The sequence below is a fragment of the Pseudomonas sp. URMO17WK12:I11 genome (genome assembly GCF_007677725.1).
GTDB lineage: Bacteria > Pseudomonadota > Gammaproteobacteria > Pseudomonadales > Pseudomonadaceae > Aquipseudomonas.
Map to the genome: position 1 here is coordinate 395,323 of NZ_VEDF01000003.1, position 52,330 is coordinate 447,652.

General features: G+C 60.6%; 73 protein-coding genes and 1 tRNA gene (2 of these 74 running past the window's edge). 56 read left to right on the forward strand and 18 right to left on the reverse strand.

The window, feature by feature from the left end:
• Nucleotides 1-517, forward strand: the 3' portion of a protein-coding gene (locus FS665_RS08115; protein WP_145186015.1) for a hypothetical protein. The gene continues 41 nt to the left of window position 1, outside the view; the window shows 517 of its 558 coding nt (coding positions 42-558); its start codon lies off the left edge, out of view; its stop codon occupies nt 515-517.
• Nucleotides 518-741: 224 nt separating this feature from the next.
• Here FS665_RS08115 and FS665_RS08120 read toward each other — a convergent pair whose 3' ends face one another.
• The 9 genes from FS665_RS08120 to FS665_RS08155 all read right to left on the reverse strand — a co-directional run bounded on the left by FS665_RS08120 (nt 742) and on the right by FS665_RS08155 (nt 4,551).
• A complete protein-coding gene (locus tag FS665_RS08120) occupies nt 742-993 on the reverse strand; it encodes an AlpA family transcriptional regulator (RefSeq protein WP_145186018.1) in 252 nt (83 codons plus the stop codon).
• Nucleotides 990-1,307, reverse strand: a complete 318-nt coding sequence (locus FS665_RS08125) for a hypothetical protein (protein ID WP_256675062.1) — start codon at nt 1,305-1,307, stop codon at nt 990-992. The genes FS665_RS08120 and FS665_RS08125 overlap by 4 nt, the downstream gene beginning before the upstream one ends.
• 50 nt (nt 1,308-1,357) lie before the next feature.
• Entirely contained in the window at nt 1,358-1,678 is a 321-nt protein-coding gene (locus FS665_RS08130; protein ID WP_145186022.1) for a hypothetical protein, read from the reverse strand.
• Nucleotides 1,675-2,409 carry a hypothetical protein gene (locus FS665_RS08135; protein WP_145186025.1) on the reverse strand — a complete coding sequence of 245 codons (735 nt, stop codon included), beginning with the start codon at nt 2,407-2,409 and terminating at the stop codon, nt 1,675-1,677. Before FS665_RS08135 ends, FS665_RS08130 begins: the two co-directional genes overlap by 4 nt.
• Nucleotides 2,406-2,549: a hypothetical protein gene (locus FS665_RS23370; protein WP_177333715.1), complete on the reverse strand. Its 144-nt coding sequence runs from the start codon at nt 2,547-2,549 to the stop codon at nt 2,406-2,408. Before FS665_RS23370 ends, FS665_RS08135 begins: the two co-directional genes overlap by 4 nt.
• Nucleotides 2,546-2,782, reverse strand: a complete 237-nt coding sequence (locus FS665_RS08140) for an Arc family DNA-binding protein (protein ID WP_145186027.1) — start codon at nt 2,780-2,782, stop codon at nt 2,546-2,548. Before FS665_RS08140 ends, FS665_RS23370 begins: the two co-directional genes overlap by 4 nt.
• The gene (locus FS665_RS23895; RefSeq protein WP_145186029.1) at nt 2,772-3,194 is read right to left on the reverse strand and encodes a carbon storage regulator; all 423 of its coding nucleotides are present in this window, start codon (nt 3,192-3,194) and stop codon (nt 2,772-2,774) included. The genes FS665_RS08140 and FS665_RS23895 overlap by 11 nt, the downstream gene beginning before the upstream one ends.
• Before the next feature lie 89 nt (nt 3,195-3,283).
• On the reverse strand, nt 3,284-3,673 hold the full coding sequence (locus FS665_RS08150; protein ID WP_145186031.1) for a helix-turn-helix transcriptional regulator: 390 nt from the start codon (nt 3,671-3,673) through the stop codon (nt 3,284-3,286).
• Nucleotides 3,674-3,792: 119 nt separating this feature from the next.
• The gene (locus FS665_RS08155; protein WP_145186416.1) at nt 3,793-4,551 is read right to left on the reverse strand and encodes a helix-turn-helix transcriptional regulator; all 759 of its coding nucleotides are present in this window, start codon (nt 4,549-4,551) and stop codon (nt 3,793-3,795) included.
• A gap of 111 nt (nt 4,552-4,662) precedes the next feature.
• Here FS665_RS08155 and FS665_RS08160 point away from each other — a divergent pair, with 111 nt between their 5' ends.
• The 15 genes from FS665_RS08160 to FS665_RS08235 all read left to right on the forward strand — a co-directional run bounded on the left by FS665_RS08160 (nt 4,663) and on the right by FS665_RS08235 (nt 13,145).
• Complete coding sequence (locus tag FS665_RS08160) at nt 4,663-4,959, forward strand: YdaS family helix-turn-helix protein (RefSeq protein WP_145186033.1); 297 nt, start codon at nt 4,663-4,665, stop codon at nt 4,957-4,959.
• Nucleotides 4,913-5,413: a hypothetical protein gene (locus FS665_RS23375; RefSeq protein WP_178108301.1), complete on the forward strand. Its 501-nt coding sequence runs from the start codon at nt 4,913-4,915 to the stop codon at nt 5,411-5,413. The genes FS665_RS08160 and FS665_RS23375 overlap by 47 nt, the downstream gene beginning before the upstream one ends.
• The gene (locus tag FS665_RS08170; protein ID WP_145186038.1) at nt 5,410-5,679 is read left to right on the forward strand and encodes a hypothetical protein; all 270 of its coding nucleotides are present in this window, start codon (nt 5,410-5,412) and stop codon (nt 5,677-5,679) included. The genes FS665_RS23375 and FS665_RS08170 overlap by 4 nt, the downstream gene beginning before the upstream one ends.
• Nucleotides 5,676-6,179 (forward strand): helix-turn-helix domain-containing protein, encoded by a 504-nt coding sequence (locus FS665_RS08175; RefSeq protein ID WP_256675063.1) that lies wholly within the window; start codon nt 5,676-5,678, stop codon nt 6,177-6,179. The genes FS665_RS08170 and FS665_RS08175 overlap by 4 nt, the downstream gene beginning before the upstream one ends.
• On the forward strand, nt 6,176-6,922 hold the full coding sequence (locus tag FS665_RS23655; protein ID WP_256675064.1) for a Rha family transcriptional regulator: 747 nt from the start codon (nt 6,176-6,178) through the stop codon (nt 6,920-6,922). Before FS665_RS08175 ends, FS665_RS23655 begins: the two co-directional genes overlap by 4 nt.
• Nucleotides 6,919-7,536 (forward strand): hypothetical protein, encoded by a 618-nt coding sequence (locus tag FS665_RS08190; RefSeq protein ID WP_145186041.1) that lies wholly within the window; start codon nt 6,919-6,921, stop codon nt 7,534-7,536. The genes FS665_RS23655 and FS665_RS08190 overlap by 4 nt, the downstream gene beginning before the upstream one ends.
• Complete coding sequence (locus FS665_RS08195) at nt 7,533-7,763, forward strand: hypothetical protein (protein ID WP_145186044.1); 231 nt, start codon at nt 7,533-7,535, stop codon at nt 7,761-7,763. Before FS665_RS08190 ends, FS665_RS08195 begins: the two co-directional genes overlap by 4 nt.
• Nucleotides 7,760-8,554, forward strand: a complete 795-nt coding sequence (locus FS665_RS08200) for a helix-turn-helix domain-containing protein (RefSeq protein ID WP_145186047.1) — start codon at nt 7,760-7,762, stop codon at nt 8,552-8,554. The genes FS665_RS08195 and FS665_RS08200 overlap by 4 nt, the downstream gene beginning before the upstream one ends.
• Nucleotides 8,541-9,359: an ATP-binding protein gene (locus FS665_RS08205; protein ID WP_145186050.1), complete on the forward strand. Its 819-nt coding sequence runs from the start codon at nt 8,541-8,543 to the stop codon at nt 9,357-9,359. Before FS665_RS08200 ends, FS665_RS08205 begins: the two co-directional genes overlap by 14 nt.
• Nucleotides 9,356-10,768: a DnaB-like helicase C-terminal domain-containing protein gene (locus tag FS665_RS08210; RefSeq protein WP_145186053.1), complete on the forward strand. Its 1,413-nt coding sequence runs from the start codon at nt 9,356-9,358 to the stop codon at nt 10,766-10,768. The genes FS665_RS08205 and FS665_RS08210 overlap by 4 nt, the downstream gene beginning before the upstream one ends.
• Entirely contained in the window at nt 10,755-11,255 is a 501-nt protein-coding gene (locus tag FS665_RS08215; protein WP_145186056.1) for a hypothetical protein, read from the forward strand. Before FS665_RS08210 ends, FS665_RS08215 begins: the two co-directional genes overlap by 14 nt.
• On the forward strand, nt 11,252-11,812 hold the full coding sequence (locus FS665_RS08220; RefSeq protein ID WP_178108306.1) for a hypothetical protein: 561 nt from the start codon (nt 11,252-11,254) through the stop codon (nt 11,810-11,812). The genes FS665_RS08215 and FS665_RS08220 overlap by 4 nt, the downstream gene beginning before the upstream one ends.
• Entirely contained in the window at nt 11,809-12,108 is a 300-nt protein-coding gene (locus FS665_RS08225) for a hypothetical protein (RefSeq protein WP_145186059.1), read from the forward strand. The genes FS665_RS08220 and FS665_RS08225 overlap by 4 nt, the downstream gene beginning before the upstream one ends.
• Nucleotides 12,105-12,653 (forward strand): hypothetical protein, encoded by a 549-nt coding sequence (locus FS665_RS08230; protein WP_145186062.1) that lies wholly within the window; start codon nt 12,105-12,107, stop codon nt 12,651-12,653. The genes FS665_RS08225 and FS665_RS08230 overlap by 4 nt, the downstream gene beginning before the upstream one ends.
• A 183-nt stretch (nt 12,654-12,836) precedes the next feature.
• A complete protein-coding gene (locus FS665_RS08235; RefSeq protein WP_145186065.1) occupies nt 12,837-13,145 on the forward strand; it encodes a hypothetical protein in 309 nt (102 codons plus the stop codon).
• A 55-nt stretch (nt 13,146-13,200) separates the two neighbouring features.
• Here the strand turns inward: FS665_RS08235 and FS665_RS08240 are convergent, their stop codons facing one another.
• Complete coding sequence (locus FS665_RS08240; protein ID WP_145186068.1) at nt 13,201-13,602, reverse strand: type II toxin-antitoxin system HicB family antitoxin; 402 nt, start codon at nt 13,600-13,602, stop codon at nt 13,201-13,203.
• A gap of 35 nt (nt 13,603-13,637) precedes the next feature.
• A complete protein-coding gene (locus FS665_RS08245; RefSeq protein WP_016715573.1) occupies nt 13,638-13,820 on the reverse strand; it encodes a type II toxin-antitoxin system HicA family toxin in 183 nt (60 codons plus the stop codon).
• Nucleotides 13,821-13,922: 102 nt separating this feature from the next.
• Between FS665_RS08245 and FS665_RS08250 the strand changes: the two genes are divergently transcribed.
• The 34 genes from FS665_RS08250 (at nt 13,923) to FS665_RS08425 (ending at nt 38,796) form a co-directional block, all read left to right on the forward strand.
• A tRNA-OTHER gene (locus tag FS665_RS08250) sits at nt 13,923-14,016 on the forward strand.
• Between the two features lie 53 nt (nt 14,017-14,069).
• A complete protein-coding gene (locus FS665_RS08255) occupies nt 14,070-14,465 on the forward strand; it encodes a hypothetical protein (RefSeq protein ID WP_145186071.1) in 396 nt (131 codons plus the stop codon).
• A gap of 46 nt (nt 14,466-14,511) precedes the next feature.
• Nucleotides 14,512-14,886 carry a putative holin gene (locus tag FS665_RS08260; RefSeq protein ID WP_145186074.1) on the forward strand — a complete coding sequence of 125 codons (375 nt, stop codon included), beginning with the start codon at nt 14,512-14,514 and terminating at the stop codon, nt 14,884-14,886.
• On the forward strand, nt 14,887-15,168 hold the full coding sequence (locus FS665_RS08265) for a phage holin family protein (protein WP_145186077.1): 282 nt from the start codon (nt 14,887-14,889) through the stop codon (nt 15,166-15,168).
• A gap of 48 nt (nt 15,169-15,216) precedes the next feature.
• Nucleotides 15,217-15,447 (forward strand): hypothetical protein, encoded by a 231-nt coding sequence (locus FS665_RS08270; protein WP_145186080.1) that lies wholly within the window; start codon nt 15,217-15,219, stop codon nt 15,445-15,447.
• 15 nt (nt 15,448-15,462) lie between these two features.
• Nucleotides 15,463-15,693: a hypothetical protein gene (locus tag FS665_RS08275; protein ID WP_145186083.1), complete on the forward strand. Its 231-nt coding sequence runs from the start codon at nt 15,463-15,465 to the stop codon at nt 15,691-15,693.
• A 170-nt stretch (nt 15,694-15,863) separates the two neighbouring features.
• Complete coding sequence (locus FS665_RS08280) at nt 15,864-16,175, forward strand: HNH endonuclease (protein ID WP_145186086.1); 312 nt, start codon at nt 15,864-15,866, stop codon at nt 16,173-16,175.
• Nucleotides 16,176-16,323: 148 nt separating this feature from the next.
• A complete protein-coding gene (locus FS665_RS08285; RefSeq protein WP_145186089.1) occupies nt 16,324-16,752 on the forward strand; it encodes a hypothetical protein in 429 nt (142 codons plus the stop codon).
• Complete coding sequence (locus FS665_RS08290; protein WP_145186091.1) at nt 16,731-18,257, forward strand: terminase large subunit; 1,527 nt, start codon at nt 16,731-16,733, stop codon at nt 18,255-18,257. The genes FS665_RS08285 and FS665_RS08290 overlap by 22 nt, the downstream gene beginning before the upstream one ends.
• Entirely contained in the window at nt 18,257-19,525 is a 1,269-nt protein-coding gene (locus FS665_RS08295) for a phage portal protein (protein WP_145186094.1), read from the forward strand. Before FS665_RS08290 ends, FS665_RS08295 begins: the two co-directional genes overlap by 1 nt.
• Before the next feature lie 18 nt (nt 19,526-19,543).
• Nucleotides 19,544-20,203 (forward strand): HK97 family phage prohead protease, encoded by a 660-nt coding sequence (locus tag FS665_RS08300; RefSeq protein WP_145186097.1) that lies wholly within the window; start codon nt 19,544-19,546, stop codon nt 20,201-20,203.
• Nucleotides 20,204-20,218: 15 nt separating this feature from the next.
• A complete protein-coding gene (locus tag FS665_RS08305) occupies nt 20,219-21,385 on the forward strand; it encodes a phage major capsid protein (RefSeq protein WP_145186100.1) in 1,167 nt (388 codons plus the stop codon).
• A gap of 41 nt (nt 21,386-21,426) precedes the next feature.
• Nucleotides 21,427-21,612: a hypothetical protein gene (locus FS665_RS08310; RefSeq protein ID WP_145186103.1), complete on the forward strand. Its 186-nt coding sequence runs from the start codon at nt 21,427-21,429 to the stop codon at nt 21,610-21,612.
• Complete coding sequence (locus FS665_RS08315) at nt 21,609-21,938, forward strand: head-tail connector protein (protein ID WP_256675065.1); 330 nt, start codon at nt 21,609-21,611, stop codon at nt 21,936-21,938. The genes FS665_RS08310 and FS665_RS08315 overlap by 4 nt, the downstream gene beginning before the upstream one ends.
• Complete coding sequence (locus FS665_RS08320; protein ID WP_145186107.1) at nt 21,935-22,261, forward strand: phage head closure protein; 327 nt, start codon at nt 21,935-21,937, stop codon at nt 22,259-22,261. Before FS665_RS08315 ends, FS665_RS08320 begins: the two co-directional genes overlap by 4 nt.
• An 8-nt stretch (nt 22,262-22,269) precedes the next feature.
• Nucleotides 22,270-22,449 carry a hypothetical protein gene (locus FS665_RS08325; protein WP_145186110.1) on the forward strand — a complete coding sequence of 60 codons (180 nt, stop codon included), beginning with the start codon at nt 22,270-22,272 and terminating at the stop codon, nt 22,447-22,449.
• Between the two features lie 3 nt (nt 22,450-22,452).
• A complete protein-coding gene (locus tag FS665_RS08330) occupies nt 22,453-22,953 on the forward strand; it encodes an HK97 gp10 family phage protein (RefSeq protein WP_145186113.1) in 501 nt (166 codons plus the stop codon).
• Nucleotides 22,946-23,332, forward strand: coding sequence for a DUF3168 domain-containing protein (locus FS665_RS08335; RefSeq protein WP_145186116.1), 387 nt, complete (start codon nt 22,946-22,948; stop codon nt 23,330-23,332). Before FS665_RS08330 ends, FS665_RS08335 begins: the two co-directional genes overlap by 8 nt.
• Before the next feature lie 54 nt (nt 23,333-23,386).
• Nucleotides 23,387-23,881, forward strand: coding sequence for a hypothetical protein (locus FS665_RS08340; protein WP_145186118.1), 495 nt, complete (start codon nt 23,387-23,389; stop codon nt 23,879-23,881).
• A gap of 40 nt (nt 23,882-23,921) precedes the next feature.
• Entirely contained in the window at nt 23,922-24,251 is a 330-nt protein-coding gene (locus FS665_RS08345) for a hypothetical protein (protein WP_145186121.1), read from the forward strand.
• 297 nt (nt 24,252-24,548) lie between these two features.
• Nucleotides 24,549-24,860 carry a hypothetical protein gene (locus FS665_RS08355; RefSeq protein ID WP_145186127.1) on the forward strand — a complete coding sequence of 104 codons (312 nt, stop codon included), beginning with the start codon at nt 24,549-24,551 and terminating at the stop codon, nt 24,858-24,860.
• A 59-nt stretch (nt 24,861-24,919) separates the two neighbouring features.
• The gene (locus FS665_RS08360; protein WP_145186130.1) at nt 24,920-28,312 is read left to right on the forward strand and encodes a phage tail tape measure protein; all 3,393 of its coding nucleotides are present in this window, start codon (nt 24,920-24,922) and stop codon (nt 28,310-28,312) included.
• The gene (locus FS665_RS08365) at nt 28,312-28,662 is read left to right on the forward strand and encodes a phage tail protein (protein ID WP_145186133.1); all 351 of its coding nucleotides are present in this window, start codon (nt 28,312-28,314) and stop codon (nt 28,660-28,662) included. Before FS665_RS08360 ends, FS665_RS08365 begins: the two co-directional genes overlap by 1 nt.
• A gap of 36 nt (nt 28,663-28,698) precedes the next feature.
• Nucleotides 28,699-29,400 carry a phage minor tail protein L gene (locus FS665_RS08370; RefSeq protein WP_145186136.1) on the forward strand — a complete coding sequence of 234 codons (702 nt, stop codon included), beginning with the start codon at nt 28,699-28,701 and terminating at the stop codon, nt 29,398-29,400.
• Nucleotides 29,401-29,403: 3 nt separating this feature from the next.
• A complete protein-coding gene (locus FS665_RS08375; protein WP_145186139.1) occupies nt 29,404-30,186 on the forward strand; it encodes a C40 family peptidase in 783 nt (260 codons plus the stop codon).
• On the forward strand, nt 30,183-30,767 hold the full coding sequence (locus FS665_RS08380) for a tail assembly protein (RefSeq protein WP_145186142.1): 585 nt from the start codon (nt 30,183-30,185) through the stop codon (nt 30,765-30,767). The genes FS665_RS08375 and FS665_RS08380 overlap by 4 nt, the downstream gene beginning before the upstream one ends.
• A 54-nt stretch (nt 30,768-30,821) precedes the next feature.
• Nucleotides 30,822-34,685 carry a phage tail protein gene (locus FS665_RS08385; protein WP_256675066.1) on the forward strand — a complete coding sequence of 1,288 codons (3,864 nt, stop codon included), beginning with the start codon at nt 30,822-30,824 and terminating at the stop codon, nt 34,683-34,685.
• 310 nt (nt 34,686-34,995) lie between these two features.
• Complete coding sequence (locus FS665_RS08395) at nt 34,996-35,865, forward strand: hypothetical protein (protein ID WP_145186148.1); 870 nt, start codon at nt 34,996-34,998, stop codon at nt 35,863-35,865.
• Nucleotides 35,866-35,873: 8 nt separating this feature from the next.
• Nucleotides 35,874-36,455 carry a hypothetical protein gene (locus FS665_RS08400; RefSeq protein WP_145186151.1) on the forward strand — a complete coding sequence of 194 codons (582 nt, stop codon included), beginning with the start codon at nt 35,874-35,876 and terminating at the stop codon, nt 36,453-36,455.
• 2 nt (nt 36,456-36,457) lie between these two features.
• Nucleotides 36,458-37,009 carry a tail fiber assembly protein gene (locus tag FS665_RS23815; RefSeq protein ID WP_145186154.1) on the forward strand — a complete coding sequence of 184 codons (552 nt, stop codon included), beginning with the start codon at nt 36,458-36,460 and terminating at the stop codon, nt 37,007-37,009.
• A gap of 56 nt (nt 37,010-37,065) precedes the next feature.
• A complete protein-coding gene (locus tag FS665_RS08410; RefSeq protein WP_145186158.1) occupies nt 37,066-37,692 on the forward strand; it encodes a glycoside hydrolase family 19 protein in 627 nt (208 codons plus the stop codon).
• Nucleotides 37,689-38,051 (forward strand): hypothetical protein, encoded by a 363-nt coding sequence (locus FS665_RS08415; RefSeq protein WP_145186161.1) that lies wholly within the window; start codon nt 37,689-37,691, stop codon nt 38,049-38,051. The genes FS665_RS08410 and FS665_RS08415 overlap by 4 nt, the downstream gene beginning before the upstream one ends.
• Nucleotides 38,048-38,332 (forward strand): hypothetical protein, encoded by a 285-nt coding sequence (locus FS665_RS08420; RefSeq protein ID WP_256675067.1) that lies wholly within the window; start codon nt 38,048-38,050, stop codon nt 38,330-38,332. The genes FS665_RS08415 and FS665_RS08420 overlap by 4 nt, the downstream gene beginning before the upstream one ends.
• Nucleotides 38,333-38,400: 68 nt before the next feature.
• Complete coding sequence (locus tag FS665_RS08425) at nt 38,401-38,796, forward strand: response regulator (protein ID WP_178108307.1); 396 nt, start codon at nt 38,401-38,403, stop codon at nt 38,794-38,796.
• 19 nt (nt 38,797-38,815) lie between these two features.
• Here FS665_RS08425 and FS665_RS08430 read toward each other — a convergent pair whose 3' ends face one another.
• On the reverse strand, nt 38,816-39,193 hold the full coding sequence (locus tag FS665_RS08430; protein ID WP_145186165.1) for a response regulator: 378 nt from the start codon (nt 39,191-39,193) through the stop codon (nt 38,816-38,818).
• A 1,149-nt stretch (nt 39,194-40,342) separates the two neighbouring features.
• On the opposite strand from FS665_RS08430, the gene mqo reads away from it, so the two are divergent.
• Nucleotides 40,343-41,980 (forward strand): malate dehydrogenase (quinone), encoded by a 1,638-nt coding sequence (gene mqo / locus FS665_RS08440; protein ID WP_145186171.1) that lies wholly within the window; start codon nt 40,343-40,345, stop codon nt 41,978-41,980.
• Between the two features lie 80 nt (nt 41,981-42,060).
• Here the strand turns inward: mqo and FS665_RS08445 are convergent, their stop codons facing one another.
• Nucleotides 42,061-42,396 (reverse strand): helix-turn-helix transcriptional regulator, encoded by a 336-nt coding sequence (locus tag FS665_RS08445; RefSeq protein WP_145186175.1) that lies wholly within the window; start codon nt 42,394-42,396, stop codon nt 42,061-42,063.
• A gap of 49 nt (nt 42,397-42,445) precedes the next feature.
• Here FS665_RS08445 and xenA point away from each other — a divergent pair, with 49 nt between their 5' ends.
• Nucleotides 42,446-43,537 (forward strand): xenobiotic reductase XenA, encoded by a 1,092-nt coding sequence (xenA, locus tag FS665_RS08450; protein ID WP_145186178.1) that lies wholly within the window; start codon nt 42,446-42,448, stop codon nt 43,535-43,537.
• A gap of 21 nt (nt 43,538-43,558) precedes the next feature.
• Here xenA and FS665_RS08455 read toward each other — a convergent pair whose 3' ends face one another.
• On the reverse strand, nt 43,559-44,446 hold the full coding sequence (locus tag FS665_RS08455; protein ID WP_145186181.1) for a LysR family transcriptional regulator: 888 nt from the start codon (nt 44,444-44,446) through the stop codon (nt 43,559-43,561).
• Between the two features lie 141 nt (nt 44,447-44,587).
• Here FS665_RS08455 and moaB point away from each other — a divergent pair, with 141 nt between their 5' ends.
• Nucleotides 44,588-45,127, forward strand: coding sequence for a molybdenum cofactor biosynthesis protein B (gene moaB, locus FS665_RS08460; protein WP_145186184.1), 540 nt, complete (start codon nt 44,588-44,590; stop codon nt 45,125-45,127).
• Nucleotides 45,128-45,142: 15 nt separating this feature from the next.
• Here moaB and FS665_RS08465 read toward each other — a convergent pair whose 3' ends face one another.
• Complete coding sequence (locus FS665_RS08465) at nt 45,143-46,042, reverse strand: bestrophin family protein (RefSeq protein WP_145186186.1); 900 nt, start codon at nt 46,040-46,042, stop codon at nt 45,143-45,145.
• A gap of 21 nt (nt 46,043-46,063) precedes the next feature.
• Complete coding sequence (gene moaA, locus FS665_RS08470; RefSeq protein WP_145186189.1) at nt 46,064-47,068, reverse strand: GTP 3',8-cyclase MoaA; 1,005 nt, start codon at nt 47,066-47,068, stop codon at nt 46,064-46,066.
• Nucleotides 47,069-47,327: 259 nt separating this feature from the next.
• Between moaA and FS665_RS08475 the strand changes: the two genes are divergently transcribed.
• On the forward strand, nt 47,328-49,658 hold the full coding sequence (locus tag FS665_RS08475) for an FdhF/YdeP family oxidoreductase (protein ID WP_145186193.1): 2,331 nt from the start codon (nt 47,328-47,330) through the stop codon (nt 49,656-49,658).
• A gap of 52 nt (nt 49,659-49,710) precedes the next feature.
• Here the strand turns inward: FS665_RS08475 and FS665_RS08480 are convergent, their stop codons facing one another.
• The gene (locus tag FS665_RS08480; RefSeq protein ID WP_145186196.1) at nt 49,711-50,172 is read right to left on the reverse strand and encodes an Lrp/AsnC family transcriptional regulator; all 462 of its coding nucleotides are present in this window, start codon (nt 50,170-50,172) and stop codon (nt 49,711-49,713) included.
• Between the two features lie 135 nt (nt 50,173-50,307).
• Here FS665_RS08480 and FS665_RS08485 point away from each other — a divergent pair, with 135 nt between their 5' ends.
• Entirely contained in the window at nt 50,308-51,492 is a 1,185-nt protein-coding gene (locus FS665_RS08485; RefSeq protein WP_145186432.1) for a PLP-dependent aspartate aminotransferase family protein, read from the forward strand.
• A 72-nt stretch (nt 51,493-51,564) separates the two neighbouring features.
• Here FS665_RS08485 and FS665_RS08490 read toward each other — a convergent pair whose 3' ends face one another.
• Nucleotides 51,565-51,801: a YdcH family protein gene (locus FS665_RS08490; RefSeq protein WP_145186199.1), complete on the reverse strand. Its 237-nt coding sequence runs from the start codon at nt 51,799-51,801 to the stop codon at nt 51,565-51,567.
• Between the two features lie 262 nt (nt 51,802-52,063).
• Between FS665_RS08490 and FS665_RS08495 the strand changes: the two genes are divergently transcribed.
• Nucleotides 52,064-52,330, forward strand: partial view of a phosphoethanolamine transferase gene (locus FS665_RS08495; RefSeq protein ID WP_145186202.1) — the start only. The gene runs 1,371 nt beyond the window's last position; the window shows 267 of its 1,638 coding nt (coding positions 1-267); its start codon is at nt 52,064-52,066; its stop codon lies off the right edge, out of view.

Here is a 52,330-nt window from a genome sequence, read left to right on the forward strand (position 1 = left end):
TGGCCCAATAATTGCGGCATTGAACGATGCTGATGACGCTAGTACGGTTCGAATCATCCTGAAGACCAACAACGGTGGGGACGTTGGCGCTGCGTTTGCTCTGATCATTGCTATCCAGAACTCCAAGGCTTCTGTGGAGATTCACATGGAACGGCACATCATGAGCGCGGCGGCCTTCATCTGGGTCTACTTTGCAACGAGAAAGCGGCCTGGCAACGTGATCGCGCTCCGACCGAACGAGCCAGCAGTTTTGATGTATCACAGGCCAAGGCAGCCCTGTGACTCTTCGCCAGACCATTACCTGTTCCGGGATGATTTGGCTGAGGACCATCCGCTACGTGAGCAGATGGCAGTAGGCGTGCAGACCTTTGACGCCGTGTTTGATGAACTTTTACAGGCGTTAGGGTACTCAGAAGAGATGGAATACCTGACGCATCAAGGCGCGCAGTATAGGCACAACCTCAGTCATATGAGGGCTGCCTACTACCAAAATCGGGATTGCATCCTGACTTTCTAAAGGGAATGGCTATGACTACCGTGGCTTTGCACAACCTAGACTTGAGCAAAATCAAACGTTCAACCCCGTCAGACGAGCTAACTGCTTTCATGCAGGAGTACATTCGTCTGGACGATCGAATGCGCGCTCAGTGCCAGCGCGAAGGTAAGCCAGTCCCTCATGTGACTGCTGATCAGAAACGATAAGCAGCATGATGTGAAAAAGCCCCGCTACTCGGGGCTTTTTCATGCCACCTGACTCACTCGAGGCGGCTCCTTTCTCTTCCGTCCTGGTTTCGGCCTTTGGTGCTCTCCATCCCGAAATTCGCGCAAGAATTTGCGCACGTCCTCTTTCAGCCAGCAGTGCCGGTTGCCCATCTTGAAGCTCTTGGGCAGCCATGGCACGCCGCGGCGAATCCCTTCCCTGATCGACGCCTCGGTCCGGCCAAGAAGCTTGGCCAGGCCCTCAACTGTCAGCACCTCGGTTTCTTCGCTCATTCCTTCCTCCCGGCCTGACGCGTCAGGTTCTCGTCATCATGCTGATCTGTCGCGTCAGCATTCTTCAGTTCAACAATCACCGACTCGATTCCAGCTGCGTAGCTGCCAGGCCGCCCCGTAGCCGCTCCGATCAACCGGTCGATCACCAGGTCAAGAGGTGCCGCCCTGAGGGAGGCGACCATGTCTATAGCCCAGTCACGCCCTTGCAGAAACATGTACCGATTGATCGGCCCTGTGATGACGAGCGATTCGATGGCCGGCTTTGGTGGTTCAACATCGGCTGGAGCCACTCGAGCAGCGGCGCGCGACTGCACTGAGTTGCATCTGCCTAGGGCTCTACGAAGCGCCATGGTTGCGATAATGTTCACGACAAAACCCCCGTGGCCTTCGCCGCCGCAGTAGCGATGAAGAACGACACCATGAAACAGGAGGCAGCGAGCGTCGGGTGGCCGCTGTAGATCAGCGCGTACAATTGGAAGCAGCTGCTGACAAGGCTCAGCCAGAAGTACTGCATGATCCGCTGGGCTGCCTCGCCACTAACCAAGCCGCCGAGCACGCCCGCCCAGGCCATGACGTTGAAAGCAATCACGACGTAGAACGCGAATCGGTGGAGCTGAGCCCCGCCGAACAACAGCGACAGGCTGATGATTGCACTGATGGCTGTGGAGATCAGGGTCTGGATCACGGACGACCTCCCGCCAGCGCCGCCAGCTCAGCCACCAGGGCCTCGGTGCGTCCGTAGAACTTCCCGGCGTCCTCGTTCACGAAGCGCTCGAGCACAGTGGCCACCGCCACCTCATTGGCCAGGCCGCGAAGATTATCCTCGGTGGTCGGCGTGTCGGTCGATGGCGCGTGCACGTATGCGTCCTGGCTGATCAGCAGCGTGCGCACCGGGCGAATGCCCTTCGACTTGGTCGCCCAGTTAGTGGTCGGGGTGCACCAGGGCAGCATGTGGAGACACCAAGAGCTGCCCGATGCATTCTGCGTGCTGCCCCAGTAGTCGGCGTAGGTGAACGCCTGAGCCGGACCGCCCGACCGCAGGTTGTCCCAGTAGCGCCCCCAGTCGGGCAGTTGCAGCAAGTTGGCGCGCATGACCTGCAGCTGCTCAATGCTAGGCAGGTGCCAGCCGCGCTGGCCACGGATTGTCATGGCCAGCACCTTGCGAGCGATGGCACTGCCAGCCTCAGCCATGGCGAGTGTGTTTGCGTAGCCGTCATGGAAGGACGCTGCGCCACGAACGGTCACGCGCGGCCCTGGCTGATCCCACCATTGGGCGATGGTTTCGAACTCCCGGCCTGCATCTATCACCGCGTGCTCGGCGCCGTCGAAGAAGATCCGACCGGCGTAGAATCCGCCGCCCAGGGGCTGGCCCACGGCGGGGAGGGCTGCGGGGTTGATCGAGCGGCGCTTGTTCATGACAGCCTCCGGAAGTGGTCGGCCAGCACTCGGCGCCCGTCCAGGCCGCACGCGGCGGACAGAGCGGCGACCTGGCCGAAGGTGGTTTCGCGATGCTGGAGGGCATCCCACAGTTGCAACAGCAGGGATGCGCGGCTCACGGCTGCTGCTCCTGCTGCTCCTGCTGGGCCTGCATTTGATTCGCCAGCACAAGGGCGCCGAGCAGCACCTGCTGGCGCTGCTGCAGGCCCAGGTATTCCCGGATCGCCTTCACGATCAGCGAGTTCATGGAGCGATCGTCCGCTTCCGCAGCCTTGGCCACCTCGTCGCGCATCCCATCAGGGAGGCGCACGACGAATTTGTCAGCCGTGCGCGAGCCGTATTCAAAGGCCATTGGACACCTCCAATGGGTTGGCTGCCATGCTCTGCACCACCGGCTGCTCCAAGGCTTCTAGGCGCAGCTCCTCATCCAGCGCGCGATCAAGGTCGCCGCCGCCAATGACCGTATCTCCTTGGGTGGCCAGCACGATGCTGCTTGGATCGTCAATGCACACTCGGTCGCGCAGCACGCGGTACCGGCGTGCGTCAGCTACCAGCTTGACGTGATCATCGATGTTGAACGCTGGCGCCTCCTGCGCCGTGCCGTCCTCGATCCGGCGCCGGTGGATCTCCTCGCGATCAACGACCACGCCGGCCGGAGCCGCGATGCCGAGGCGAACCTGGTGGCCATTTACGGCTGATACCGTCACGCGGATGTTGCCGGCGATGACGATTGCCTTTCCGACGTTGCGTGTGAGCATGAGCATGTGAATCTCCTTATTACAGGCAAGCCGGGGGCCTGCCGCGATTGATGGCTTTCGCAAAAAACTGCTTTGGTCAAATCAGGCGGAAGGCTTCACGCCACCGCCAGGGCGCACTCGGCGCGCCGGTAGATCCGAGATGAGGCGATGCTGCGCTCGCCTGGGCGGCGAACACGGGTGAATTCTTCGGTGGTACTGGTAACGGAGTTGCCTACCAAAATCGCGCACAGAGCAACCACTGCTGGCTGAATCATTCCGCGCTTGAACGCTTCCGCAACCATCGCGGCGCGGCGGTGCACTCCGAGCTTTGTAGTCAGGGCTAGGAGGCGCTTGTCGATCGACCCGGCCGATATTCCCAGTTGCTTGGCGGCTTCCTTGGAGGTCTGGCCAGATGCGATTGCCATTAGGCATTCCAGCTCGCGGGGTGCTGCCCCACGGCCTAGGAAGCCGACAAATCCGTTTGCGGTGATCGTCTCGGCGTGCATCTTGCTACTCCATGCTGGTCGCTATGGAGTGAAAATTACAGCCTAAAATTTCCAATTGCAAACGAAATTTGTAAATCGCGGCAAAGTTAAGGCCGCTCAAGCGGCCTCAGGCGGTGCGGTTAGGCGAACATTCCCCACCAGAAGACATGCCCGATGATAGTGATTTGCTCGTCCTGCAGCTGCTGGAACGAATAGTCCTCATCAGGAAAATCATCGCGATTGAAGCTACGCATGCGCAGGCCGCTTGGCAGGCGAAATAGCTGTTTGATGCGCAATTGACCGTTGTGGCTGACGGCATACATTTCGCCATCAACAACATCGGTGAGCTGGTTTTTACCAACGTTCACGCCAACCGTCGCGCCGTCCCGCAGGACGGGCGACATGCTATTTCCGGTGACTGAAACACACTTTGCATTGGAGAACTGGACGCCATTGTCGCGCAGATCTTGCTTTGAAAAACGGAGTCTTGAGGTAGGGCCTTCCTCGATTGCGAAGCGACCAGAGCCCGCAGACAGCTCGACCTCGCGCAGATATGGGACGTATACCTCGTCATCATCCAGAGGCGTAGATTCATCCCAGATCCTGATGCGCGAAAGATGCTCGCCGATCGGTTTATCGAGTGTGATTCCTGCATCTGCAACAAACTCAGCAGCTGTTTTCACGCTCATCATGCCACTCGCCGCGAGGAGCACCTGGGGCCTGATGCAAAGAACGTTCGCGATTTCATTGTACTTCGAAGGACGGGGGAAAGATCTCCCGGACTCCCAGGCTTGGACCGACTGAGGGGTAATACCTAGACGCCGAGCAAGCTCAGACTGGTTGATTCCAAGACGCTCTCGGGCTTCAGCGATAGCTTGTGCGATGGTGGGTGTATTCATTTCCATAGGTTACAAGCGTCCGCTGTAGTTGGCATTGCAAATATCGTTTGTAATTGAAGGCGCGCGGCTGTAGTCTCGGCAGCAATGCCCTAAGTTCGCTGAGATCTCTCAATGACTATCGAAGCTATCGCCAGTGCTGTAAGGGCGCTCGGCAGCCAGACCAAACTGGCCAAAAAGCTCGGCTGCACACCTCAGAACGTTCAGCGCATGTGCTCTACCGGGCATGTCCCCGCCAAGCACGTGCTTCGCATTGAGGCTGAGTCAGGTGTTTCTCGGTGTCTGCTCCGACCTGACCTGTATCCAGACCCTGCCCCAACCTTGAACGAAAGGTTACCTGTCGACTGCCAATGCGAGCAGTCCCATGAATGTGCTGTTAATCCATCCAGTATTTCGAGGACTGCAGCATGAGCGCAGGTACCGCCCCGTTTTTGCTGTCTGGCTGACTTTCTCCAGGCAACAAAAAACCCGCTGCCAGGCGGGTTCTTTAACCGACCTCTGCCAGGAGGTCTTGCAACATCACCTTGTCTTAGGAGGATGCGCTATGTCGCACCCGGAAAATACCACCGCGCCATCATCAGCGCAACAGGTAACCCTTAACCAAATGGAGTTTGGCGACCCTCAGCTCTTAGGAACCCGACTTTTTTCCATCCAGGAAGGAGTCGATCTGCTCGATGGGCTTCGATACGCGGCCGATATAGGCGAAGGCGTCCATCAGCTGGCTAATCGTTTAGCAGCTTCTATCAATGAGGGCGACCTGGCCTATCTGGCTGAGGTGCGCGCGCTGGCGCTTCTCGCAGAGATCTCGTCAACGCTTGCCCGCGCCAGCCAGTATGCAATGCAGCGTGCGGGAGAGCGGCCATGAGCACCACTCCCATGACGCTTACCCATGAGTTCAATAATCAAGGACTGCATTCGGTATTCGAGGCTGTCGGCGGGATTCCAATCCATGAATCTCTCGACGCGGCGACTGATCGTCTGGAGGCGGTGCTTGCCGGGCTGCGCGACCTGATGACCGAGCCGTCCGTTTCCAATCAAGTCACCTTGATCTATTTCGCCGCTGATGCAGCGCTTGCGCTGTGCTACGCCGCCCACGCCGGCGTCGCGCCCGAGCAGGGAGGTGCCGCATGAGCTTGGATCAGATGGAAACCGTTGCCCAAGACGCGACGTTCCAGGTTCAGTGCGCCATGTGCCAGATCGACTGGCTGCGCAGTGTCCTGCACGTGCTCGAGGATCGACTGAAGACCGCCGGCGATCAGCATGGGTCGAATCTTGCCAACCTTGCGATCTACAACGCCGATGATTGGCACAACGCTCTGAACGGCGAGCGCGAGAGCCTGGAGAAGCGCATCGACTCGGCAGCCGCCGCGCCACAAAAAACCATCACTGCAAAACGTGGCGCGCCCTTGGTTGATGGTCCGTCCTCCGCCATTGGCGAGCGCCTTGTGCTGGCTCGAACTGAAGCCGGGCTCACTCAGGCCAAGTTGGCGAAGATGGTTGGAATGGAGCAAGCGTCAATCTCGATGCTCGAGACTGGCGAGACTCAGCGCACCACCTATCTCGCCGAACTAGCCCGAGCTTGTGGGGTGAGCGCGGACTGGCTGGCCTTCGGCCCGGAGGTGTCGGCATGAACCTGGTAATCATCAAGGACAGCGATGCCGTCACGCCGACCACTGCCATCGCTGCAGGGACCGAGAACGAGCACGCCAGCGTTATCGCTCTTGTGCGCAAGTATCACGACGATCTGTGCGAGTTCGGAAGGGTGCGATTCGAGGTAGACCCCTTCGAAACAGCAGGCGGTGTGCAGTCGCGTGAGATCGCTCTGCTGACCGAGCCCCAAGCCACGCTGCTACTCACCTACATGCGAAACACCGAGATCGTGCGGGCCTTCAAGAAAAAGTTGGTTCGGGAATTTTGGGAGCTGGTTCAGCAGCGCAGCCGCGCCAGCTCATCCATGCCCGAGAACTACATCGAGGCACTGGAACACCTGCTGGCTTCGAAGCGCTCCGAGCAGATGGCGCTTGAGCAGCGTGACCACGCAATCGCCACGAAGGCCGAGATCGGCAGCCGGCGGGAAGCCACGGCCATGGCCACCGCATCCGCCGCGGTCCGCAAGGTCATGCACCTGGAGAACGAGCTGGGCCGCGGCTGTGAGCACGCAACCGTCACGGCAGTAGAGAGAGCCGCCCACCGGAGCTTCGGCAGCCAGGGCTTTCGCCCGCTGAAGAACTGGTGCGACAGCCACGGTGTGGCCGCCCCGAAAGTCCAAGACCCGCGATTCGGCTGGGTTCGCTCCTGGCCCGCTGGCGCCTGGGCAGCCGTTTACCAAATTGACCTGGCCGAGCTGTTCGGCACTCCGGGAGAAACCGCATGAGCACCATCAAACTCGAAATTGCCGAAAAGATCGCAAGCATCGCGAACAAGCCCAACCTCTCTCGCAAAACGATGCTGATCCTTACTCAGCGAGTGGTGCGCAACGGTTTGGCCAAGCTGCAGCAGATTCGCGATGAACGCCGCGTCTTCCGTCGCGAGGCGGCAAAGCTCAAGGCGTACCCAGTGGCGCAGCACCAGGCAGACATCCTCCTGGCGAAATCCAAGAGCCATCGCGAAGATGACCACAAGACCACCAAGCAGGGTTTGATCGGTCTGGGTTACCACCTGATCAAGGACACCGACAACAGTTACGGCGCCATTGGCTTCGACTGCTTGTGCGACCTGCTAAGTATCAACCCGGTACATCGTCCAGCAATCCAGAACGACGAGCGAGGTCTTGCCGGGCTCATCTACGTCGCAAGACTGGAAAACAGTGCCAGCCCACAGTCCGAGGGTTGGGGTGAGGGAGGGCCACTCTTCGAGGCCTGCTTCATGGCCATGGTGGATTGGATCAAGACGGCCCCTGAAAGTGATCTGCCCAACCTGTTCGGGCCTGATTCACCGTTCGCTGGCGCTCAGAGCGTTCCAGTAAAGCCAGGGGAGACTCTGCAATGACCCCGACCACAACCCACGCCCAGGCGCTCCAGCAGCGCGCTGGTGCTTTGATTATTCCCAGCGGGTGGCCAAGCTGCGATTTGTTCAAGCTGTTCCCGGAGGCTGCTCGCTGGCAGTTCTACGAGTGGGCGAAACAGCAGCGAACGTTCCTTGAGCAGCATGGCTGGGTGTTCGAGGAGTCGTATGACCAGTACGTGCGCCGTGTTTGTGAGGAGTTGCAGCTGTGAGCATCCAATCCATGACCTGGGCGCTCGAGCAGCGCGTGGTCACCGATCCGACGTGTCGGCACGTGCTTCTGTGCCTGGCCAACTACGCCGACAAGAACGGGCGCGGGGCGTTTCCCTCAGCTTCAAGCTTGTCAGATGACACCGGTCTTTCCGAGCGAACCATCCGCTACAAGCTTGATGCCTTGGAGGCCGCTGGAGTTATCCGGCGAGGGAACCAGGCGATAGCTGCTGCCTACATTGATCGCTATGACCGACGCCCGGTCGTTTACGACATGGTCGAAAATCGGGGTGCACCAGCTGCACCCCGCGAGGATGAGGATGCCGAACGGGGTGCAAATGAAGACGGCACGGGGTGCAGCTCACAACAGAACGGGGTGCAAATGAAGACAGAACGGGGTGCACCAGCTGCACCCAATCCGTCATCTATCCGTCAGTTATCCGTCAATAAACCAAAGAAGCGTGCAGGCAAGCCTGCTGGTGAAAAGTCAGGCAAGTTCGATCCATTGCTTGCGAAGCCTGCGAACGTGTCGACAGACACATGGGCTGACTGGTGCCAACACCGCAAGGAGATCCGCAAGCCGCTAACTGCCACCAGCTGCAAGCAGCAGGCCGAAGATCTGGCCAACCATCCAAATCCAGACGCTGTGATCAAGTTGTCGATCGGCAAGGGCTGGACGGGACTGTTTCCTGATAGCGCCCTCGGATCCGTCGCCGGCACGAAAGGCGGCGCCAGCGCAGTCCTCCAAGTACCTGCCCACCACCAGGAGATGTACCCTGATGACTTCATCTAAATTCAGACCGAGCCCCGTCGAGCGGGCTGCTGGCATGACCAAGTGCGAGACGCCTGGGCACGGGCAGTACGAGGCGAAGGAGGTCGAGCAATTCGACGGTGGGTGGCAGCTTACTGGGTGCCCTCGCTGCCGCTGGGAGGCGTTGAATCTCCAGTGCGAAGCAAGCGTGCGAGACGCTGCGTACGCTGCCAAGGAGGGCGACGAGCTGAATCGTGATCTGTTCGCCACCGGCATCACGCCGCGCTTCCGTGGTTGCACGTTCGACAGCTTCATCACCAACGCCAACTCGGACAAAGTCCGCGCCCAGTCGATTTGCCGGCGCTATGCAGATGAGTTCGAAGGGCACTACCGGGCTGGCCGCGCACTGATGCTGCTGGGCGAGGTTGGGAACGGTAAAACTCACCTGGCCTGCGCCATCTTGCAGCACGTTGTTCGGGAGTATGGCGCCAAGGGCCTGATTGTCACTGCCGAGGCAATCATGCAGGCCGTGACGGACAGCTTCCGCAGCAACGTCGGGCCGTCGAAGTCAGACCTGCTGGCTGAGTTGGCCGCTGTCGACTTGCTGGTGATCGACGAGGTCGGCATGCACACGCCCCGCCCAGGAAAGGACTTCATGCCGAGCCTGCTGCACGAGGTGATCGACCGGCGCTACCAGCTTGTTCGCCCAACGGTCCTGATCAGCAACCAGGACCGTGAGCAGCTACCGGCCTACATCGGACCGCGAGCGATGGACCGCCTGCGCGAGAACGGCGGCCTACTGGCGCCCTTCACCTGGTCGTCGGCGCGCGTCGGAGGGGTAGCATGATCAGCCCAGATTACGCGGCTTGTACACGGGATGTGTCACGGTTGCACAGCCCTGAGTCAGAACACGCGCTGATCGGGGCCATGATCCACCAGCCAGCGCTCATTGACGACGTGAAGCTTGAGATCGGTGATTTCTACCAGTCCGACTGTGCCGAGCTGTTTGAGCTGCTGCTTGCGCTCAAGGCGAAGGGGCGGCAGATCGACGTGGTAACCCTGTCAGATGCCAGGCCGACCTTGGCAGACGGCCGTGGCACGCTGGCGGTGGCTGCTCACATCGCTCACAACACACCGAGCGCGGCAAACTTCGCGGAGTACGCCCGGATCGTGAAGCAGCGGTCGGTGGCCCGCCGGGTGATCGCCGCTGCGCACATCATGTCGGAGCGCCTGAAAGATGGCGACTCGCTGGACGAAGTGCTGGCGCAGGGGCAGCAGGCCTGGATCGCCCTTGAGGCGGAAGGTCTGGATGCCCGCAAGCGGTACCGCTTCGTGAAAGAGATCCTGCCCGAGGCAATCGACGGGATTGATCGCCGGTTCAACCGTGAAGTGGTGCTGGGCTTCGACACCGGCCTGCCATCGCTCGACAAGTTTATTCCCGGCATCTGCGCCGGGCACATGGTGGTTATTGCCGGCGCCCCAGGCAGCGGCAAAACCACCTTGGGCCTGGGCATCGCTGAGCGAGTGGCGCTGGTGGCCAAGTCCACGTCGCTGGTGTTCAGCCTTGAGATGACAGATGTGGAGCTGACAAACCGGTCGCTGGCCTCGGTGGGTAGCGTGCAGCTGAAGCACATCACCGAAGGTCATTCGATGGCCGACAACGATTGGCCAGGCCTGACGGCGGCTGTGAGCAAGCTCGATGGCGCGCCGCTGATCTTCTGCGATGACGCCTCGTTGACGATGCGCGATATCCGTCAGATCTGCCGCACGGTCAAGCGCGAGCACGGCCTTGGCTCTGTCACGCTGGACTACATCGGTCTGGTCAACGGCGAGAGCAAGTCGGCCAGTAGGTACGAGCAGGTCACCGACATCAGCAAATCGATCAAGCGGCTGGCCAAGGAGCTGGGAGTGCCCGTGATGGTGCTGGCGCAGTTGAACCGGGGCCCAAGCAACCGCGCCAACAAGCGCCCCACGAAGAGCGACCTTCGCGACTCAGGCCAGATCGAAGCCGACGCCGACGTGGTGGTGCTGGTCCACCGAGACAGCGAGTCCGAAGAGGGGCAATCGGGCGTCACCGAGCTGATCGTGGACAAAAACCGCCACGGCGAAACCGGCATCTGCCGTGTGCAGCACCAGGGCGCCTATCACAGGTTCGCCGAACTGGTCGGGTACCAGCCAAGCAACGAAGAAGTCGAAATGGGCAGGACATTTGCCGGCCGTCACCGCACCAAAGGAACCCAGTATGAAGCTATCTGATCTGTGGCCACGCGCTGGCGCTGGCAAATCTGCAACCCCAGTCGTCTCAGTAACCGTCACCAAACGTGCTGGCGCTGAGCAGCCCATTGCCAGTGGCAAGATCCCTGGGCCGGACACCGGCCCACGCGGGCCAATTGAGCTGCCCGCCACCCTGGCCCAGTGCGAGGTGCTTGAGGAGACGTTATGTCGTGACGCCATCCGCCTGGAGTGCCAGATCGGCCAGGCCAAGGGCAGGGCGGTATCCGAAGGCAAGTACGCCGATCCCGACTGGTACCACCGCGCCAAGGCGGCGCTGAAACACATCAACCGGGACCGTCAGCGGCTGATGGTCCACATGAAGGCCCTCCGGACCGAGGCCCGATTGAAGGATCAGCAGGTTGAGGATCGGCTGATTCTCGACGTGATCAAGGAAGCCCTGCCGGCTGAACAGTTCATGGGCTACGTGCGCATTGCAGCAGCCCGCAAGGCATCAGAGGTGCTGCGATGAACCCGCTCAAATTGATCGCCAGGATGCTTTCGCCCGTGCACGAACCCGCTGGATATCAACCAGTCATGCCGGATGACCTAACCATTCTTCCGCCGGGAGTTGAGGTGGTGGCCGTGGTCAAGCGCCATCCCGAGGCCGAGCGGATTGCTACATCGATCCGGGATTACCCAGGTGACTGGAGCTGGCGCATGAAGGGGTGCGAGCTCGAGCACACACCTACCGGCTTTGTCATGTGGGTGGCGAACGAGGATTACGGCCTGGCAGAGGTATCTAGCGGCCACAGAACGAAGTTCAAGCCCGAGGAGCAGGCGATTATCTGGCCTGCCGTGGATGCCTGGCTGGCAGCGCACAAGGTCGGCTTCACGGGCCGTCTGCCCAAGGTGAAGATCTGGCGCTACGCCGGGAGTTGGCGCTGCATGTCCCAGCAGCACCCGTGGGCTGGCGCTGGTGATACCCCGGAAGCCGCTTATCGGTCCTGGGCCAGGGCTGTATCGGTGGAGGCGCGCACCGACCAGCGCCCTGGTGAAATTCTGCACGTATGGAGTGCCACACGATGAGCAAAGTAGTTGCGGCACTGCCGCGCAAAAGCCTTGAGAGCCACGAACGCCTGTTCTTGAAGATCGCAGGCCAGGGCCTGGCCGAAGAGAAAGTAGGGGGCGCCCATGCAATGGCAGCGCTGCTGGATATCGTCGCCAGCTGGCACGCCACGCGGGTGGACATTAAGTTTGAGGATTACTGCCGGCGCTGGGTGGCTGAGGGGAACGCAAAGCACAAGAGCGCCGACAAGCTGCTGCGGAACCTGCTAGGCATGGACGACAACCCGCCACCACGACGCATCCGGAGGGCTGCATGACGGTTTATCGAGACGCCGAACATGGCGTAGTCCGGGCTATGACGCTCGACGCAATATCGCTGCACAAGGGCCAGGCCTGGCAGGGCAAGTATCAACCTCCGGGTTCACAGCCAGGGAAAAGCGACAACCCGTGTCCCTTGGATCGATTCGACCAGCTGACACAGGACGCGATGACCCGCTCATTGCTGCACAGGGTGCTTTCGCCTCTGCACTGGAACATGCTCGAGGCCTTCTACAAGGTCGACAGCAGCAAGTCCTTGCAGCAGGAGAGGGCGCTTGCCATCCAGTATGTGGCCAGGTCGGCACCCGGCAAGGCGCACTGGCTGTTCCGGCAAAAGTGCGTCACAGCCTGGGCGGTTACAAACTTGCCCGACGGATTCATGTTGCTTCACACCTGGGACAATCTCGATTCTCCCACGCCTGAGAAAACCCTGTACCGGTGGAGGTCAGATATCAGGCGCTGGCTCAAGCTGGAGCTGGACCGAGCGTTTGCTTCAGCGGCGGTTGTTCTCGGCGAAGCGGGGCTCCTTGCAGAAGCCGCTTGACAGGGTGAGAAAATGAGAATCTAATTCACCACATTGCGGTTCTGCGTCTTCTGGATGAGAACCCCCAAAGCCCTGGCCATCACAGCCGGGGCTTTTTGCGTTTTAGGGATGGCCTGGGCGGTTCCAATCTCTTGACTTTCTGCTATTTTTCAGGATCCGACCTACAAGGACAGGTATCTGCCGATGCAACGCGACTGGAAATATGTGAGGTTCGTTCTGGAAAAAGTGGCAGAGAGCCCAAGGCCCTTCAGCACCCTTAACCTCTCCGACCTGATAGCCCTTGCGAACCAGGAGTTCGGTGACATCGAGCAGACCGGCTTCCAGATCCAAGCAACCGTGCTGCAGCTGTGGTACGCCGAGCACCTAGAGTTGGTTGAAGCGGCACTTAGTCCTGAGGGCCTCAGGAAAGGTGTTCTCAAGCGTCTCACATGGTCTGGGTACGACCTTCTTGAAGCTAGACGGAATCTGGACTCAGGATGGAGCGGGTCCTGAGATAGTCGCCTACTGAAACCCTAAAGCCCCGGAATTCCCCCGGGGCTTATCTTTTCTACCGCCCCAGCTTTTCCATTGCTGCATCGGCCAGGAACGATGACCGGCTCTTCACGTTGTGATCGCGCACGTACCGGTCGATCTGCTGGATCACGAAGCCGGGCAGGGTGACGTTGACCTTCTCGGTCTTGCCCAGGTACGGCGTAATGTCGATCTCAAGCATGCCCCAGCCCATATCGGCGAAGTCCGGGTTGTTCCGGTGCGCCGCCGCGCTGGTCGGCATTGGGATGGCCTGGCCGTTGCCCGCGATCTCCTCGAGCATGATGTGGGCGACCTCCACCGCAGCGGCATAGGCCTCTTCGAAGGTGTCGCCAGCAGTCACGGCGCCAGGAATGTCGGGGATCTGAATGCCGATGGCGGTGTTGTCGTCGCCCCATTCGATGCAGATTGGATATTTCATGGTTGTCTCCTCGGGGTGCAAAGGGTGAAGCCGGGTTATTTCAACCCGGCTCGTTCCTTGATGCTCTTTACCGTGCCGATCGGTAGGTCTTTCTTGGGGTGGGGCACTGGTATCGAGTTAGGGTTGTTGGGGTGTTTGAAGATGTGGTGGCTTCCGGTGACACGTTTGAGAACCCACCCAGCGGCTTCAAGCTCCTTGATCAACTGCCTACTTTGCACCTCCGTCTCCTTGTGTGGTTGATGTGGTAATTATACCTCTAGGCGTATAAATAGCAAAGAGAAAGATGCGCCTAGAGATATGAATATTTCATCGTTTGTCTCACCTGGTTAGCTCAGTCGGTTAGAGCGCGCGGCCTGCTGTTTTTACAGCGTCACACGTGCTGCGAGGTCGCAGGTTCAACTCCTGCCCCAGGTATCAATTCACAGCCTCGGCACCGGCCGGGGCTTTTTCATTTCTGGAGCATAGTGATGACCAGTCCAGTAGATGCCGCGCTATCTGCGCTTCAATCCACCGTGGACGCCCTCCGCGCCGAACTGAGTTCCCCGCAGGCGCGCAAGTACAAAGTGGCTTCACAGACGGTGATCACTGCGGATCGCTTCGAGCTAAGGGGCGCAGACGGCAAGGTCTACGCTGCCGGCCTCGGTATGGGCGTGTCCAGCCCCTTCGAAACGGCGTTGAGCCAGGGCATGGATGCCGCGCTCGAGTATCTGGCTGCGCAGATTGCCGAAACCAAGTTGGTCATCACCGCCGCAAAGGGATGCGCTGAAGCGGCCGACGCCGCGCTGCATGACCGCATTGAGCGGGTGGTAGGTGAATGCCTGCGCCGCGAACTGCGCCCAGGTGGCATGTTGCATCGCGGCTGAAGCTGCGTACCCGCTCTGCGGGTTTCTTTTTTTCAGGAGCACCCCTATGGCCGAACCGAGTACCGGCGCCCTTGCAGTGACCGGCGTACTTGCCAGTGTCGGCCTGGGTGCTGCATTCCCGCAGTTGGATCTGGCCACACTGGTCGGCTCTTTCGGTGGGGCTTTCTTCTACGTCGTCTTCGCGAAGGACATGAGCACCTGGCGCCGGATCGGCTACCTGCTGACTGGCTGGATTGGTGGCTACTTCGGTGCTGCCGAAATGATGGGCTGGGCTTGGACGAAGACAGCCGGGTTCAGCGCCTTCGTGTGTGGCGCTCTATGCGTGATCACGTTCTCTGGCCTCATCGAGTGGATGCAGACCGGCCAGCCGCCGCGGTGGTGGGCCTGGTTCTTCCGCCTCCTGGCCAGGAAGGAGGGTTGAATGGCTGCCGTAATCCAGGCCGCGCTGTGCGCCGTCATTTTCGTAATGATCGGGCTGCGCTACCGGCCGTATCCCGATGCCCGCTACAAGGTGGGTGTGTCCCTCATGGCCTGGGCCGCATGCGCGGTTACCGGCATGCAGTGCGTGAGCCTCATCGGGCGCATGGTGCTGCATGACGAGTTCGCCGACGTGTCCTGGTTCAACACTGCGTTCTACCTGCTGGCCGCCATGCTGGTGTGCCGGGCAAAAGGCAACGTGGCCAAGATCGTTCGGGTTGAATGATCCGCGCCACAAAATAGACAAGTGCCGTTTCGTGGCGCGGAGACACAGATGAACCGACAGCAGATCGCGACCGCGAGCAGCCTCTTCTTTACCCGCGACCAAGTGCAGCGCCGGCTTGACACGGTCCTGAGCGGCAAGGGTGTGTCACTGGCCATCACTGGCGACTACCAAGACGAGGCTGTTCTGCACTCGGTCAGCGATTCTCTGGCAGACCACTTCAGGGCTGAGCTGGCAGCGATTGATGACCAGCTCAAGCTGCTGGGTTGGAACGGCGAATAGCGTAGGTGATTGACGATGGCCAGAACGCGAGCGCCCTACACACCCTGCAAGCTCTACGTGGACGGCGCCGAGGGCATCGCAATCGGTGACTTCATCACCACGGCTGCAGGTTCTGCCTACCTGGTGCAGACGCTTCGAGTGAGCCGCACACGGCCCGAGCGCAAGCACATGGACTGCCTGCGCTGGCCAATCGCAGAGGTGCCGCCTGATGCGCGGTGCTACCAGCTGACCCGGTACAAGAGATAAGGAGAAGTCGCGATGGCCAGAATCTACGCCACCGTCACGTGCCGCCATCGCTGGTGGCTGAAGTACTACCTGGCTGGTGTCGTGCTCATGTGCCACCTGAGTGGGCGAGATCCCCACCCCGGTCGAGTGATGCGGTGGATCGAGCGCGGCATAGTGATAGAGGTGCGCTGATGGCCAACAACTCGCCCTGGCGTCACTTGTACAACACCAAGCGTTGGTACCGCCTGCGCTGGAAGCAACTGCAGGCAGAGCCGCTATGCCGGCTTTGCACAGCGCTGGGCAAGGTGGTGGCTGCTGCCATCGTGGACCACGTGAAGCCTCACAAGGGTGACGAAAAGCTGTTCTTCGACTCGACCAACCTCCAGTCGCTGTGCAAGCACTGTCACGACTCGGTGAAGCAGCGACAGGAGAAGAGCGGGCACTTGGTAGGGCACGACCTGAGCGGCATGCCCCTCGACCCGGCGCATCACTGGAACCTCTGAGACGGCCGCCGCGACGGCTTGAAGCACGTCAGAGGCCCCGTTTAGCACGCCAGTTCCCCTGGGGGAGGGTAAAAAGTAGCGGTTCTCATCTAGCAAGACCGCCCTCGACCCTCTTTCTTCATAAACCCGTAGAATTTTTGGAAAAATTATGGCCACTCGCGGCAGGAAATCAGTTGCCTCGATGACGGTCGCCTCAACGGTCGGGGTCGACAATCGGTTGGCACCGCCCCGCAACCTGACCCCTGCACAGAAGGCTGAATGGGTGCAGGTCGTTAATGCCAGGCCGGCCGACTGGTTCGGGCCGGAACATGCAGCAATGCTCGCCCAATATTGCCGGCACAAGGTCCAGGCCGACTTGATCGCGCAGCAGCTCGAGGACTTCCAGCCGGAGTGGTTGCTGGAGGACGAAGGGCTCAAGCGTTTCGACAAGTTGGGCGGCATGCTCGAGCGTGAAACCCGCGCCATGAATGCGCTGCTGCGGTCCATGCGCCTGACCCAGCAAAGCCTGCTGCGGGCAGACAAGGCGGTACCCGCGGGCGGTAAGGGGCGCAAGCCATGGCAGCAAAACGACGACTGACGCGAGGCGAACGCAACGCGCAGTGGATCGAGGACTACTGCCGAATTCCAGAAGGCCGGCTGGTTGGCCAGCGGGTCAAGCTCACGAAGCACCAGCGCAAATGGCTGAAGCGGATTTACGACACGCCGACCCGGACATTCATCCTGTCCATGGCACGGAAGAACGCCAAGACCGCGCTGTCTGCGTTCATCCTGCTGTTGCATCTGTGCGGTCCGGAGGCCAGACCCAATTCGCAGCTATACAGCGCGGCTCAGTCCCGTGACCAGGCCGCGATTCTGTTCGAGCTGGCCGCCAAGGTGGTTCGGATGAGCCCGGATCTCTCCGAGTTCGTGAACATCCGCGACACCGCCAAGGAGCTGCTCTGCGGCGAACTCGGCACTTTTTACAAGGCCTTGAGCGCAGACGCCGCGACCAAGTTCGGCTTGAGCCCGGCGCTGGTGATCCACGACGAACTCGGGCAGGTAGTCGGTCCACGCTCCCAGCTTTACGAAGCGCTTGAGACAGCCAGTGCTGCCCAGGAGCAGCCGCTGTCGATCATCATCAGCACGCAGGCCCCGACCGATGCCGACCTGTTAAGCCTGCTGATCGACGATGCCCTGACAGGCGCCGATCCTAGAAACAAGGTCGAGCTGTGCACGGCGCCGATGGACATGGACCCGTTCAGCGAGGAAGCCATTCGTGCGGCCAACCCGCACTTTGATGACTTCATGAACAAGGACGAGGTGTTCCGCCAGGCGTCGGATGCTAAACGACTGCCGAGCCGCGAGCCTGCATACCGAAACCTGATCCTCAACCAGCGCGTAGAAGCCCGCAGCCCCTTCATTCCTCGGGCAATTTGGATGGAGAACGGCGCGGAGCCGGATAGCTTGGAGGGCCAGCGTGTTTACGGAGGCCTCGACCTGTCCAGCGTGAGCGACCTCACCGCCCTAGTGTTGGTTGGCGAGCAAGGAGACGTTGACCCAACGTTCTGGCTTCCAGAAGAGGGCCTGGCCGAGAAGTCTCGAAACGACCGCGTGCCGTATGACAAGTGGGAGCGCGACGGCTTCCTCCAGACCACACCGGGGCGGGCGATCGAGTACGAGTTTGTGGCTCATTACCTGCGTGACGTGTTCAACCGGTACGACGTGCAGGTGCTGAATTTCGACCGGTACAACATGCGCTTTTTGAAGCCCTGGCTCGAGCGTGTGGGCTTCACCGAGAACGAGCTCAAGCGCTTCAAGGAGTTCGGTCAAGGCTTCGTGAGCATGTCGCCGGCGCTTCGCGAGCTTGAATCTCGATTGCTCGCCAAGAAGTTGAGGCACGGGATGCATCCAGTGCTTTCGATGTGTGCTGCGAACGCGGTCGCCGTCAGCGATCCGGCAGGTGGTCGCAAGTTCACCAAAGCCAAGGCCAGCGGCCGTATCGACGGCATGGTGGCGCTGGCGATGGCTGTAGCAGCATCCAGTGAGCCCGAAGAAACCCGAACAAACCTCGACGCATTCCTTAGACGACCGATGAGCATGTGATGGCAGACACCGACTACAGCATTGACCTGCGCACTCGCAGCCCGTTTTGGGCGCGCATGGCGAGCTTCTTCGTCGGCGGCCGACTGGTTTCGCCGGACAAGGGCTCGCAGACAGGCCCCGTATCAGCGCAGGGGGTCGTGGGTGAGTCCGTAATCAGCGATGAGCGCGCGCTGCAAATCGCCACTGTCTTCGCCTGCGTGAGGCTGATATCAACCGTTTCTGCAGGCTTACCCCTAGATGTGTTTGAAACCAAAGGCGATGACCGGCTTAAGGTGGGGATGAACAACCCTCTGGCCCGACTTCTGCGCTTCAGCCCTAACCAGTTCATGACGGCGGTCGAGTTCCGCGAAGCCATGACGATGCAGCTGTGTTTCTACGGCAATGCCTACGCACTCATTGAGCGCAACAGTGTTGGCGACGTGATCAGCTTGATGCCGTTGTTGTCGGTCAACATGGATGTGCGGCTGGAGAACAAGCGAGTCGTTTACCGGTACCGCCGCGACAATGAGTGTGCGAATTTCAAAGCGTCGGAGATTTTCCACCTCAAAGGCTTTGGCTTTAACGGACTGGTCGGGCTGTCACCTATAGCATTTGCAGCCAAGACCACCGGTGTGGCCGTGGCGATGGAAGACCAGCAGCGGGACTTCTACGCCAATGGCGCAAAATCGCCACAGATCCTCTCCACTGGTGATCAGACGCTCAGCGATGCGCAGCGGGATCAGATCGAGGAGAACTTCAAGGAGATCTCTGGCGGTCCGGTGAGAAAGCGCCTGTGGGTGCTCGAAGCAGGATTCACCACGCAACCGATCGGCGTGAGCGCCCAGGACGCGGAAACGATGGCCGCTCGCAAGTTCCAGGTGAGCGAGCTGGCGAGGTTCTTCGGCGTACCGCCGCACCTGGTGGGTGATGTTGAGAAGTCCACCAGCTGGGGCACGGGCATCGAGCAGCAGAACCTCGGATTCTTGCAGTACACCTTGTCCCCGTACCTCAACCGCTGGGAGTACGCCATCGAGCGATGGCTGCTCAAGCCTGGCGACGTGGGTCGGTACCACGCCGAGCACAACATTGACGGCCTGCTGCGCGGTGACTCGGCCGCACGCGCTGCCTTCATGGGCACGCTGGCGGACAAGGGCCTTCGCACCATCAACGAGCTGAGACGGCTGGACAACATGCCGCCGCTGCCTGGCGGGGATGTTGCGACCCGGCAATCGCAGAACGTGCCAATCACCCAACTCGGTAATCCAGACCCCGCATCCAGCGGGGTTTGATCTTTCTGGAGGCAGCAAATGCCAAGCGTTTGCAAAACCCTGGCCTTCGATCAGGCCGCAATCAAGTTTGCCAACGGCGGCGCCCAGGGCGTTTTCGAGGGCTATGCCAGTGTGTTCGGCGTGGTCGACGGCGATGGAGACATCATCGAGCCCGGTGCGTTTGCTCAGGCTCTCAAGAGCCAATCTCGCGCCGTGGCCATGTTCTTCAACCACCGACGCAATGAGATCCCGGTGGGCAAATGGCTCGACCTCGCCGAGGACAGCACGGGCTTGCATGTTCGCGGCGAGCTCACGCCAGGCAATCCCCAGTCGGAGGCGCTCAAGGCCGCGATGATTCATGGGACGGTCGGCGGTATGTCCGTGGGTTTCAGCGCGGCCAAGCAAGACGTTACCTCGATTGCCACGGGCTATTCGTTCCGGAACGTGACACGCCTGACAGAGATCAGCGTTTGCACCTTCCCGGCCAACGAATCGGCCACCGTTTCCACGCTGAAAAGCATGGACACCATCGAAAGCATCCGTGATGCGGAGAACTGGCTGAGAGATTCAGCCGGCCTTTCCAAGTCCGAAGCGCAGGCGTTCATCGCCCGCATTAAGTCCGCAGTTCGGAGCGAGTCCGAAGGCGGCGACGACATCGCCGCGCTCTTGGAGCGCATCAACACCTTCCCCAAACTCTGAACCGAGGATTACCCCATGTCCGAACTGGCCCAAGTCCAGAAGGCGATCGAAACCGCACAGACTCGCATGACCGAGCTGTTCGATGCCCAGAAGAAAGAAATCGAGGAGAACGGCACCGTCAGCAAGAAGCTGCAGGCTGACCTGACCACTGTTCAGGAAGAACTGAAAACCGCTGGCACCCGCCTGTTCGACATTGAGCAGAAGCTGGCTGGCGGCAATCCTGACGACCCATCCACCAAGAAAAGCTTCGCGGCCCAGACCGCCGAAGATCTGCAGAAGTCCTGGGATGGCAAATCGTCCGGCAAGGTAGACGTTAAGAGCTTCGACAAGCAGCTCGGCAGCGGCGCGGCATCGGCCGGCGCACTCATCCAGCCCCAGGTAAACCCTGGCATTCTGATGCCCGGCCTGCGCCGGCTGACCATCCGTGACCTGCTGGCCCAGGGGCGTGTCAGCTCCAACTCGCTCGAATACGTGCGCGAAAATGTCTTCGTCAACAGCGCTGCACCGGTCGCCGAAGGCAATCTCAAGCCTGAGTCGAACCTGACCTTCACCAAGGAAACGGCGACCGTCAAAACCATCGCCCACTGGATCCAGGCATCGCGCCAGGTCATGGACGATGCGCCGATGCTCGAATCCTACGTCAACAACCGACTGTTGTTCGGCCTGGCGCTGGCCGAGGAAGGCCAGATGCTCAACGGCGACGGCACCGGTGACAACCTGCTGGGCCTGAACAAGGTGGCCACTGCCTACGATGGCAGCCTGACCGCTACTGGTGACACCCGCGCGGACATGATTGCCCACGCGATCTTCCAGACCAGCGAGTCGGAGTTCGAAGCGTCTGGCATCATCCTCAACCCCCGCGACTGGCACGCCATCGCGCTGCTGAAAGACGCCGATGGCCGCTACATCTTTGGCGGTCCGGCTGCCTTCGCTGCCAAGGTCATGTGGGGCCTGCCAGTGGTAGCAACCAAGGCCCAGGCCCAGGGTACTTTCACCGTCGGCGGCTTCGACCTCGCTTCGCAGGTTTGGGATCGCATGGACGCCACCGTCGAGGTCAGCCGCGAAGACCGCGACAACTTCGTCAAGAACATGCTGACGATCCTGTGTGAAGAGCGACTGGCGCTGGCTCACTACCGCCCGACCGCGATCATCAAAGGCTCGTTCGCCGATCTCAACCCATAACCGACACTGAGGCCGGGGCAGGCAACTGCCTCGGGTTGCCGATGATCAAGATTCGTGCATTGCGGCAGTTTTCCCACTACCACGCTGGCAACTTCGATCAGCATGAGGAGCGCCAGGTCGAGGAGTCGGCAGCTGAGGCTCTGGTGGGCATGGAGCTCGCCGAATATGTGGACGGTGCACCACACAAGGATGAAGACGCCTCAGCCAAGCCGGTCCGGAAAAAATGAGTATCGCCGCTCTTGAGCTGGTGCCGCTCGAAACGATCAAGCTGCATTTGCGGGTGGACGACGACACCGAGGACGCTCTGATCACGCTGTACGCGGAGTCTGCACTGGCCTGGGCATTGTGGTACTGCGACAACCCAGACTTGGTGGGATTCGACAGCTTTCCCGCCAGTTTCAGAGCGGCGCTGCTGCTGTTAATCGGCCACTCCTACGCGAATCGCGAAGCTGTGGTTACCGGCACCATCGCGAATGCCTTGCCAATGGCCGTGCAGTCATTGCTCTGGTCATCGCGATGCTTTCGGCGCCGGGATAGGGAGACAGAGCCATGAAGGCAGGCCCCTTGCGTCACCGCTGCATCCTGGCCAAGCCTGAGCGGGTGCAGAACTCCACTGGTGGCTTCGAACAAGGCTGGCCGCTACTGGCCGAGGTGTGGGCTGAAGTCACCATGCCCACTGGCCGGGTCAGCCCGGTTGCCGAACAGCTCCAGGCCACGGTAACTGCTGAGATCCGCATCCGACCGCGAAGTGACGTGGCCGCCGGCTGGCGGATCACCGAAAAGCGCACCGGCATCACCTACAAGGTCGAGGCCACGCTACTCAACAACGAACGGGACATGCTGCGGCTGTTGTGCTCCAGCGTCCCTAACCCATGAGGTGAACCATGAAAATTCAAGCACTCGGGCCACTGACCGGCGCCTCCGGTGAGCGGGAGAAGGGCGAGGTCTTCGTCGTTGAAAAGGCTTATGGCGAAGGTCTGATCGCCCGCGGCTATGCCGTGGAAATCAAGGACGAGCCAGCCAGCTCCGAAAAGCCCGCGAAGGCTGCCCAGGCCAAGGAGTAGGTCATGGCCCGCCGCTCGAAGATGCGCGGCGATATTCGCCTGCGGCGCACGCTGCGCAACATTCACAAGACGATGGACAACGAGCTGGCGCCGGCCATGCGCAAGTCGGCTGAGCGCATCCTGGCTACCCAGCAGCAACTCATGCCCAAGGACACAGGCGCCGCTGCGGCCGCGCTGAAGATCTACGTCGCTCCCAGCGGCCTGGATGCGCAGATCGGCATACGCGGCAAGCGCGACAACCGAAAGTTCTTCTACCTGCGCTTCATCGAGTACGGCACCAAGGGCTACATGGGCGGCAAGCGGGCTGGCAACAGAAACCGGCGCGCTACCAACAAGAGCGACGGCATGCACTTCTTCGGCAAGTATCCGGACATTCCGGCGCGGCCTGCACACCCGTGGCTTCGGCCCTCCATCGACGTGAACCGCGAGTATGTGATGGCCGACATCAACGAAGCAGTGCGGCGCACGCTGCGCAAGGCAAGCCAGGGGGTGGGCAATGGCTGATCCCTCGGTAGCGTTGCAGGAGGCGGTATTTGCGAGGCTTACGGCTGAGGTCAGCTGCCCGATCTACGACGGCGCGCCAATGAATGCCGACATGCCCTATGTGTCGATTGACCGCGAGGTGTCGCTCAACGTCAGTCCGATCTCCGGGCGCAGGCGCGAGCAGCGCCTGCTGTACCTGTCGGTCTGGTCAGATGCCATGGGCCAGGCCGAGGTGAAAGGGATCAACGCTGAGGTTATCGCCGCCCTGGACGAGCGGCCCCTGCCGCTGTCGGTAGGGCGCGCCGTGTCGGTGCGCGTTATCCAGTCCGACGCCCAGCGCGATGCTGACGGCGTCACCTATCAGGGATCGATCACCGTCCGCGTGATCACCACCCACTGATTCAACCACCGGCCGCCCAGCGGCTTTATCCAATGTGCCTTTGGAGGAACACCCATGGCCGATGACAACCTGAACACAGCCGCCGGCTGCCGCTTTTTCATTGGCGGCAAAACCGGCGCTGATACGCAAACTGAATATGAAGCCGACACCTATGTAGAGGTCGGTGAGATCGAAGACCTGGGCGAATTCGGCGATACCTTCAGCAGCGTGAACTTCACGTCGCTCAAGGATGGCCGCGTGCGCAAATATAAGGGCACCGCTGACGCTGGCGACCTGACCCTTACCGTAGGGCTCGACAACGGCGATGCGGGCCAGAATGCGGTCAAGACTGCGCACAAGGACCGTAGCAAGGGCGACTACAACATCAAGATGACGCTGAATGACGGAGACCCGACAGCTACCCCGGTGATCGCGCCGACCACCTTCTACATGCGCGGAAAGGTGATGAACAACACCGTCGCGCCAGGCGCGGCTGACAACGTTGTGCGCCGCAACATCACTATCGGCATCAACTCCGATATCTTGGAGCTGCTGCCAGCCTCCGCGTAAACGCCCGGGGCTTGGCCCCGGCTTCCAAGGACAATGAGTTATGAACAAGACCCTTCACGGGACTGTGACCGTAAAATTGGGCGATGAGGAGTTTGTCCTCCTGCCAACGTTGAAAGCGGTTCGAGCCATTGAAAGCCGGTTTGGTGGCCTGCGTGGGGCTTCTCAGACCATCACGGCTTTGAGTATTGATGGCTGCGCGATTATCCTGGCCGCGGGCGCCGGGCTGGAAGGAAAGGATGCCGATGCCATCCCCGAGAAAGTGTGGCAAGCCGGTGTGCTGGGCGTCGCGAGCGAGCTCAACACGTACCTGATCGCTCTTTACAACCCGCGCGGCGGTGATCCGGGAAAGGAGGCAGCCGGGGGGGCGTAAGTGTTGTCGAGGATGGCAGCTACGTTGACCGGCTTTACTCTATTGCCACCGGCTGGCTTGGATGGGCGCCTGATCTTGCCTGGCGGACACCCCTGCCCGAGTTGTTCATGGCATTGGACGCTCGGCTTGAGTGGACACAGATGAATAACCCGTTCGGCAAGGCGAAAGCGCAGTCAGGAAAGGGCAAGTCGAGTGCTTCGAATGTGGCCGAAAAGCTGCGCCAGGCGCTGACCGGTAGGTCAGGCAACTGAGCATGGGGCTGTGGTAAATTCACGCGCCCACCAAGGAGATTGCCCCATGAAGAAATTTGTCACGCTGCTGGCAGCCTGTGTATTGGCTGCCTGCACCACCTACGGAAAGCCAGTGACACAGGCGCAGTTGGACCAGATCAAGCAGGGTGTCACCACCAAGGAAGAGCTGCTTAGCAGTTTCGGTAAGCCGCTTGCATCAACCAGGAACTCAGACGGTACTCAGATCCTGTCGTGGGGATACGCCAAGGTAGGGTTTGCTGGTTCGAGCTACGCGAACCAGGGGCTTAGCGTTGTCTTAGATGCTGACGGGAAGGTAGTCAGCTACACCACAACCGAGATGTCCAACCCGTACAGATAGAACAAGTGGATTAATAATCAACCCGGCCAAGCGCCGGGTTTTTGCATTTTGGAGAGCTTATGGCGGACCAGCAAATTCAGGGCATGTTGGTCCAGATCGAGGCGACTACTGCTCAGCTGCGCCGCGAGCTGGCCACCGCTGATCAACTGGTGGCGCGGTCGTCGCAGGGCATCGACCGCAACCTGGCTCAAGTGGACTCCGCATTTGATCGTGCTGGCAAATCTGCCCAGCAGGCTGGCTTGCTTATCCGCGGTGCTTTTGCTGCTGTCGCCGGCGCTGGCTTGGTTGGCGGCATCATCAAGCAGGTCGATGCTTACGGGCAGATGTCCGACCGCATGCAAGCTGCCGCCGGGAGCGGCGCCGAATATCAGCTGGTGCAGGAGCACCTGCTGCAGACCGCGAATGAAACCTATCGCCCGCTGGCCGAGGCTCAGGAGCTCTACATTCGCACTGCCGGGGTGATGCGCGACCTTGGATACGACACCCAAAAAACTCTGGACATAACCGATAGCTTCAGCTTCCTGCTGGTGACCAACGCTGCGTCCGCAGACAAAGCCGGTTCCGCTCTCGATGCCTATTCCAAAGCGCTGCAAACCGGCAAAGTAGAGGCTGACGGCTGGGTTTCCATCCAGACCGCAATGCCCACGATTGTCGATGCGATAGCTACCGGTACCGGCAAAAGCGCCGATCAGATCCGCAAATTGGGCGTGGAAGGCAAACTTGCGCTGGACGATCTCAATAATGGGCTGCTGAACACTGTCGAAACGAATCGCCAGGCAGCAGCTGAGATGTCGACCAGCGTGCAGGATGCGCTGACCAATATTGGCAACGCCATCAGCACTTTTCTTGGAAACATGGAAGAGAGCACCGGTGTAGTCGGCGGGCTGTCCCAAGTTCTTCTGGTGCTTGGCGACAATGTCGAATTGGTCGCTGCGGCGATGGGCGTGGCAGGGGTCGCAGCGCTTACCAATTATGTGGCTAAATCGGGCTTGGCTCTGAAGGCGGCTCTGGCTCAGTACCGCGCAGAAGTCCAAAACGCTCAGGCTGCTCTGCGTGCAGCTGAAGCGCAGCGCCTGTATGCCCAGGCACAGCTACAGCAGGCCCAAGCCACAATCGCGGCAACCAGTGGATTACAGCGTCTTTCGCTCGTTCAGAGCGAGCTGATCCCCAAGCAGGCGGCGCTAAAGGCCTCGACCGACGCGCTGGCCATTGCCCAGGCCAACCTTACCCGTGCTGCCACTGGCGGCCTGCTTGCGGCAATGGGCGGGCCAATGGGCATCGCAATGCTCGCCGGTACAGCAGCAGCCAGCTTCCTACTTCTGCGCGATAACTCTGATTCGCTGGAAAAGAAGCTTGGCGACCTAAACGATCCGCTGGACAAGTTGGTAGAGCGGTTCGGTAAGCTCAACAAGGCCACCCAGGCGGTGGCTCTGCGGGAGCTGAAAGGCACTCTCGAGGACACAGCCAGCGAGTTGAGTCAGGTGGCTGGATCCATTGCCGACCGTTTCGAAAACAGTCTCCGGGAAGTCGGCGCCGCTGGCGTTGATGGCTTCGTGGGCAGCCTAGTTCCATTGCCCGCCGAAGCGCAGAAGGCGCTGGATCTGGTTCGGGAAGCGGCCAATCAGGCGGCTACCGGTGCAGTGGTGGATTGGAAGGCTGTCGCAGATCAGGTGCGCGGCATTCCCGCCGTCACCGAGGCCATGGCACAGGCCATCGAAACAGGTCAAATCAAGGCCTCCGAGCTCAGCGCACAGTTACAGAACTTACGCGCAAAGCTCGGGGAGCTGACGGAGGAAACCGACCGAAACACGGCTTCGACCCAGGCTAATACCGCCGCGAAGATCGGCATGAGCACTGCCGGGCAGACCTACCTCGACACTCTGCAAAAGCAGTTGGGCGGCCTGCAAGATAATAACGACGCGATCAAGATAGCCAATCGCTACATTGCCGAGCATGCCGACCTCACAGACACCGACCGCAGCGCGATCCTCTCAGCGGCAACCGCTATTGAATCGCAGAAGAGAGTCAACGATGCGGCGAACAAGGCCAAGCGAAAAGGCGAGTCTGAGAGCGAAAAGGCTACCAAGAAGCAACTCAAGGACTTCGAATCGACCGAGGAGGGTTTCCAGCGTCAGATCCAGCTGATCAACACCACGGGCGACAAGCAGAAAGACGCGACCGAGGTGGCAAAGCTATCGTTCGAGTTGCAAGAGGGGAAGCTTGGGAACCTATCCAAGGCTCAGCAAAAGCGCCTGTTGGAATTGGCAGCCGAGCTCGATGGGCTCAACAAGATCAAGAAAGCAAACGAGGACGCGCTTAAGCTGAGCGCTTTCAAAGCTGCACAGGCCTCCGGTACACAAACAGCGGTCAACGGCTATACGCAGGAACTGGCCGGGATCGGCATGGGAGACAAAGCCCGAGACCGGATGCGTGCCGACCTGGCTGTGCGACAAAAGTATGTCGAGGATCTCAAATCCCTCAATGAGCAACGCAACACGGGCCAGATCAGCGCAGAGCTTTACGCCAGCCAGACGGGGGTTCTTCAGGAAGAGCTAAATAAGCAGTTATTCGCCCAGCAGATGTACTACGAGAGGGTAGACGAGCTTCAAGCAAATTGGGTCTTGGGCGCGCAGGAGGCATGGCAGAACTACGCCGATGCAGCGACAAATTATTCAGCTATCGCAGCTGATGCCACCAGCTCGACTCTCGGAAGCGCCCGGAGTGAGATGGGCGCGTTTTTCTCTGACATGGCTACTGGGTCAAAAGATGCCGGCGACGCCATGACTGACATGATAACTGGCTTCGGCAAGTCCGTTATTTCGACCCTGGCCGATATGGGTGCTCAGTGGCTGATCTACCAGGGAGTACAGCTGGTAGTAGGCAAAACAACCCAAGCAAGCGCAAGTCTTGCTCTAGTCGCAAACGCTCAAGCAACAGCATTCCAGGCCAGCCTCGCTGCTTTCGCGTCTACCGCTGCCATTCCTATCGTGGGTCCGGCGCTGGCACCTGGCGCCGCTGCAGCTGCGGCTGCCGCCACCGCGCCGATGGTGGCGGGGGTGGCCGCTACATCAGCGATGGCAGGGGCGGGGTTTATGGAAGGCGGTTATACCGGCCACGGGCGTAAGGATGAAATCGCCGGACCGGTACACCGAGGCGAGTATGTGTTTGACGCTGAGGCAACAGCCAGAATAGGCGTGGGCAACCTTGAGGCTCTCAGTGATGGGCGGGTAGGAATGGTCGGGCGCCAGTCTTCCGTTACTGCTGGCAGTGAACAGGCGGGCAGCGCTCCGCAAATCATCATCAACTCGCCAATAAACGTGCAGGCGCAGCCGGGGGTCAGCGATGAGCAAGCTCGGCGCCAAGGTGCTGGGGTGAGGGAAGGCTTCGAAGATGTCGTGCGTGACGTGTTGTACCGGGAAACCCAGCAAGGTGGACTGCTTTGGAGGAAGTGATGACAGAGATCTTCAGCTTTGACGTTGAGGCAGAGGCTGACGGCGAAATTAAACAGAACATCTGGGAAAACAACTTCGGTGACGGTTTTGTTCAGTCGGGCGGGACTGGAATCAACAACAAATCCGATTCGTGGAGCCTATCCCATACAGGGCTGTTAGTTGATGGTGAAGAAGCTTTCGAGATCCGTAAATTTCTGGACCGCCATGAGGGATACCGGACCTTTTTCTGGACGCCGCCAGGGGGTTCTCAGGGTCGCTACAGGGCCAAAGGCTACAAGCTGAGATCACGTGGTAGTCCTGACTTGGTCACTATCACCTGGACCTTTGAGCAGAGATTCACTCCCTACTGACCCCGCAATGGCGGGGTTTGGTTTTTTGAGGTGCCAATGGCTTTTGAATCCGACATCCAGAAGCTCGAGCCGGGCAACCAGATTCGGCTCTACGAATTGGACGCATCCCGCTTGGGCGGTAACGTCATGCGGTTTCACGGCCATGCGCAGGAGGGTCCTATCATCTGGCAGGGCCAGCTGTACGAGCCGATTCAGATCGAGGCCAAAGGCTTCGACATTCGTGGCGACGGCAGGCCGGCCACGCCGACCCTGCAGGTGGCCAACGAAATCGCCGGGGTGCGCGGGGCCATCAGCGCGCTGTGCCTGGCGCTGAAGGATATGGCCGGGGCCAGGGTCAGGGTCATTGAAACGTTCCGCCACTTCCTGGATGCCGCCAACTTTCCCGAGGGCAATCCAAACGCGGCGAACCAGGCCCGTGAGAACCTCTGGTACATCGAGCAGAAGACCGAGGAAGACCGCGAACAGGTGACCTTCCAGCTGTCGAGCCCGCTCGACCTCGGCGGGGTGCAACTGCCAGCTCAGCAGATCACCAAGCTCTGCCGATGGGCGTGCCGTGGCGGCTACCGGGGCGAGGCCTGCGCATATACCGGTGCCGCGATGTTCACCAAGCAGAACGAGCCGACCGACAACCCAGCGCTCGATCGCTGCGCCGGTCGCTGGAGCAGCTGCAAGCTGCGTGGCAATACCCGCCGTTTCGGCGGCTCCATGGGCGCGAGCCTGATCGCCAGTTCGAGGTAATTCATGCGCATCAATAAACAGCTGCAGGCCGCTATCCGCGAGCATGCGGAACGCGCGCACCCGGCAGAAGCTTGCGGCGTGCTGATCAAGACCGACGCCGGCCGTGAGTATGTGCCCTGCCGCAACCTGGCCCGCACACCCCGCGACCAGTTCACTCTGCACCATAAGGACTTGGCCAGCGCCGAGGATCGTGGCGAGTTGCTGGCGATCATCCATAGTCATCCTGATGCCACCCCGCGCCCCAGCATGGCCGACCGTGTTAGCTGTGAGCTGCACGAACTACCCTGGGGGATCGTTGCTTGGCCTGGCGGGGATATGGAGTGGTTCACGCCGTCAGGCTACGTGGCGCCGCTCCTGGGCCGAGATTTTGCACACGGCCTGCTCGATTGCTGGGGCGCCTGCCGCGACTGGTATGCGCGCGAGGCAGGGCTGACGCTGCCCAACTTTGAGCGGCGCGACCTGTGGTGGGAGGAGGCCGAAGGCCCGAGCCTGTACGAGGACAACTTCGAGGGCGCGGGCTTTTACCAGGTCAACGAGCCCCAGCGCGGCGACATGCTGGTGTTCATGGTGCCATCGCCGGGGAGACCCTGCTTCCACCCGAACCATGCCGCGATCTATCTCGGCAGTGAGCCGGCGCTGACCAGCGAAGACGCGCCCTCGCTCGGCGGTGCCGGACCGTTCATCTACCACCACATGGCCGGTCGGGCATCGACGCGTGAGGTGTACGGTTGGTCGATGGCCAATCGCTGCCGTCTGATCCTGCGGCACAAGGACTATCAGCCATGAAGCGCACCGTGAAGCTCTACGGCGTGCTGCGCAAGCACTTCGGGCGCGAGTACGTGCTCGAAGTGAGCTGCGCGCGCGAGGCGGTCCAGGCGCTCTGCGAAATGGTGCCGGGGTTCGAGAGGTTCCTGGCCACTGGCGAGGAGCGCGGCCTGGTGTTCACGGTCTTCTCAGGCCGGCGCAACCTTGCGCCCGAGGAGTTCGACCTGAAAGGCGCAGACGCGGAGGAGATCCGTATCGCTCCAATCATCCAGGGCAGCAAACAGGGCGGCATATTCCAGGTGGTGCTGGGCGTCGCGCTGATCGTTGGCGGGATCTTCAACGGCGGCTTGTCCACCGGCCTAGGCCTGGCGCTCATCGCTGGCGGCGGCGCCTTGGCGGTAGGCGGGGTCGTGCAAGCGCTGGCGCCCACTGCGAAGACGGGCAGCATCGACCGCAACGAAGACGGCAACAACCCCAGCTACGGGTTCGGCAGCGCGGTGACCACCATCGCCCAAGGCAACCCCTATCCGCTGCTGTATGGCGAGCGAGAGATTGGGGGCGCCGTCGAGTCAGGCAGCATTCGCACACAAGACCAGCTCTAGCAGCTGGCGCACACAGGCCCGCTTCGGCGGGCTTTTTAGTATCTGGAGGATTGGATGGGCCAAGCACTGAAGGCGACTCGACGCAAGCCAGGCATGCGCCGCGCCGTGGTTGGCGCCAAGGGCGGTGCCAAGAAGCAGAAACAGCCCAGTATCGCCTCGAACAGCGTCCCGTCAATTGCCACTGCGCAGATGGTGTACCTGTGGAGCTGGGGTCCGATCGTTGGCCCGGTGAACGGGCTGCGCTCGGTCAAGCTGGACGGCACCCCGATCATGGCCGAGGACGGGACGCTCAACTATCCAGGGGTCAAGTGGCAGTTCCGCTCGGGTGAGCTGCACCAGGAGCGTCTCGAAGGCGTCACAGAATCAAGCAACGAGATCCAGGTCGGCCAAGAGCTGCGCAGCACCACGCCTTGGGTCTACAGCATCAACAACGCAATGATCGATGCCGCCCGCCTGCGCTTCTCTTGGCCCCAGCTTCAATCGCAGGACAGCAACGGCAATATCGATGGTGTGACCATCGCTTATGCAGTGGACGTATCGACCGACGGCGGCCCATATCAGGAGGTGCTCAACGGGAGCGTCAGCCGCAAGAACGTAACCAAGTACGAGCGCTCGCACCGCATTGAGCTTCCGGACGGAAACCGCTGGACGCTGCGCGCCCGTCGCATCACGCCCAATGCCAACAACTCGATGATCCAGGATGCGATGGTGGTTGAAGCCATCGCCGAGGTGGTGGACAGCGACCAGGAATATCCACTGACAGCGGTGGGCTGCCTCGAGTACGACGCCCAGCAGTTTGGCGGAGACATCGCCAAGGTAGCCGTGCTGATGCGCGGCCGCATTGTGCAAGTGCCGATGAACTACGACCCTGATACGCGCACCTACGCCACTGGCGGCGCCGGCACCACGAATGGGGTGTGGGACGGGACATTCAAAGAGGCCTACACCAATAACCCTGCCTGGATCTTCTACGACCTGGTGCTGCACCCGTACTACGGCTTGGGCGATCGCATCGACGCCAGCATGGTCAATCGCTGGTCGCTTTACCGGATCGCGCAATATTGCGACCAGATGGTGCCGAACGGGCAGGGTGGCCAGGAGCCGCGCTTCACCTGCAACCTGTACCTGCAGAAGCAGGCCGATGCGTGGGCGGTGCTGCAAGACCTCGCCGCTATCTTCCATGGCCTGGCCTACTGGGACGGCAACCAGATCACGGTGAATGCGGATATGCCGCAGGACCCGACCTACACCTACACGCTCTCGCAGATCCTGGGCGATGGCATGGTGAAGTACACCGGCAGCAAGCTGCGTGATCGGCACAGTCAGGCAATGGTCTCGTTCGACAATCCCGACCAGGGCTTCGAAACCGACAAGGAACCGGTGTTCGACGACGACGCTATCGCCGAGTACGGCGTGCGCGAGCTGTCCGTCGAGGCATTGGGGTGCACGTCCCGCAGCCAGGCCCAGCGCGCTGGCAACTGGGCGCTGATGAGCGAGCAGCTGCAGATCCGCGGCGCCACGATCAATGTCGGCCTCGACGGCTACATTCCCAAGCCTGGCAAGGTGATCGCCTTGTCCGATCCACTGCTGGCGGGTCGTGGCAACGGCGGGCGAATCGCGGCAGCGGCAGGCCGTGTTGTGACGCTGGACCGTGACACCGAGGTGCCCGCCGGCGCGCGCCTGCTGGTCAACCTGCCAAGCGGCAAGACGGAGGCTCGCCAAGTCCGCTCGGTTGATGGTCGCCGCATCACCGTCATGGCCGATTTCAGCGAAACTCCGGAGCCAGAAGGCGCCTGGGCCATTGATTACGATGATCTGAAGCTGATGCAGTTCTACGTCCGGAACGTCACCCGGCCGGAGTGGACACGCTTTCAGATGGACCTGATTCAGCACGAGCCGAGCAAGTTCGATGCGATCGACTTCGGCACAATGATCGACGATCGCCCGATCAGCGTTCTCCCACCAGGTGTGCAGGACGCTCCTGCGCGCGTGTTGATCAGCAGCAATTCGGCGGTATCGCAGGGCATCGCGGTTACCACGATGACCATCGGCTGGGACGCGGCGCCTGGCGCGGTCGCCTATGACGTTGAGTGGCGCTGGGGTGCGCGTGACTGGGTGAAGGTGCCGCGCACTGGTGAACTCGCCATCGACGTGCCTGGCGTCTACGCCGGGCAGTACTTGGCGCGAGTTCGCGCGGTGAGCGCCATTGGCGTCTCGTCGATTCCAACCACCTCAGTACTGACCAACGTTGCTGGCAAGATCACACCGCCGCCTGCGGTCACGTACTTGAGGGCAACTCCACTGGTCTACGGTACCGACCTGGCCTGGGGTTTCCCACCTGGCGCAGAAGACACCCAGCGCACGGAAATCTGGCAGAGCGCAACCACCAGCCGCGACCAAGCGATAAAGCTCGGCGACTTCGCTTACCCCCAGGCCGAGCACCAGATTCATGGCCTGGCGGCTGGCGTCGAGTTCTTCTACTGGGCGCGTCTGATCGACCGCTCCGGCAATGTCGGTCCGTGGTACCCGGAGGGCGCAGGCGTGCAAGGCCGCTCAAGCTCAGACCAGACCGAGTACGAGGAGTACTACCGCGACAAAATCGGCAGCGGTGCGCTCTATCCCGAGCTTCGTGAAGAGATCGAGCTCATTTCGGGCGATGGTCCGGGCTCGGTCAACGCACGCATTGGCGAGCTGCGAGACGAGATTGGCGACCTGTCGGACTCCATGCCTTACGACCCGAGCGCGACGTATACCGCTGATCAAGGTGTGCTCGGCAGTGACGGCAAGCTGTATCAGGCCAAAGGTGATGTGCCAGTCAACACGCCCCCGCCAAACTCATTGTATTGGGAGGACATAGGGCAGGCGGTGCGCACTGCCAACGGCTTGGCCGCGCAAGTCAGCAGAAACCGGACTGATATCGAAGAGCAGGATGGCCGCATCACTGCGACGGCCGAAAGACTTGAGTCTGTGCAGGCTAAGGTCAATGACCCGGTCACAGGGACAGAGGCCACGGCCCAGGGCCTGAGCCAGATGAAGGGCACGGTCGAAACCATTGATGGCCAGGTCAAGGCGAATGCCGAGAAGATCGACGGTGTCTTTGCCCAGGTCAACCCACCGATGGCCGGCAGCGAGGAGGACTTTGCCGGTTCTGAGCTGACCTTCGTGGGTGCATGGTCTGAGCAGTCTGCTCGCATCGAGGGTGACGTTGCGCAGGCCAAGCGCACAGATCGTGTTGAGGTACGCCAAGGTGAGACGAGCGCGCTTGTGCAGCAGGTCAGTGAGTCTGTCGTCAGTCTGAGCAGCTCGACGGCAACACAGTTCAGCCAGGTTCAGGCCCAGCAAGGCCAGACCAATGCACTTGTGCGGCAGGTCAGCGAATCCGTTGTCGACCTGCAGCAGTCTACCGCGACCCAGTTCAGCCAAGTGCAGGCCAAGCAAGGGGAGAACACGGCCGCTATCCAGCGTAATGACCAGGCCATCGCAGATGCAAACGGACGCGTGTCGGCGATCTCCTCATGGAAAACAGAGACAAACGTCGCTGGCAAGAAGGTGGCTACTGGAATCATCCAGGGAAGCGATGGCAGCGTTGGTGAAATTCTGCTGTCCGCTGAGCGCGTTGCAATCATCAACGGGCTAAATGGACCGCAAGCCAACTTGTTTGTCTTTGAGAACGGCCAACTCTTCGTGAATACCGCGCTGATCAACAAAGCATTCATTCAAGAATTGATACTTGGCATGACGCTTCGCTCACAGGCGGTAGATTCTTTTGGGCGTCCTTTGATTGAGTTGAACATGGTGAACGGCACGTTTGCATTGCGCGGGCAAAATGCTGAGGGCACGACAGAAATCAAAAACGGTCAGGTCAACACTTTCTACACCAACGGCAATCCAGCAACGATGATGGGGGTCGGAATCTAGTGGCTACAGGATTTAAATCGTTCTTGATGAACGGAGTAGTTCTAGTACAGATGACGCAGCCTATCAGCCAGATGCTTGGATATGTTGACACTAATGCTGCCAACGGTAGCGTCATAATTCCTGCTGCGCCCGCTGGTAAGACGCTCTTTTTTGCAGTCGTGGAACTCAGTCAGCAGGATAGATACTTGGGTAAGCGCCCAGCTGTGAGCCTGAACGGTACTACGCTAACGTGGCAGTATTCCTATCAGGCCGGCTGGGGGTTTTACTCTCTAAACTGCCGCATTCATTACGGTTATCGATAGGGTGGAAAATGTCAGCCAGATTCGTAGCCTTAAGAGAGGATACAAGTCAACTATTTGATACGCGCTATATCGCGTATGGGCTCAGGAAGAGCGGGTATTTACAGCAGGTAGGAAGCTGGCCCAGGCTGTATCTGCGGTCCATTCAGCTTGACCCATCAAACCCTTCCAACTACTCGGAAACCAGCCAGACCGACATCCTCTTTGGCTTCGCAGTCGAAGGCGCGGTCGCACCAATCGTCTTCATCAACGGGAGCGGCATTTCGTGCGGATCGTCAAAAGTCGGAAATATCACAACCTTCTTTTTCATGCTTGCTTCCGCGAGCACGAAGTTTTACTACTTTGACACCATGCGGGATTCGGGGCCTATCAATGGGCTTAAGTGTTGGAATGAAGCAAACGTCCTGACCTTCAACTCCAGTCAGGTGCCCTTGAATATCATCGCCAACGTGGCTGCTCCTCCTCCGGGGAATCCCTTAGCAAGCGGTTACGGCGTGGTTTATCAGGGGGGTAGCAATAGTTGGGACAGGCCATCAGGGGTAAGTGGGTATTACGTCAGTTGGACTTCGCGAGTATTCATGCCCATCGGTGCTGGCGAATTTGCAGCGAGTATCATTTACAGCAGGACAATGGGACAGGGAAAGAGAGAAAGATCGCCAAGTCCTGACCCAGGCCTAAGTCCTGCGATAGTGAATTTGATGGCCTGCATGGATGGATGCTTCGGGTCCTCTGGCGGTATCACGTTCGTAGCTGCCGATGCGGCACGCACGACCATGTATCAATCAAATGCTTATGTAAACACTTACTTCGATATTCCTGCTGGCGTTCTACCTAACGCCTTGGTTATCAGATCGAGCGACTATCCTTTCCCTTATAACTGAGTGCAAAAATGACGAGACAAGTAATCAACCTCGGCGCTCCTATCACCGGTCAAGGCGGAGACAGTCCGCGCAGCGCCAATGTGAAGATTGCGGCGAACTTCGATGAAGTCTATGACGCTTTGGGGGCGACCGGATCACCCCAGACGCTGCCTGCCGCTTTACCTGTGGCCAAGGGCGGTACAGGTGGAACCACGCCTGCAGCTGCTCGCGCTGGCCTGGAGCTTGGCAACGCGGCCACGCGCACTGTCGGGGTGGGCGCGGGCCAAGTGCTCACTGTGCCCGCGCTTGGGCTTGGGTCGCGCGAGGCGGTCAGTGATTCCTCGATCATGCCGGACATGAACCGCCTTGAAACAAGTTTCGGCGTCATCGCCGATGCCACGCAGTATCGCCCGATCCCCTACGGTGTGTGTATGAACCTGGCATTCCCCGGCAACCCAGGCACGTACCTTGGCGCACAGCTTTACATGAGCACCTCACCTGGTGGCGTCATCGGATTCCGCTCCGGGGATTACTCGGCGGTCGGTTTCAACATCATCTACCACACCGGCAACACCACCCGCGCCGCTGACGGCACCTTGAAGGCCATATGAGCATGACTCGAGCAGCAATCAATATTGCCGGCAGCGGCGAAATTCTCGACATCACGTCCTTGGGCAAATCGGATCTTTCGGTCGATCACCCAGGCCCTGGCCAGTACCTGGTGCACGGGACCTTGGGCATGGTGCCGCCGCCCGAGGGCTGGGGCTACGTTATCAACCAGCTCGACGCTGGCGCCTCCATTTCGACCGGGTTCAATGAGGGCATGTTGGCGGTCAGCGTGGCCAAGGATGGCGAGCCGGCCGACCTCATTCACAGCATCACTTTGCACGTCTCTGTTGAAGATCTGCCAGCGGTGGAGCTTCCGCCTATGCAAGATCCCGCTGCAGCTGATCCGCTACTGGCAGCCCAAGCGCAGGCGTCCCGATACCGTGCGATCGCAGACGCTGCCATTGTGCCGCTGCAGGACGCAGTCGACTTGGAGGAGGCCACGGATGCCGAGCTCGCTCTGCTCAAGGAATGGAAGCGCTTCCGCGTGGCGCTGAACCGTCTTCCCGACCAAGAGGGCTACCCCGCCGACATCGACTGGCCCGCGCCGCCGGCCTGACCCACACCACACCACCGACCGCCGCCTGGCGGTATTTTTTTGCCTGGAGAAAACCCATGCCGATCACCGAGCAGCAGCTGCTGCAGATCATGCCCAAGGCCCGGCCGGTTGCCGGCGCCTTCCTGCCCGCGCTTAACCGCGCCATGGTTCGCTGGCGCATTGACAGCCTGGTCCGTCAGGCTGCGTTCCTGGCCCAGGTCGCGCATGAGTCGGGCCAGCTGCGCAACCTGGTGGAGAACCTCAACTACAGCGCCGAAGCCCTAGTGCGCACTTGGCCAAGCCGGTTCAACGCGCAGACCGCCGCCGCGTACGCTCGGCAGCCGGAGAAAATCGCCAACAAGGCCTATGGCGGACGGATGGGCAACGGTCCGGAGGCGTCCGGCGATGGCTGGCGCTTCCGTGGGCGCGGCCTGCTGCAGGTCACTGGCCGGAGTAACTATCGCGAAGCCGGCGCGGGCCTGGGCCTGCCGCTCGAGGATGAACCCGATCTGCTCGAGCAGGCCGAGCACGCCGCTCAGTCGGCTGCCTGGTGGTGGGCCAAGCATGGACTGAACCAGCTGGCCGACGCCGGCCGCATCCGCGATATCGGCAGCATCATCAACACTGGCCAGCCGGGCAAGACACCACACGGCGCAGCTGATCGGCTGGCACTGTACGATATCGCGCTGCGGGTGTTGGCATGAGCGCCTGGGCATTGCGCGCCGCCGGCGCTGGGCTTCTGATCGTTGTAGGCATGCTGATGGGCGCGTGGGCAACCACCGGCCATTTCCGCCCGCTGCTTGACGCCGAGCAGAACCAGGTGGCCAGCTGCAAGGCCGCCCGAGACAACCTCGCCGGCCTGGCCACGGAGCAGGGCAAGGCATTGGGCGACCTGGTGCTGGCAGCCAACACCCGCCAGGCCGCAGCCGAGCAGGCAGTGAGCCAGGCAAGGGCCAGCGCTGACCTTGACTACGCGGCTGCCAATCGCTTGCAGCAGGAGCGTATCGGCGGCGACCAGTGCGCAGCAGCGACTGTGATCATCGACAAGGAGCTTGGCCTATGAGCATTGCAAGGCGATCCCTGCGCGGGGTGGGGGTGCTCGCAGGCATCGCATTGATGGCCGCCTGCGCTGGCAAGGCCGAACCCCAAGTCCAGTACGTGCGCGTCGAGGTGCCGGTGCAGGTGCCGTGCCGCACCCCAGAGGTCACGGTGCCAAGCTGGGCTGGTGCCGGTCTGCGCATAACCGACAGCCTCGAGGTCAAGGTGCGAGCATTGCTCGCTGAGCGGCGGCAGCGGATTGGCTATGAGCGGCTAATGGAAGCGGCTGTTGCTGGGTGTAGATGATACGATGACGTACTCATCAGGCAAGCTGACTGATGGAGACTCAACCATCTCAACAGGTAATAGATTCCATGATGTTCATGAACGATAATGGCTTATCTCTTGAAGGCCTTCGGATCGTCGTGGTCGAGAAAGATGCAGTGTTGAGAGAGTTGATTGCCGATATCATCATTGATCTGAACGGTGAGTGCTTGCCCTTCGAATCTGCCGATGACGCGCTCATTCGGTTGCACCAGATTTATGGTGAATGCGCGTTGATCATCTTTGATATTGGTGTTCTGGGCGTAATGAAGGGAGAAGGTTTCCTCGATATGGTGAGCCGGGAGTGGCCTGAGATCCCAATGATAATCTCTTCAGGATACGGGATAGAGGCTGGTCGCAGCCGCCAGCGTTCAAGATTTTTATTCAAACCATGGTCGATCTGCGAGCTTTTACAGGCAATGAGTCTCGCTCTCAGGCATACCTGAAGCGCCTTTAATGCTGACGTCATTTAGCCAAATGATATTCAACGAGCGCGTAGAAATCTTTCAATGACCATGGCTTTGCCAAGAAGCTAACCCCAAGAGGAAGCGGCATGCCGAGGGCATTGTGATACCCACTCGTGACAATCACCTCTAAAGCAGGACGTTGCTCTCGGGCTGTGATTGCAAGCTGAAGGCCATTCAACTTGCCAGGGGTTTGCACATCAGTTATGAGCAACTGCCAACTCTGCATTTGCAAAGCAATCAGCCCTTCGTCCGCTGTGGCAACAAGGGTGACATTGGCACAGAGCTCTTCAAGCATGTCCTCCAGCATCATTCGAATCGCGGGATCGTCCTCGACAACTAGAATGGAGTAGATTGCCGGCCGGCTAACATTTTCCATGGGGCACCCGCAGCGTGAGCGCGCCCAAGATAGCCAACAATGGTGGGCAGCCTGATGGCCGCCTCAGCGTGCGTTATCATTTAGACAACGCATGCTCCTTGAATGGTTCATTTATTTCCTAAATTGGCGTGCATCGGTCGTTGCAGGTCCAATGACGTTTTTCGACGGGTTTGCTCCAAGCGAAACCGGATGCTAGACCGCCCCCCGATTCTGCATATAATGACCTGAAATTGGGAGGGCGCAATTTGACTGGCCAGCTCGAAGATTCTAGAGGTAAAGAATTCGTACCTGGCATCATATTGCCGCCGCTCGTACATGGGCTGCTGCGCAAGCACCTCAGTGAGATTTCGGTTTCCGATTGTGTCGAAGACTGTTTGCTTGCTCAGGCGCGCGCCGAGGGCTTGATTCAGTCGCTTGATGTTTTGAGAACGGTTTCCGCCTCTGCAGTCGCGAGACTTTCTGTGCTGATCCAGCACGCGGCGCAGACCCGTCTAGACGATCTAGCTCAGCATGGAAATTAAACACCTCTACGACCTGGCGCAGCTGGGAGAGTGGTTCCAGCGCTTCATTCCAATGGCAGAATCTTATTAATGATCTTGGGGGAATTTTGGGGGAATCGATCCCCCGAATGATATGGAACCCTGTTGCGTTATGGTGAGTTGAAGTGGCTGATTCCATTGAGTTCTATAAAATTTGCCCAAAAATAATCGAGACCAAAAACGGATTCGAAATCCGTTGTACTGGCAACAGTACCTAGGGTTCAAATCCCTATCTCTCCGCCATACATATAATGCAAAAACCCCTGATTCTTCACGGAGTCAGGGGTTTTTTGTTTGCGCCGACCTCACCGCCTCCCAACTCTGCAGCCGAGCACATTGACTTGCGCTGAGCACTCCAGCGCGATCAACCCTTCGTCGGCGCCCTGAGACAACCCACCACGTTGACCGGTTCCGGGCAATTTGTTTGTGCTGGCATTTCGGTTACAATCAGCGAAACGATTCAGCCTTGTCGGTCAATTCGACAAAAGCCTGAGTCGTTTTCTGGTTCTCTGGCCGCTGAACAATGATCACAACAAGCCCGCGCGCAAGAACACGATACACCTGGGCCAGCCACAGGCCCCACCTCCGTTCTACACACTGGAATTGATCAATGTTCAAGAAAGCTGGCAAGACCTTGCTGGGTCTGGCTGTCGCTGCGAGCTTCATGCAAGCGCACGCCGCAGAAACCAAGAAAGTCGATGTGCTGCTGGTCGGCGGCGGCATCATGAGCTCGACCCTGGCCGTGTGGCTGCATGAGCTGGAGCCAAGCTGGTCGATGGAAATGGTCGAGCGCCTGGACGGCGTCGCCGAGGAAAGCTCCAACGGCTGGAACAACGCCGGTACCGGCCACTCTGCGCTGGCTGAGCTGAACTACACCCCGGAAGACAAAGACGGCAACATCAACATCTCCAAGGCCATCGAAATCAACGAAGCCTTCCAGATCTCCCGTCAGTTCTGGTCGTGGCAGGTTCGTCAGGGCGTGCTGAAGAACCCGCACTCGTTCATCAACACCACCCCGCACATGAGCTTCGTCTGGGGCGATGACAACATCAAGTTCCTCAAGAAGCGCTACGAGGCACTGCAGGCAAGCCCGCTGTTCCGTCCTATGCAGTACTCCGAGGACCACGCGCAGATCGCCAAGTGGGTCCCGCTGATGATGGAAGGCCGTGATCCGAGCCAGAAGCTTGCGGTCACCTGGACGCCGATCGGCACCGACGTCAACTTCGGCGAAATCACCCGTCAGTTCGTTGGCCACCTGCAGACCCAGCAAGGCTTCGACCTGAAGCTGTCGAGCGAAGTCCAGGACATCAGCCGCAACGAAGACGGCTCCTGGCACGTCGAGTACAAGAACCTCAAGGACGGCAGCAAGTCGGCGACCGACGCCAAGTTCCTGTTCATCGGTGCAGGTGGTGGTGCGCTGAAGCTGCTGCAGAAGTCCGGCATTCCGGAAGCCAAGGAATACGCAGGCTTCCCGGTGGGTGGCTCGTTCCTGGTGACCGAGAACCCGACCGTTGCCATGCAGCACATGGCCAAGGCCTACGGCATTGCCTCCACGGGTGCACCGCCCATGTCGGTTCCGCACCTGGATACCCGCGTGCTGGACGGCAAGCGCGTGATCCTGTTTGGCCCATTCGCCACCTTCTCGACCAAGTTCCTGAAGAACGGCTCGTACCTGGACCTGCTGAGCAGCACCACGACCCACAACGTGTGGCCGATGACCAAGGTTGGTATCGATCAGTACCCACTGGTCGAGTACCTCGCCGGCCAGCTGATGCTGTCGGATGACGATCGCTTCGAAGCCCTGCGTACCTACTTCCCGAACGCCAAGAAGGAAGACTGGAAACTGTGGCAGGCCGGTCAGCGCGTGCAGATCATCAAGCGCGACGAAGACAAGGGCGGCGTACTGAAGCTGGGTACCGAAGTGGTTGCATCGCAGGACCGCACCATCGCCGGTCTGCTGGGCGCCTCGCCGGGTGCTTCGACTGCGGCGCCGATCATGCTCAACGTGCTGGAAACGGTATTCAAGGAGAAGGTCGCTACCCCTGAGTGGCAGGCCAAGATCAAGGAAATCGTGCCTAGCTACGGCACCAAGCTCAATGACTCGGCAGCGGCCACCCAGAAAGAGTGGAACTACACCGCCGAGGTGCTGCAGCTGGCCAAGCCGCCGGTGATCGATGAAAGCGTCGAAAGCACCGTGGCGCCGAGCCAGGCAGTGGAAAGCAAGCCAGAGAACGACATGGCGCTGTAAGCGGCCAGGGTTGTCACAAAAAACCACGGGCTGCCCCGTGGTTTTTTTTGGCCGATCGAACGCTGCTACGCCAGGCGCGGTCAATCTTGACTGAGGATGCAGTCCAGCAGGCCGGGAAAACGCTCGGCGAGCATCTGGCTGCGCAGCGAATTCATGTGCGTGGTGCCGACATTGCGGGTGTACACCAGGCCGGCGTCGCGCAACACGCGAAAGTGATGGGACATGCTCGACTTGGGGCGGCCGCCGTCAAGCTCGCCGCAACTGGCCTCGGTCACGCCGGCCAGGTGGCGGACGATACCCAGGCGCACGGGGTCGCTCAGCGCATAGAGCAGGCGTTCAAGGATCAGGTCTTCAGCGTTGGGGTGTGAGTAGGCTCGCATAACGCACATGATAACGAGGGTTTCACTAATTGCCATAGTTCGATTATGATCGAACAATCGTATTCCAACTGATCTGGAGTGACCCATGGCTGCCTTGTTCCAACCCTATACGCTCAAAGACATTACCTTGCGTAACCGCATCGCCATTCCGCCAATGTGCCAGTACTCGGCCGAAGACGGCATGATCAACGACTGGCATCACGTGCACTTGGCCAGCATGGCACGCGGCGGTGCCGGGTTGCTGGTGGTCGAGGCCACTGCCGTGGCACCGGAAGGCCGCATCACCCCCGGCTGCGCGGGGATCTGGAGCGACGCCCATGCCCAGGCTTTCGTGCCCGTGGTGCAGGCGATCAAGGCGGCCGGCTCCGTGCCGGGCATCCAGATCGCCCATGCCGGGCGCAAGGCTAGCGCCAATCGCCCGTGGGAAGGGGATGACCATATCGCCAGCGACGATGCCCGCGGCTGGGAAACCATCGCACCGTCGGCCATCGCCTTTGGTGAGCACCTGCCCAAGGTGCCACGTGCCATGACCCTGGACGACATCGCCCGGGTCAAGCAGGACTTCGTCGATGCGGCGCGTCGCGCACGTGATGCCGGTTTCGAATGGATCGAGCTGCACTTCGCCCACGGTTACCTGGGCCAGAGCTTCTTCTCCGAGCATTCCAACAAGCGCACCGATGCCTATGGTGGCAGCTTCGACAACCGTAGCCGCTTCCTGCTCGAAACCCTGGCGGCGGTGCGCGAGGTCTGGCCGGAAAATCTGCCACTGACCGCGCGTTTCGGCGTGATCGAGTATGACGGCCGTGATGAGCAGACGTTGCAAGAGTCGATCGAGCTGGCGCGTCGTTTCAAGGCCGGCGGCCTGGACCTGCTGAGCGTCAGCGTCGGCTTTACTATTCCGCAAACCAACATTCCATGGGGCCCGGCCTTCATGGGGCCGGTCGCCGAGCGCGTGCGCCGCGAGGCGGGCTTGCCGGTAACTTCGGCCTGGGGCTTTGGTACGCCGCAGCTGGCCGAGCAAGCGCTGCAAGCCAATCAGCTCGATCTGGTCTCGGTAGGTCGCGCGCACCTGGCCGATCCACACTGGGCGTACTTCGCCGCCAAGGAACTGGGCGTGGACAAGGCTTCGTGGACCCTGCCGGCGCCGTATGCCCACTGGCTCGAGCGTTACCGCTGATCCAGCCCGGCCCGCAGCCGATCAGTCTTTGCCGAACAGGGCGCGCGCTTCGTCGAAGCACTGCTCGGCGATGGCCGAGCGGGGCTCGCTGCGTCGCAGCAGCAGACCCACCGGGCTGAGGATGCTGGCTTCGGCAATGGGGATGATGCGCATGTGCTCGCTGAGGCCTTCCAGGCCGCATCCCAGCGGCATGATCGCGCAGCACACGCCGGCGTTGATGGCCTGGATCAGCTGGAACGTCGAGTCGCTTTCCAGCACCGCGTTCGGCGCCAGGCCACGGCTGCGCAAGCTCAGATCCAACGACTGGCGGTAGTGCATGCCCTTGCTCAACAAGCCCAGGGGAATATCGCCCAGCGCATCCCAGCGCAGGCTGTCGACGTCGAACTGAAAATGTTGCGTGTCGAACAACAGGCCCATGGTGGTAGTCCCCAGCTCGATCACTTCGAAGAAATTGGCGTTGACCTGGTCCAGGTAGCAGATGCCCAGGTCCAGCTGATTGCGGCTCAGGCCGTCCATGATCTGCTCGGTGCTGTGCGAGCTGAGCTGAAAGTGCAGCTCGGGGTATTTCTCGCGCAGTGGCAACAGCAGGTGCATGGGGTTGAAGCTGGCCAGCGGCACCGTGCCCAGGCGCAGGCTACCGACCACCTGGCCCCGGCAGCTGGCGGCCTCGGCCTGTAGGCCATCGTGAGCGGCCAACAGGGTGCGCGCCCAGGCCAGGATGCGCTCACCGGCTTCGGTGAAACCCTCGAAGCGCTGCCCGCGCTTGACCAGCACCAGGTCCAGTTCATCTTCGAGGTTGCGCAGGCGCATCGACAGGGTCGGTTGGGTGATATGGCACAGCGCTGCGGCCTGGCCGAAGTGGCGGGTCTGGTCGAGGGCGATGAGGAACTTGAGCTGCTTGATGTCCATGGGGGTGCCTGGCGTTCGGTTGTGCAGACCTTAACCCACGTCGGCGATAGATGTCATTGATCGACCGAATCGGCATTTCGATTGGACGCCTGCCAGGCTTGGCTCTAGCGTGACGCGCAGGTCATTCAAGGAGCCCTTGCCGTGCGCGTGCAACCCGACGCAGTCTTCGTGCCGCTCAATATTGCTGTACTGACGGTCAGCGATACCCGCAGTTTCGATACCGATACCTCCGGGGCCTTGCTGGCCAGCCGTGCGGTGGACGTCGGCCATCGCCTGGTAGCGCGTGCCCTGCTGAAGGACGATCTGTACAAGATCCGCGCCCAGGTGGCGACCTGGATCGCCGATGACGCCGTACAGGTGGTGCTGATCACCGGCGGCACCGGCTTCACTGCGCGCGATAACACGCCCGAGGCCGTGCAGTGTCTGCTCGAGCGTAGCATCGATGGCTTCGGCGAGCTGTTCCGCGCGTTGTCGATTCTCGATGTGGGCAGTTCGACCCTGCAGAGCCGGGCACTGGCCGGGATATCCAACGGCACCCTGGTGTGTTGCATGCCCGGTTCCACGGGCGCTTGCCGCACTGCCTGGGAAGGCATCCTGGTCGAGCAACTCGATGCGCGGCACCGGCCGTGTAATTTCGTCAAGCATCTGAAACCGATCCAGGCCTGCCCCAGCCGCGCCTAGTGTTCGCCACGCCGTTCAGCTCAACACGTAATCGACCGGGAGCAAGGCCGGCGGCAGTGGCTCGACCCCCAGCGCCGCCAGCACATCGCGCTCGACGGTGCGCACCAGGGCATCCATTGGCAGATCATTCTCATCGCGCCCGAACGGATCTTCCAGCTCGTTGCCGATCGCATCGAGCCCGAAGAACGTATAGCTGACCAAGGTCGTGAACAGCGGCGCCAGCCAGCCCAGCGGCTCGGCAAGGGCGAACGGCAGCAGCAGGCAGAAGATATAGATGGTGCGGTGCAGCAGCAGGGTGTAGGGAAACGGCAGCGGCGACCCCTTGATCCGTTCGCAGGTGGCCTGCACTTGCGTCAAGCCGGCCAGGCGCTGCTCCAGCAAGGTATAGCGCCACTCACTGATCTGCCCCTGCTGCGCCAGTTGCGAACACTGGCTACCGATGCTGTCCAGGATGCCATTGCAGACATTGTGCGCGGCCACGGGTGCGGCCTGGCTCAGCCATGCCCGGGTGGCATTCGACTCGCACTCGTTGCGCAGCCGCGCATTCAGGCCATGGGCGAAGGCGCAGAGGCTGCGCAGCAGTTCGGCACGCAACGGCGCATCGGCAATCGCCACGCTTTGGCGAATGAACGAGCGGGTTTCGATGATCAACGTGCCCCATGCCTTGCGACCCTCCCACCAGCGGTCGTAGCAGGCGTTGTTGCGAAAGCTCATGAAGATCGACAGCGACAGCCCCAGCAGGGTGAACGGGGTGGCGCTGACGGGATAGAAGAACGCCGGGAAATGCCGCTCGACCAGCACGATCAACGCAGCCAGCACCGTCACCATCAGGCAGCGCAAGGCGATGCGCTTGATGATCGAGCCCTTGAGGGTGAACAGCACGCGCAACACGTCAGGGCGGGGGTGGACGATCATGGCAATCTCGAAACGGCGCGGTCAGCCGCCGGTCATGTTCATGAAGCGCAGGATCTGCACCTCGCCACCGACCTCGAAGTGATGACGGTAGGGCTTCAAGTGCAGCGAATCGCGGATCGCCTGCTCCAGCCGGGCGCTGTCGCCAGGGTGGGCGCGCAACACCTGCTTGAGGTCCATCGAGTGCTCGTTGCCCAGGCACAGCAACAGCCGGCCCTCGACCGTGAGCCGCACGCGGTTGCAAGTGGCGCAGAAGTTGTGGCTGTGCGGCGAGATGAAGCCTACCCGAGTGCCAGCGGCTTCGGCCAGGCGCCAGTAGCGCGCCGGCCCTTGGGACGACTCGGTCGATTCGACCAGGGTGAAATGCTCGGCCAGGCGCTCACGCACCTCTTCGCTGGAGCAGAACGACTCGCCGCGCTCGTGTTCGTCGATCACCCCCAGCGGCATCTCTTCGATGAAGGTGATATCCAGCTCACGGTCGACGGCAAAACGCACCAGGTCGACCAGCTCATGGTCGTTGCGGCCCTTGAGCACCACGCAGTTGAGCTTGGTGCGCTTGAACCCGGCCTGGCGCGCGGCGTCAATGCCGGCGATCACCTGGGCCAGATCGCCGGTGCGGGTCAGTTGCTTGAAACGCTCGGCATCGAGGCTGTCGAGGCTGATGTTCAGGCGGGTGAGCCCGGCATCGAACAGCGGCTGGGCCAGGCGCCCGAGCTGTGAGCCATTGCTGGTCATGCACAGCTCGCGCAACCCGGGCAGGGCGGCGATGCGCCCGCACAGATCGACGATGCCCTGGCGCACCAGTGGTTCGCCGCCGGTCAGGCGAATCTTGCGCGTGCCCAGGGCCACGAAGCGTTCGGCCACCTGGAACAGTTCTTCGAGGCTGAGGATCTGCTGACGCGGCAGGAATTGCATGTCTTCAGCCATGCAGTAGACGCAGCGGAAGTCGCAGCGGTCGGTGACCGACATCCGCAGGTAGTCGATTTTCCGGTTGTAGCCGTCGATCAGGGCCCGACTGTTCTGTTCCACGTAGGCACTCGAAGAAAGGGGGACGATCGGATCAAGCTATAGGGTGTGGCCTACGCCGTCAAATCGCTTTACCTGACTGCCCGATCAATCCCCTCTATCACGGCCTCGCGCCGCCGGTACAAGGGTTTGACCGTATTTAGGCGCCTGTGGTCCAACGCTCATCGAAGGCGCTTATCAAGGTGTAGGGCGTATCGATTGGACGGCTCTACCCGAGGCTCCATAGGCTTTAAAAAAGCACTGCAGTGTGAGGAGTGACCGCATGAGCCAGGACGAACATATCAGGGACTACAAAGGCCCGGCCGCCGGCTGGGGTGCGCTCAAGAGCGTGACCAAGAGCTGGTTGGGCAGCGACAACGCCTTCAAGAACCTGCGCGCCATGCTCAAGACCAATCAGAACGGCGGCTTCGACTGCCCCGGCTGCGCATGGGGCGAGTCGTCGGAAAGCGACATGGTCAAGTTCTGCGAGAACGGCGCCAAGGCGGTCAATTGGGAGGCCACCGGGCGCTCGGTGGATCCGGCATTCTTCGCCAGGTACAGCGTCAGCGCGCTGCGCGAACAGACCGATTACTGGCTTGAGTATCAAGGTCGGCTAACCCATCCGATGCGTTATGACGCAGCGAGCGATCACTACGTCGAAACCACCTGGCAGCAAGCGTTCGAGTTGATCGCCCAGCACCTGCGTGCGCTCGACTCACCTGATCAGGCCGAATTCTACACCTCGGGGCGGGCCAGCAATGAAGCAGCGTTCCTCTATCAGTTGTTCGTGCGCGCCTATGGCACCAACAATTTCCCCGATTGCTCGAACATGTGCCACGAAGCCAGCGGAGTGGCCATGGCGCAGACCCTGGGGGTGGGCAAGGGCACCGTGGTGTATGACGACCTGGCGCTGGCCGATGCCATCTTCGTGATCGGCCAGAACCCTGGCACCAACCACCCGCGCATGCTCGAACCACTTCGCGAAGCGGTCAAGCGCGGCGCCCAGGTGGTGTGTTTCAACCCGCTCAAGGAGCGCGGCCTGGAGCGTTTCCAGCACCCTCAGCACCCGCTGGAAATGCTCAGCAACGGCTCCGAACCGACCTCCAGTGCCTACTTCCGCCCAGCGTTGGGCGGCGATCTTGCTGCCATGCGCGGTATCGCCAAGTATCTGCTGCAGTGGGAACGCGAGGCCCAGGCCAACGGCGAACCTGCGGTGTTCGACCACGCTTTCATCGCCGAGCACACCAGTGGCCTGGACGATTACCTGGCGGCGCTGGATGCCACCTCGTGGGCGCACATCGTCGAACAGTCGGGGCTGACCCTGGCCGAGATCGAGTTGGCGGCGCGCATGTATCGCAAGGCCGAGCGGGTCATCATGTGCTGGGCCATGGGCGTTACCCAACACCGTCATTCGGTGGCGATCGTGCAGGAGATCGTCAACCTGCAGTTGCTGCGTGGCAATGTCGGCAAACCCGGGGCCGGGTTGTCGCCGGTGCGCGGCCACAGCAATGTGCAGGGCGATCGCACCATGGGCATCGATGAAAAGCCCAAGCCGGCGCTGCTCGATGCCCTGGAAAAACGCTTCAAGTTTCGCGTACCGCGTGCCGAGGGGCACAACGCGGTGCTGGCGATCAAGGCCATGGAGCAAGGTTTGGCCAAGGTGTTCATCGCCTTGGGCGGCAACTTCGCCCAAGCCACGCCTGACACGCCACGCACCCATGCGGCGCTGCGTAACTGCGCGCTGACGGTGCAGATCTCCACCAAGCTCAACCGCTCGCACCTGGTCACTGGCCGCGATGCGCTGATACTGCCGTGCCTGGGCCGTACCGAGATCGATCTGCAAGCCGAGGGGCCGCAGGGCGTTACCGTCGAAGACACCTTCAGCATGGTGCACATTTCCAATGGCCAGCTGCGCCCGCGCTCGCCGCACATGCGTTCGGAGCCATGGATCGTTGCCGGCATGGCCAAGGCGGTGCTGGGTAACCAGCCGATCGACTGGGAGTACGCGGTGGCCGACTACGACCGCATCCGCAGCATGATCGCCGATGTCATTCCCGGCTTCGCCGACTTCAACCAGCGCCTGCAACAGCCCGGCGGCTTCCACCTGGGCAACAGCGCTGCCGATCGGCAGTTCCGCACTGCCACCGGCAAAGCCCGCTTCATGCCGCTGACGCTGCCGGACACGCTGATCAACGCCAAGGTGCTGGAGCGCGGCGACAAGCCGGATCTAATCTTGCAGACCATGCGTTCGCACGATCAGTACAACACCACCTTGTATGGGCTCGATGACCGCTATCGTGGCGTGTTCGGCCTGCGTGAGGTGGTGTTCGTGAGCGCAGCCGACATCCGTCGCCTGGGCTTCGAACCTGATGAGCTGGTGGACATCGTGTCGTTGTGGGAAGACGGTATCGAACGGCGCGTCTCAGGCTTTCGTCTGGTCGCCTACGACATTCCGGACGGGCAAGCGGCAGCCTATTACCCGGAAACCAATCCGCTGGTGCCGTTGGAGAGTTATGGCGAAGGGACGTACACGCCGACATCCAAATTCATCGCCATCAAGTTACAGAAAGCCAAAGCCGGCAACCGCATCCAGACGGTGCAGGCTGGCGATTGAGCCGCAGCGGAGCTGGTCATGGGTAGTCAATGCCAGCCATGTCCAGCCCCGCTCAGGTTCGATGCACCGGAAACGCCGTGGTGTATTTCATTTGCTCCATGGCGAAACTCGAGGTGATGTTCGATAGCCCTTCTGTCCGGGTGATGAGCTTCTTGTAGAAGCGGTCGTAAGCGGCGATGTCAGCGACCACCACCCGCAGCATGTAGTCCCAATCGCCCGACATGCGATAGAACTCCATGACCTCTTCGAATGCGTTGACCGTTGCGGCAAATCGCTCGAGCCACGCGCTGTCGTGGCGCTGGGTTTTCAGCTGGACGAAAACCGTCAGCCCCAGGCCCAGCCTTACGGGGTCCAGTAGGGCCACCCGGCCGATGATGTAGCCGTCTTCTTCGAGGCGTTTGACCCGTTTCCAGCACGGCGTGGTCGAGAGATTCACGGCTTCGGCCAGGTCTTTGAGCGACATTGAGGCATCGCGCTGCAGCAGGGTGAGGATGTGCTGGTCGAAGGTGTCCATCGAGAGGCGAACCGTTTGGGAAAATCTTCTCCGGACTATACCTCTTTTAGAAAACTATTCCTTCATGGCCAGACATTGCCGCCGCGCAGGGTTTATTGCCATAGTGGCAGGCCCAAACCCCGCGCTATCCTGCCCATAGGCCCGCCCATGTCCGACAAGCCGCGTAACTTCGCCACCCGCACCATCCACGCTGGCGAGCAGTTCGGTGTCGCCGATAACGCCATCTTTCCTCCCATCTACACCGCCAGCTCGTATATCAAACGCAGCCTCGACGATCATCCGGAATATGCCTACAGCCGTGTCGGCAACCCGACCCGACATGCCTACGAGAGCTGCGTGGCTGCGCTGGAGGAGGGGGTCGGCGCAGTCGCCTGTGCCTCGGGGGTCAATGCCACGGCCACGGTGCTGGAGCTGCTGCCCAAGGACGCCCACGTGGTGGTGATGAACGGGGTGTATGGCGGCACGTTTCGTCTCCTCGAGGACTACCGCTCACGGACCTCGGGCCTGACCACCACCTACGTCGACCTCAATGATACCGAGGCCGTGGCGGCAGCGATCACCGCCCAGACCCAATTGATCTGGATCGAATCGCCGACCAATCCCTTGCTGCACCTGGTCGATATCAAGGCGGTGTGCGACTTGGCGCGCGAGCGCGGCATTCTCACCTGTATCGACAACACCTTCTGCTCGCCTTGGAATCAACGCCCGATCACCCTCGGGGTTGACCTGGTGATGCACTCGGCGAGCAAGTACATTGGCGGCCATTCAGACTTGACCGGTGGCGTGGTGGTGGCGGCCAACGAGGCGTTGCTGGCGCGCCTGCGCAAGATCAGCATGGCCGTAGGGGCGATCCAGGGGCCGTTCGATTGCTACCTGGCACTGCGCGGCTTGAAGACCCTGGACGTACGCATGGAACGCCAGTGCGCCAACGCCCTGCACGTGGCGCGTTTTCTCCAGGGCCATCCACAGGTCGAGCAGGTGTTCTATCCGGGGCTCGAAAGCCATCCACAGCATGCGCTGTGCCAGCGGCAGATGCGCAGTGGCGGGGCAGTGGTGGCGATGAAGGTCAAAAATGGCGATCGCGCAGCGCTCAACCGCCTGATCGAGGCCCTGCAGATCTTCGTGCTGGCGGATTCGCTGGGCGGGGTCGAGAGCATGATCAACCACTCCTGGAGCATGTCGCACAATTCGCTCAGCGCGCAGCAAAAAAGCGAGATGGGCATCAGCGAAAACCTGCTGCGCCTGTCGGTGGGGCTTGAGGACTACCGCGACCTGATCGACGACCTCGACGGTGCGTTGCGGGCGGCGGCGGGGCAGTGACGGCGACGCTGCGCGCCGTGCGGGCCGGCCGGTGGTCCGGCACGCCCGCAAGGCGGATGAATTCAGGGGGGATCAGGCTTTCGGGGGGTGGAGGATCCGTTCGATCTTGTCCTTGATCAGCAAGCGTTCCTTGCGCAGACGGTTGACCGTGTCATCGTTGGTGCCGTTGCCTTCTGCCGCCAGCACCTCCTTGTCCTTGGCGTTGTACTCCTTGTGCAGCGCGTGCAGCGTCTGGTCCTTGTCTATCAGCGCCTGGAAGCGTTCGGCGGTCACGTGCAGGTCAGCGAGTAAATCGTGCGGAACTGGCATTTCTTCACCTCGGTTGGGGTATCGATAAAGGCCTGACCCTGAGGATAGCCCTGTTTGCCCCCGGTTGAAATCCACGCCGTGCGCTGGCGCCGACTGAATGGCAGCTGAACGACCGGTGAAAAATTGTAAACAGCTGCGCTATCACGAATTTGTTAGCGTCTTTTTCACGAAAAATTGATGGCGCGCTTTTTACAGTCTCGCCAACTTGTCCGGGTGCTGATTTGCCTGCGGCGCTAACCTCCATTTTCGACTGCGAATGCCCATGCTCACCTTAAAACCGCTGCGGACCGAATGGGTCACGTTGTTGGCCAGCTTGTACCTGCTACTTGGCCTGAATGTGTTCTTGTGGGAACACCTTGAACAACTGGTTGCGCCCGGCCTGCCGGGGCTTTGGCTGGTTCTGGCATTCGCGGTGATCATGCTGTTCGCGTTCAACTTGGTGTTAACCCTGGTTGCCTTTCGCTATGTATTGAAACCGCTATTGATTGTGCTGTTCATGAGCGGTGCAAGTGCGGCCTATTTCATGAAT

Bases quoted from the DNA above. Each gene is read 5' to 3' on its own strand.
- FS665_RS08120 (WP_145186018.1), bottom strand. From the start codon at position 993: ATGAGCGAAGAAACCGAGGTGCTGACAGTTGAGGGCCTGGCCAAGCTT.
- FS665_RS08195 (WP_145186044.1), top strand. From the start codon at position 7,533: ATGACCCCGACCACAACCCACGCCCAGGCGCTCCAGCAGCGCGCTGGT.
- FS665_RS08255 (WP_145186071.1), top strand. From the start codon at position 14,070: ATGACCAGTCCAGTAGATGCCGCGCTATCTGCGCTTCAATCCACCGTG.
- FS665_RS08265 (WP_145186077.1), top strand. From the start codon at position 14,887: ATGGCTGCCGTAATCCAGGCCGCGCTGTGCGCCGTCATTTTCGTAATG.
- FS665_RS08295 (WP_145186094.1), top strand. From the start codon at position 18,257: ATGGCAGACACCGACTACAGCATTGACCTGCGCACTCGCAGCCCGTTT.
- FS665_RS08235 (WP_145186065.1), top strand. From the start codon at position 12,837: ATGCAACGCGACTGGAAATATGTGAGGTTCGTTCTGGAAAAAGTGGCA.
- FS665_RS08275 (WP_145186083.1), top strand. From the start codon at position 15,463: ATGGCCAGAACGCGAGCGCCCTACACACCCTGCAAGCTCTACGTGGAC.
- FS665_RS08140 (WP_145186027.1), bottom strand. From the start codon at position 2,782: ATGGCCTTTGAATACGGCTCGCGCACGGCTGACAAATTCGTCGTGCGC.
- FS665_RS08260 (WP_145186074.1), top strand. From the start codon at position 14,512: ATGGCCGAACCGAGTACCGGCGCCCTTGCAGTGACCGGCGTACTTGCC.
- FS665_RS08215 (WP_145186056.1), top strand. From the start codon at position 10,755: ATGAAGCTATCTGATCTGTGGCCACGCGCTGGCGCTGGCAAATCTGCA.
- xenA (WP_145186178.1), top strand. From the start codon at position 42,446: ATGGCTGCCTTGTTCCAACCCTATACGCTCAAAGACATTACCTTGCGT.
- FS665_RS08345 (WP_145186121.1), top strand. From the start codon at position 23,922: ATGAACAAGACCCTTCACGGGACTGTGACCGTAAAATTGGGCGATGAG.
- FS665_RS08190 (WP_145186041.1), top strand. From the start codon at position 6,919: ATGAGCACCATCAAACTCGAAATTGCCGAAAAGATCGCAAGCATCGCG.
- FS665_RS08320 (WP_145186107.1), top strand. From the start codon at position 21,935: ATGAAGGCAGGCCCCTTGCGTCACCGCTGCATCCTGGCCAAGCCTGAG.
- FS665_RS08310 (WP_145186103.1), top strand. From the start codon at position 21,427: ATGATCAAGATTCGTGCATTGCGGCAGTTTTCCCACTACCACGCTGGC.
- FS665_RS08455 (WP_145186181.1), bottom strand. From the start codon at position 44,446: ATGGACATCAAGCAGCTCAAGTTCCTCATCGCCCTCGACCAGACCCGC.
- FS665_RS08155 (WP_145186416.1), bottom strand. From the start codon at position 4,551: ATGAATACACCCACCATCGCACAAGCTATCGCTGAAGCCCGAGAGCGT.
- FS665_RS08355 (WP_145186127.1), top strand. From the start codon at position 24,549: ATGAAGAAATTTGTCACGCTGCTGGCAGCCTGTGTATTGGCTGCCTGC.
- mqo (WP_145186171.1), top strand. From the start codon at position 40,343: ATGTTCAAGAAAGCTGGCAAGACCTTGCTGGGTCTGGCTGTCGCTGCG.
- FS665_RS08330 (WP_145186113.1), top strand. From the start codon at position 22,453: ATGGCCCGCCGCTCGAAGATGCGCGGCGATATTCGCCTGCGGCGCACG.
- FS665_RS08305 (WP_145186100.1), top strand. From the start codon at position 20,219: ATGTCCGAACTGGCCCAAGTCCAGAAGGCGATCGAAACCGCACAGACT.
- FS665_RS08210 (WP_145186053.1), top strand. From the start codon at position 9,356: ATGATCAGCCCAGATTACGCGGCTTGTACACGGGATGTGTCACGGTTG.
- FS665_RS08380 (WP_145186142.1), top strand. From the start codon at position 30,183: ATGAAGCGCACCGTGAAGCTCTACGGCGTGCTGCGCAAGCACTTCGGG.
- FS665_RS08280 (WP_145186086.1), top strand. From the start codon at position 15,864: ATGGCCAACAACTCGCCCTGGCGTCACTTGTACAACACCAAGCGTTGG.
- FS665_RS08325 (WP_145186110.1), top strand. From the start codon at position 22,270: ATGAAAATTCAAGCACTCGGGCCACTGACCGGCGCCTCCGGTGAGCGG.
- FS665_RS23375 (WP_178108301.1), top strand. From the start codon at position 4,913: ATGAATGTGCTGTTAATCCATCCAGTATTTCGAGGACTGCAGCATGAG.
- FS665_RS08300 (WP_145186097.1), top strand. From the start codon at position 19,544: ATGCCAAGCGTTTGCAAAACCCTGGCCTTCGATCAGGCCGCAATCAAG.
- FS665_RS08395 (WP_145186148.1), top strand. From the start codon at position 34,996: ATGTCAGCCAGATTCGTAGCCTTAAGAGAGGATACAAGTCAACTATTT.
- FS665_RS08135 (WP_145186025.1), bottom strand. From the start codon at position 2,409: ATGAACAAGCGCCGCTCGATCAACCCCGCAGCCCTCCCCGCCGTGGGC.
- FS665_RS08430 (WP_145186165.1), bottom strand. From the start codon at position 39,193: ATGGAAAATGTTAGCCGGCCGGCAATCTACTCCATTCTAGTTGTCGAG.
- FS665_RS08230 (WP_145186062.1), top strand. From the start codon at position 12,105: ATGACGGTTTATCGAGACGCCGAACATGGCGTAGTCCGGGCTATGACG.
- FS665_RS08170 (WP_145186038.1), top strand. From the start codon at position 5,410: ATGAGCACCACTCCCATGACGCTTACCCATGAGTTCAATAATCAAGGA.
- FS665_RS08400 (WP_145186151.1), top strand. From the start codon at position 35,874: ATGACGAGACAAGTAATCAACCTCGGCGCTCCTATCACCGGTCAAGGC.
- FS665_RS08285 (WP_145186089.1), top strand. From the start codon at position 16,324: ATGGCCACTCGCGGCAGGAAATCAGTTGCCTCGATGACGGTCGCCTCA.
- FS665_RS23815 (WP_145186154.1), top strand. From the start codon at position 36,458: ATGACTCGAGCAGCAATCAATATTGCCGGCAGCGGCGAAATTCTCGAC.
- FS665_RS23655 (WP_256675064.1), top strand. From the start codon at position 6,176: ATGAACCTGGTAATCATCAAGGACAGCGATGCCGTCACGCCGACCACT.
- FS665_RS08480 (WP_145186196.1), bottom strand. From the start codon at position 50,172: ATGGACACCTTCGACCAGCACATCCTCACCCTGCTGCAGCGCGATGCC.
- FS665_RS08490 (WP_145186199.1), bottom strand. From the start codon at position 51,801: ATGCCAGTTCCGCACGATTTACTCGCTGACCTGCACGTGACCGCCGAA.
- FS665_RS08270 (WP_145186080.1), top strand. From the start codon at position 15,217: ATGAACCGACAGCAGATCGCGACCGCGAGCAGCCTCTTCTTTACCCGC.
- FS665_RS08150 (WP_145186031.1), bottom strand. From the start codon at position 3,673: ATGCACGCCGAGACGATCACCGCAAACGGATTTGTCGGCTTCCTAGGC.
- FS665_RS08410 (WP_145186158.1), top strand. From the start codon at position 37,066: ATGCCGATCACCGAGCAGCAGCTGCTGCAGATCATGCCCAAGGCCCGG.
- FS665_RS08360 (WP_145186130.1), top strand. From the start codon at position 24,920: ATGGCGGACCAGCAAATTCAGGGCATGTTGGTCCAGATCGAGGCGACT.
- FS665_RS08315 (WP_256675065.1), top strand. From the start codon at position 21,609: ATGAGTATCGCCGCTCTTGAGCTGGTGCCGCTCGAAACGATCAAGCTG.
- FS665_RS08375 (WP_145186139.1), top strand. From the start codon at position 29,404: ATGCGCATCAATAAACAGCTGCAGGCCGCTATCCGCGAGCATGCGGAA.
- FS665_RS08290 (WP_145186091.1), top strand. From the start codon at position 16,731: ATGGCAGCAAAACGACGACTGACGCGAGGCGAACGCAACGCGCAGTGG.
- FS665_RS08225 (WP_145186059.1), top strand. From the start codon at position 11,809: ATGAGCAAAGTAGTTGCGGCACTGCCGCGCAAAAGCCTTGAGAGCCAC.
- FS665_RS08160 (WP_145186033.1), top strand. From the start codon at position 4,663: ATGACTATCGAAGCTATCGCCAGTGCTGTAAGGGCGCTCGGCAGCCAG.
- FS665_RS08465 (WP_145186186.1), bottom strand. From the start codon at position 46,042: ATGATCGTCCACCCCCGCCCTGACGTGTTGCGCGTGCTGTTCACCCTC.
- FS665_RS08425 (WP_178108307.1), top strand. From the start codon at position 38,401: ATGATGTTCATGAACGATAATGGCTTATCTCTTGAAGGCCTTCGGATC.
- FS665_RS23895 (WP_145186029.1), bottom strand. From the start codon at position 3,194: ATGCTCATGCTCACACGCAACGTCGGAAAGGCAATCGTCATCGCCGGC.
- FS665_RS08420 (WP_256675067.1), top strand. From the start codon at position 38,048: ATGAGCATTGCAAGGCGATCCCTGCGCGGGGTGGGGGTGCTCGCAGGC.
- FS665_RS08340 (WP_145186118.1), top strand. From the start codon at position 23,387: ATGGCCGATGACAACCTGAACACAGCCGCCGGCTGCCGCTTTTTCATT.
- FS665_RS08445 (WP_145186175.1), bottom strand. From the start codon at position 42,396: ATGGCAATTAGTGAAACCCTCGTTATCATGTGCGTTATGCGAGCCTAC.
- FS665_RS08335 (WP_145186116.1), top strand. From the start codon at position 22,946: ATGGCTGATCCCTCGGTAGCGTTGCAGGAGGCGGTATTTGCGAGGCTT.
- FS665_RS08365 (WP_145186133.1), top strand. From the start codon at position 28,312: ATGACAGAGATCTTCAGCTTTGACGTTGAGGCAGAGGCTGACGGCGAA.
- FS665_RS08370 (WP_145186136.1), top strand. From the start codon at position 28,699: ATGGCTTTTGAATCCGACATCCAGAAGCTCGAGCCGGGCAACCAGATT.
- FS665_RS08220 (WP_178108306.1), top strand. From the start codon at position 11,252: ATGAACCCGCTCAAATTGATCGCCAGGATGCTTTCGCCCGTGCACGAA.
- FS665_RS08240 (WP_145186068.1), bottom strand. From the start codon at position 13,602: ATGAAATATCCAATCTGCATCGAATGGGGCGACGACAACACCGCCATC.
- FS665_RS08415 (WP_145186161.1), top strand. From the start codon at position 37,689: ATGAGCGCCTGGGCATTGCGCGCCGCCGGCGCTGGGCTTCTGATCGTT.
- FS665_RS08205 (WP_145186050.1), top strand. From the start codon at position 8,541: ATGACTTCATCTAAATTCAGACCGAGCCCCGTCGAGCGGGCTGCTGGC.
- FS665_RS08475 (WP_145186193.1), top strand. From the start codon at position 47,328: ATGAGCCAGGACGAACATATCAGGGACTACAAAGGCCCGGCCGCCGGC.
- FS665_RS08385 (WP_256675066.1), top strand. From the start codon at position 30,822: ATGGGCCAAGCACTGAAGGCGACTCGACGCAAGCCAGGCATGCGCCGC.
- FS665_RS08175 (WP_256675063.1), top strand. From the start codon at position 5,676: ATGAGCTTGGATCAGATGGAAACCGTTGCCCAAGACGCGACGTTCCAG.